The 57,671-nt window shown below is 42.1% G+C and carries 53 protein-coding genes (1 of these 53 only partly in view); 37 read left to right on the top strand and 16 right to left on the bottom strand.

Annotated features, from left to right (window positions below; genetic code table 11):
* The first annotated feature begins 309 nt into the window (after positions 1–309).
* Positions 310–1,815 carry a S10 family peptidase gene (locus Q4567_RS10440; protein WP_303500315.1) on the top strand — a complete coding sequence of 502 codons (1,506 nt, stop codon included), beginning with the start codon at positions 310–312 and terminating at the stop codon, positions 1,813–1,815.
* Here Q4567_RS10440 and Q4567_RS10435 read toward each other — a convergent pair.
* The gene (locus Q4567_RS10435; protein WP_216047842.1) at positions 1,802–2,545 is read right to left on the bottom strand and encodes an ABC transporter substrate-binding protein; all 744 of its coding nucleotides are present in this window, start codon (positions 2,543–2,545) and stop codon (positions 1,802–1,804) included. The genes Q4567_RS10440 and Q4567_RS10435 overlap by 14 nt on opposite strands.
* Before the next feature lie 143 nt (positions 2,546–2,688).
* On the opposite strand from Q4567_RS10435, the gene prmA reads away from it, so the two are divergent.
* The 7 genes from prmA (at position 2,689) to Q4567_RS10400 (ending at position 9,358) form a co-directional block, all read left to right on the top strand.
* Positions 2,689–3,567, top strand: a complete 879-nt coding sequence (gene prmA / locus Q4567_RS10430) for a 50S ribosomal protein L11 methyltransferase (protein WP_303500313.1) — start codon at positions 2,689–2,691, stop codon at positions 3,565–3,567.
* A 404-nt stretch (positions 3,568–3,971) separates the two neighbouring features.
* Positions 3,972–4,964 carry a tRNA dihydrouridine synthase DusB gene (gene dusB / locus Q4567_RS10425; RefSeq protein WP_216047840.1) on the top strand — a complete coding sequence of 331 codons (993 nt, stop codon included), beginning with the start codon at positions 3,972–3,974 and terminating at the stop codon, positions 4,962–4,964.
* Between the two features lie 29 nt (positions 4,965–4,993).
* Complete coding sequence (gene fis / locus Q4567_RS10420) at positions 4,994–5,287, top strand: DNA-binding transcriptional regulator Fis (protein WP_040523552.1); 294 nt, start codon at positions 4,994–4,996, stop codon at positions 5,285–5,287.
* A 129-nt stretch (positions 5,288–5,416) separates the two neighbouring features.
* Positions 5,417–7,015: a bifunctional phosphoribosylaminoimidazolecarboxamide formyltransferase/IMP cyclohydrolase gene (purH, locus tag Q4567_RS10415; protein WP_216047839.1), complete on the top strand. Its 1,599-nt coding sequence runs from the start codon at positions 5,417–5,419 to the stop codon at positions 7,013–7,015.
* A 457-nt stretch (positions 7,016–7,472) separates the two neighbouring features.
* Positions 7,473–7,706, top strand: coding sequence for a hypothetical protein (locus Q4567_RS10410; RefSeq protein ID WP_303500311.1), 234 nt, complete (start codon positions 7,473–7,475; stop codon positions 7,704–7,706).
* A gap of 127 nt (positions 7,707–7,833) precedes the next feature.
* Positions 7,834–9,120, top strand: coding sequence for a phosphoribosylamine--glycine ligase (gene purD, locus Q4567_RS10405; protein WP_303500310.1), 1,287 nt, complete (start codon positions 7,834–7,836; stop codon positions 9,118–9,120).
* Position 9,121: 1 nt separating this feature from the next.
* Positions 9,122–9,358 (top strand): VF530 family DNA-binding protein, encoded by a 237-nt coding sequence (locus Q4567_RS10400; RefSeq protein ID WP_216047837.1) that lies wholly within the window; start codon positions 9,122–9,124, stop codon positions 9,356–9,358.
* Here the strand turns inward: Q4567_RS10400 and Q4567_RS10395 are convergent.
* On the bottom strand, positions 9,338–9,946 hold the full coding sequence (locus tag Q4567_RS10395; protein WP_303500309.1) for a 3'-5' exonuclease: 609 nt from the start codon (positions 9,944–9,946) through the stop codon (positions 9,338–9,340). The genes Q4567_RS10400 and Q4567_RS10395 overlap by 21 nt on opposite strands.
* Positions 9,947–10,021: 75 nt before the next feature.
* Here Q4567_RS10395 and Q4567_RS10390 point away from each other — a divergent pair, with 75 nt between their 5' ends.
* The 6 genes from Q4567_RS10390 to envZ all read left to right on the top strand — a co-directional run bounded on the left by Q4567_RS10390 (position 10,022) and on the right by envZ (position 15,080).
* Positions 10,022–10,450 carry an ion channel gene (locus tag Q4567_RS10390; RefSeq protein WP_303500308.1) on the top strand — a complete coding sequence of 143 codons (429 nt, stop codon included), beginning with the start codon at positions 10,022–10,024 and terminating at the stop codon, positions 10,448–10,450.
* 26 nt (positions 10,451–10,476) lie between these two features.
* Positions 10,477–10,869 (top strand): cupin domain-containing protein, encoded by a 393-nt coding sequence (locus tag Q4567_RS10385; protein ID WP_303500306.1) that lies wholly within the window; start codon positions 10,477–10,479, stop codon positions 10,867–10,869.
* Between the two features lie 101 nt (positions 10,870–10,970).
* Entirely contained in the window at positions 10,971–11,873 is a 903-nt protein-coding gene (locus Q4567_RS10380; RefSeq protein WP_216047833.1) for a phosphoribulokinase, read from the top strand.
* Entirely contained in the window at positions 11,873–12,856 is a 984-nt protein-coding gene (locus Q4567_RS10375; RefSeq protein ID WP_303500303.1) for a Gfo/Idh/MocA family protein, read from the top strand. The genes Q4567_RS10380 and Q4567_RS10375 overlap by 1 nt, the downstream gene beginning before the upstream one ends.
* Positions 12,857–13,025: 169 nt before the next feature.
* A complete protein-coding gene (ompR, locus tag Q4567_RS10370; RefSeq protein WP_216047831.1) occupies positions 13,026–13,748 on the top strand; it encodes a two-component system response regulator OmpR in 723 nt (240 codons plus the stop codon).
* A 39-nt stretch (positions 13,749–13,787) separates the two neighbouring features.
* On the top strand, positions 13,788–15,080 hold the full coding sequence (envZ, locus tag Q4567_RS10365) for a two-component system sensor histidine kinase EnvZ (protein ID WP_303500300.1): 1,293 nt from the start codon (positions 13,788–13,790) through the stop codon (positions 15,078–15,080).
* A 154-nt stretch (positions 15,081–15,234) separates the two neighbouring features.
* On the opposite strand, the gene Q4567_RS10360 is transcribed toward envZ, so the two are convergent.
* The 5 genes from Q4567_RS10360 to Q4567_RS10340 all read right to left on the bottom strand — a co-directional run bounded on the left by Q4567_RS10360 (position 15,235) and on the right by Q4567_RS10340 (position 22,866).
* Positions 15,235–16,215: a leucine-rich repeat domain-containing protein gene (locus Q4567_RS10360; protein ID WP_216047829.1), complete on the bottom strand. Its 981-nt coding sequence runs from the start codon at positions 16,213–16,215 to the stop codon at positions 15,235–15,237.
* A gap of 191 nt (positions 16,216–16,406) precedes the next feature.
* The gene (locus Q4567_RS10355) at positions 16,407–19,295 is read right to left on the bottom strand and encodes a TonB-dependent receptor (RefSeq protein ID WP_252729004.1); all 2,889 of its coding nucleotides are present in this window, start codon (positions 19,293–19,295) and stop codon (positions 16,407–16,409) included.
* Between the two features lie 597 nt (positions 19,296–19,892).
* Positions 19,893–20,885 carry an N-acetyl-D-Glu racemase DgcA gene (gene dgcA / locus Q4567_RS10350; protein WP_303500298.1) on the bottom strand — a complete coding sequence of 331 codons (993 nt, stop codon included), beginning with the start codon at positions 20,883–20,885 and terminating at the stop codon, positions 19,893–19,895.
* A complete protein-coding gene (gene dgcN / locus Q4567_RS10345; RefSeq protein WP_216047826.1) occupies positions 20,882–21,880 on the bottom strand; it encodes an N-acetyltransferase DgcN in 999 nt (332 codons plus the stop codon). Before dgcN ends, dgcA begins: the two co-directional genes overlap by 4 nt.
* A gap of 89 nt (positions 21,881–21,969) precedes the next feature.
* Positions 21,970–22,866 (bottom strand): LysR family transcriptional regulator, encoded by an 897-nt coding sequence (locus Q4567_RS10340; protein WP_216047825.1) that lies wholly within the window; start codon positions 22,864–22,866, stop codon positions 21,970–21,972.
* A 323-nt stretch (positions 22,867–23,189) separates the two neighbouring features.
* On the opposite strand from Q4567_RS10340, the gene Q4567_RS10335 reads away from it, so the two are divergent.
* From Q4567_RS10335 to Q4567_RS10320, 4 genes are all read left to right on the top strand, one after another.
* On the top strand, positions 23,190–26,234 hold the full coding sequence (locus Q4567_RS10335) for a TonB-dependent receptor (RefSeq protein ID WP_216047824.1): 3,045 nt from the start codon (positions 23,190–23,192) through the stop codon (positions 26,232–26,234).
* A 67-nt stretch (positions 26,235–26,301) separates the two neighbouring features.
* Positions 26,302–27,882: an amidohydrolase family protein gene (locus Q4567_RS10330; protein WP_303500295.1), complete on the top strand. Its 1,581-nt coding sequence runs from the start codon at positions 26,302–26,304 to the stop codon at positions 27,880–27,882.
* A gap of 7 nt (positions 27,883–27,889) precedes the next feature.
* Positions 27,890–30,475, top strand: coding sequence for a M14 family zinc carboxypeptidase (locus Q4567_RS10325; RefSeq protein ID WP_303500294.1), 2,586 nt, complete (start codon positions 27,890–27,892; stop codon positions 30,473–30,475).
* Between the two features lie 163 nt (positions 30,476–30,638).
* Complete coding sequence (locus tag Q4567_RS10320; RefSeq protein ID WP_216047821.1) at positions 30,639–32,354, top strand: Na+/H+ antiporter NhaC family protein; 1,716 nt, start codon at positions 30,639–30,641, stop codon at positions 32,352–32,354.
* A gap of 30 nt (positions 32,355–32,384) precedes the next feature.
* On the opposite strand, the gene hslO is transcribed toward Q4567_RS10320, so the two are convergent.
* Together hslO and hslR are read right to left on the bottom strand one after the other, a co-directional pair.
* Complete coding sequence (gene hslO / locus Q4567_RS10315) at positions 32,385–33,281, bottom strand: Hsp33 family molecular chaperone HslO (RefSeq protein ID WP_303500293.1); 897 nt, start codon at positions 33,279–33,281, stop codon at positions 32,385–32,387.
* 9 nt (positions 33,282–33,290) lie between these two features.
* The gene (gene hslR / locus Q4567_RS10310) at positions 33,291–33,695 is read right to left on the bottom strand and encodes a ribosome-associated heat shock protein Hsp15 (protein ID WP_216047819.1); all 405 of its coding nucleotides are present in this window, start codon (positions 33,693–33,695) and stop codon (positions 33,291–33,293) included.
* Positions 33,696–33,839: 144 nt separating this feature from the next.
* On the opposite strand from hslR, the gene gspC reads away from it, so the two are divergent.
* From gspC to Q4567_RS10250, 12 genes are all read left to right on the top strand, one after another.
* A complete protein-coding gene (gene gspC / locus Q4567_RS10305; RefSeq protein ID WP_252728978.1) occupies positions 33,840–34,781 on the top strand; it encodes a type II secretion system protein GspC in 942 nt (313 codons plus the stop codon).
* A 65-nt stretch (positions 34,782–34,846) separates the two neighbouring features.
* Positions 34,847–36,841 carry a type II secretion system secretin GspD gene (gspD, locus tag Q4567_RS10300; protein ID WP_252729002.1) on the top strand — a complete coding sequence of 665 codons (1,995 nt, stop codon included), beginning with the start codon at positions 34,847–34,849 and terminating at the stop codon, positions 36,839–36,841.
* Positions 36,842–36,912: 71 nt separating this feature from the next.
* Positions 36,913–38,403, top strand: a complete 1,491-nt coding sequence (gene gspE / locus Q4567_RS10295; RefSeq protein WP_216047914.1) for a type II secretion system ATPase GspE — start codon at positions 36,913–36,915, stop codon at positions 38,401–38,403.
* Positions 38,404–38,405: 2 nt separating this feature from the next.
* Positions 38,406–39,629, top strand: a complete 1,224-nt coding sequence (gene gspF / locus Q4567_RS10290) for a type II secretion system inner membrane protein GspF (protein ID WP_216047817.1) — start codon at positions 38,406–38,408, stop codon at positions 39,627–39,629.
* Positions 39,629–40,069, top strand: a complete 441-nt coding sequence (gene gspG / locus Q4567_RS10285; RefSeq protein ID WP_252728976.1) for a type II secretion system major pseudopilin GspG — start codon at positions 39,629–39,631, stop codon at positions 40,067–40,069. The genes gspF and gspG overlap by 1 nt, the downstream gene beginning before the upstream one ends.
* A gap of 17 nt (positions 40,070–40,086) precedes the next feature.
* A complete protein-coding gene (gspH, locus tag Q4567_RS10280) occupies positions 40,087–40,713 on the top strand; it encodes a type II secretion system minor pseudopilin GspH (RefSeq protein ID WP_216047816.1) in 627 nt (208 codons plus the stop codon).
* A complete protein-coding gene (gene gspI, locus Q4567_RS10275; protein ID WP_216047815.1) occupies positions 40,710–41,099 on the top strand; it encodes a type II secretion system minor pseudopilin GspI in 390 nt (129 codons plus the stop codon). Before gspH ends, gspI begins: the two co-directional genes overlap by 4 nt.
* Positions 41,096–41,725 carry a type II secretion system minor pseudopilin GspJ gene (gene gspJ, locus Q4567_RS10270; RefSeq protein WP_216047814.1) on the top strand — a complete coding sequence of 210 codons (630 nt, stop codon included), beginning with the start codon at positions 41,096–41,098 and terminating at the stop codon, positions 41,723–41,725. The genes gspI and gspJ overlap by 4 nt, the downstream gene beginning before the upstream one ends.
* Positions 41,722–42,804, top strand: coding sequence for a type II secretion system minor pseudopilin GspK (gene gspK, locus Q4567_RS10265; protein ID WP_303500290.1), 1,083 nt, complete (start codon positions 41,722–41,724; stop codon positions 42,802–42,804). Before gspJ ends, gspK begins: the two co-directional genes overlap by 4 nt.
* Complete coding sequence (gene gspL, locus Q4567_RS10260) at positions 42,804–43,997, top strand: type II secretion system protein GspL (protein WP_216047812.1); 1,194 nt, start codon at positions 42,804–42,806, stop codon at positions 43,995–43,997. The genes gspK and gspL overlap by 1 nt, the downstream gene beginning before the upstream one ends.
* 1 nt (position 43,998) lies before the next feature.
* Positions 43,999–44,478 carry a type II secretion system protein GspM gene (gspM, locus tag Q4567_RS10255; RefSeq protein ID WP_216047811.1) on the top strand — a complete coding sequence of 160 codons (480 nt, stop codon included), beginning with the start codon at positions 43,999–44,001 and terminating at the stop codon, positions 44,476–44,478.
* Positions 44,475–45,236, top strand: a complete 762-nt coding sequence (locus tag Q4567_RS10250; protein ID WP_216047810.1) for a type II secretion system protein N — start codon at positions 44,475–44,477, stop codon at positions 45,234–45,236. The genes gspM and Q4567_RS10250 overlap by 4 nt, the downstream gene beginning before the upstream one ends.
* Positions 45,237–45,282: 46 nt before the next feature.
* On the opposite strand, the gene yrfG is transcribed toward Q4567_RS10250, so the two are convergent.
* Positions 45,283–45,963, bottom strand: a complete 681-nt coding sequence (gene yrfG, locus Q4567_RS10245) for a GMP/IMP nucleotidase (protein WP_216047809.1) — start codon at positions 45,961–45,963, stop codon at positions 45,283–45,285.
* A gap of 91 nt (positions 45,964–46,054) precedes the next feature.
* Between yrfG and nudE the strand changes: the two genes are divergently transcribed.
* From nudE to Q4567_RS10230, 3 genes are read left to right on the top strand one after another with little or no spacing between them, the layout of a single operon-like run.
* Entirely contained in the window at positions 46,055–46,633 is a 579-nt protein-coding gene (gene nudE, locus Q4567_RS10240) for an ADP compounds hydrolase NudE (RefSeq protein WP_216047808.1), read from the top strand.
* Positions 46,633–47,457 carry a 3'(2'),5'-bisphosphate nucleotidase CysQ gene (cysQ, locus tag Q4567_RS10235; protein ID WP_216047807.1) on the top strand — a complete coding sequence of 275 codons (825 nt, stop codon included), beginning with the start codon at positions 46,633–46,635 and terminating at the stop codon, positions 47,455–47,457. Before nudE ends, cysQ begins: the two co-directional genes overlap by 1 nt.
* Positions 47,458–47,467: 10 nt before the next feature.
* Entirely contained in the window at positions 47,468–48,046 is a 579-nt protein-coding gene (locus tag Q4567_RS10230; RefSeq protein WP_216047806.1) for a YceI family protein, read from the top strand.
* Positions 48,047–48,474: 428 nt separating this feature from the next.
* Here the strand turns inward: Q4567_RS10230 and Q4567_RS10225 are convergent, their stop codons facing one another.
* The 4 genes from Q4567_RS10225 to Q4567_RS10210 are packed head-to-tail and all read right to left on the bottom strand — an operon-like array spanning position 48,475 to position 52,127.
* Positions 48,475–48,693 carry a YheU family protein gene (locus tag Q4567_RS10225; protein WP_216047805.1) on the bottom strand — a complete coding sequence of 73 codons (219 nt, stop codon included), beginning with the start codon at positions 48,691–48,693 and terminating at the stop codon, positions 48,475–48,477.
* Positions 48,690–49,733, bottom strand: a complete 1,044-nt coding sequence (locus Q4567_RS10220; protein WP_303500288.1) for a hydrolase — start codon at positions 49,731–49,733, stop codon at positions 48,690–48,692. The genes Q4567_RS10225 and Q4567_RS10220 overlap by 4 nt, the downstream gene beginning before the upstream one ends.
* On the bottom strand, positions 49,730–50,215 hold the full coding sequence (locus Q4567_RS10215; RefSeq protein ID WP_303500287.1) for a TIGR02444 family protein: 486 nt from the start codon (positions 50,213–50,215) through the stop codon (positions 49,730–49,732). The genes Q4567_RS10220 and Q4567_RS10215 overlap by 4 nt, the downstream gene beginning before the upstream one ends.
* Positions 50,193–52,127, bottom strand: coding sequence for an ATP-binding cassette domain-containing protein (locus Q4567_RS10210; protein WP_303500285.1), 1,935 nt, complete (start codon positions 52,125–52,127; stop codon positions 50,193–50,195). The genes Q4567_RS10215 and Q4567_RS10210 overlap by 23 nt, the downstream gene beginning before the upstream one ends.
* Positions 52,128–52,244: 117 nt before the next feature.
* On the opposite strand from Q4567_RS10210, the gene Q4567_RS10205 reads away from it, so the two are divergent.
* Complete coding sequence (locus Q4567_RS10205; protein WP_216047801.1) at positions 52,245–52,448, top strand: YheV family putative zinc ribbon protein; 204 nt, start codon at positions 52,245–52,247, stop codon at positions 52,446–52,448.
* Between the two features lie 388 nt (positions 52,449–52,836).
* Here the strand turns inward: Q4567_RS10205 and Q4567_RS10200 are convergent, their stop codons facing one another.
* Together Q4567_RS10200 and Q4567_RS10195 are read right to left on the bottom strand one after the other, a co-directional pair.
* Positions 52,837–53,052 (bottom strand): SlyX family protein, encoded by a 216-nt coding sequence (locus tag Q4567_RS10200; RefSeq protein WP_216047800.1) that lies wholly within the window; start codon positions 53,050–53,052, stop codon positions 52,837–52,839.
* Positions 53,053–53,059: 7 nt separating this feature from the next.
* Complete coding sequence (locus Q4567_RS10195) at positions 53,060–54,079, bottom strand: WD40 repeat domain-containing protein (protein WP_216047799.1); 1,020 nt, start codon at positions 54,077–54,079, stop codon at positions 53,060–53,062.
* A gap of 286 nt (positions 54,080–54,365) precedes the next feature.
* On the opposite strand from Q4567_RS10195, the gene Q4567_RS10190 reads away from it, so the two are divergent.
* The 3 genes from Q4567_RS10190 to Q4567_RS10180 form a co-directional block, all read left to right on the top strand.
* Positions 54,366–55,097: an FKBP-type peptidyl-prolyl cis-trans isomerase gene (locus Q4567_RS10190; RefSeq protein ID WP_216047798.1), complete on the top strand. Its 732-nt coding sequence runs from the start codon at positions 54,366–54,368 to the stop codon at positions 55,095–55,097.
* 548 nt (positions 55,098–55,645) lie between these two features.
* Positions 55,646–56,119 (top strand): transcription elongation factor GreB, encoded by a 474-nt coding sequence (gene greB, locus Q4567_RS10185; RefSeq protein WP_216047797.1) that lies wholly within the window; start codon positions 55,646–55,648, stop codon positions 56,117–56,119.
* Between the two features lie 119 nt (positions 56,120–56,238).
* A protein-coding gene (locus Q4567_RS10180; RefSeq protein ID WP_303500283.1) for a Tex family protein crosses the window boundary here: on the top strand, positions 56,239–57,671 show its 5' portion. 916 nt of this gene lie beyond the right edge of the window; 1,433 of the gene's 2,349 nt are visible here — the first part of the coding sequence; its start codon is at positions 56,239–56,241; the stop codon falls past the right edge of the window.

Genomic DNA, 57,671 nt, shown 5'->3' with positions numbered 1-57,671 from the left:
AAGCATACCCTACTTTGAGATTCTGTCAAATTAAATATGTAAATTAATCCAATAAAATCTGGCATTTAATTTGTTATTGTACAGTTTTAGTACAGAATCATTAGCATTCTCGAATTCGATTTTCACACTAAAATCGTACAATTAACGTTCTATTTGAAATCGCTAATTTTGAGTTATTGGCATCGATTTACCATTAGCATAGCGATTCTTAAGGTAAGCGAGTATTAACCATATCCAAATCTGATTTGGTTGGGTAAAATGTTTATCAAATAACATTTTTCAATAAAAAAAGATGGCAAGTAGAACAATATGAAAAAAATAATACTGATCCTCACCACAACGTTGTTTTTAACCTTGAATGCGGATGCGAAAGAAGAATCCGACAAAGAAATCAAGCAAATTCCTGAAGCACAGATGAGCGTAACCGAGCATAAAGGTAAATTTAATGGCACCAGCATTAAATATAAGGTTAGCGCTGGTGATAGTCATCTTTTAGATGCCAAGGGCAAACCTAAAGCCAGTATTTTTCATATCGCTTACACGCGCACAGACGTGAAAAATTCCGAATCTAGACCGCTATTATTTGTATTCAATGGTGGGCCAGGCTCGTCATCTGTATGGATGCACATGGGCTTGTTTGGCCCAAAACGTGTGGTATTACCTAGTGATGCAGAACAAGTAGGCGCTGCACCATTTAATCTCAAAGACAATCCTCTAAGTCTGTTAGATATTGCAGACATGGTATTTATCGATCCCGTCGGCACTGGATTCTCAACGCCTCTTGGTGAGTATGAAGGTAAAGCGTTTTGGGGCGTTAAACAAGATGCTGAAATACTCGCTGAGTTTGTGCGCGTGTACATTACTGAAAACAATCGATGGAATTCACCTAAATATTTGGCCGGGGAAAGTTACGGTACCACTCGTGCTGGGGCTATGGTTAAGGAACTCCAAGAAGGTTGGGGGTCGATTGATTTAAACGGAATCTTACTGATATCTTCGATAATCGATTTTCAAACTGGTGACTTCACCGAAGGCAACGATCTACCTTACGTCACGTTTTTACCAACCTACGCTGCCACGGCTTGGTATCACAATAAAGTCCCGAATAAATCTAACTGGAATAGTTTGCAGGAATTCGTTGCTGAGACACGAGATTTTGCGCTAAATGAATACGCAACAGTGTTACTCAAAGGTGCTCTGGCTAAACCCGCAGAAATTGATAATGTTGTAAACAAACTGCATGCCTATACGGGGCTCAAAAAGCAGTACATTACACAATCTAAACTGCGCATTAATGAATTTTTGTTTATGAAAGAATTGATGCGAGATGAAGGTAAGGTTGTAGGTCGATTGGACAGCCGTTATCTAGGCGAAGACGCGAACATTGTCGTCGACCAGTTTGAGGCTGACCCAGCATCTTATGCCATTGATGGAGCCTACACAGCGGCGATACAACATTATTTTGCCAACGATATTAACGTTAAGCGTTCTGAGCCTTATCACGTATTGAGCGGCGAAGTATTTGTTAATTGGAATTGGCTATATGGTAATTCAGCGCGCAGTCAGGGATTTATTAACGTCACGCCGTTTATATCCAAAGGTATGCGTCAGAATAAGGACTTTAGAGTATTCGTTGCCAATGGCTATTATGATTTGGCTACACCATTTTTTGCCACTGAACACTCGATGAACCATCACGGAATAGATCTTAACCGTGTCACTATGAAATATTATGAGGCTGGTCACATGATGTATATACATGAACCATCGCTGAAAACCTTAGTGAATGATATTCGAGCTTTTATTCTTCCTTAGAAGAACCAATCGACGGATACCCAGTTGAAACGGCAGCGTTGTAGAATTGATATTTTTGAATTAGATGCGCATATCTTTCAGAAGAAAAATACACTACCAACGCTTTATCGAATTGTTCTTGAATTTTTGGCTCGATAAAACCAACACGATAGAGACTAGGTGAAAAAAGCTGATGAATGACCACAGGTTGTTCATCAACTTTACCTAATAATGTCCTATTTAAATGATTGAAGATATTTACATCCAGTACAATCGCTTGGGCTTTTTTGCTGAATAACAATTTCAGTTGGCGCGCCTGATCCGGTACTTCTCTGTAGTTAGGATTAGCCGAGGCCATTTTCAAAAAGCCATTACCTAAAAGCCTAAATGCCGACTGAAATCCAACGATTGATAAATTAGACATGTCTTGCACATCAGTTAATTCGATTTGGGAAGCGGCCAATGTAACAACGACGTTCTGATATTGAATATAGGCTTTGGAAAGTGTCATTTGCTTGGCTTGACGTTTACTACTCAAAGTTGCTACGGCATCAATATTGGGCATATTAAGGGTGTCGTATGAACGACCGTAAGGAATTTGAATAAATTGAGCGTCATAGCCTATGCTTTTAATAACATCTCGTATCAACTCTATTTCAAACCCAGTTCTAGCATTATTCATCACATAAGGAGGCTTATCCCACCCTACTGCTACGAATAAGTTTTGCTGGGCTGCTACAAAGTTCGACACTATTAAATTCGTCAGACAAAACAGCGCTATAAAAATTCTATGGTTAACCATTAAAAGCATTAGATTCCGATTTAGTTGAAAATTAACAAGCCGATCTTTGTCTACCTTGATACTATTGTAAAATGACTTTATAGGAAACCCCGATGCCTTGGATTCAACTAATAATAGACACCCACGCTGAAAATGCGGAACAGATTGGCGACATGTTATCGGCCAATGGTGCGCAAGCTGTAACCTTTACTGACGCCAAAGATACACCAATGTACGAACCTAAACCTGGAGAGGTCATATTATGGCCAGACACTCAAGTGATAGGCTTATATGACGCAGAGTTCGATATGCAGCGTGTTGTATCGCAACTTGAGAAGTCTAAGATTTTAGGAAAAGGATTTTCCCACAAATTAGATCAACTTGAAGACAAAGACTGGGAGCGGGAATGGATGGATAATTTCCACCCAATCCAGTTTGGCAAGCGGCTTTGGATATGCCCAAGTTGGCGAGACATCCCCGACCCAACAGCCGTAAACGTGATGCTTGACCCTGGACTTGCGTTTGGAACCGGTACTCACCCTACTACCTCTTTGTGTCTACAATGGTTAGACGCCCTCACTTTGGAAGGTAAAACCGTGGTCGATTTTGGCTGCGGTTCGGGCATTCTGGGTATTGCCGCATTGAAATTAGGTGCAGAATCTGTAGTTGGTATAGATATCGACCCTCAAGCTCTTTTAGCCAGCAAAGATAACGCTGGGCGCAATGATGTGGCAGATAAAATAAGCGTATTCTTACCTAAGGATCAACCAGATTTGCAGGCAGATATCGTACTTGCCAATATCTTAGCGGGTCCGTTGAGAGAATTGCGCGAAGTGATTACTAACTATTGCAAATCAGGTGGCCTGTTAGTTTTATCCGGTATATTGGCCAACCAAGCTGAAGAAATAGACCAACTTTATTCGGCAGACTTTGATATGGAACCTATCGCCATCGAAGGTGACTGGGCCAGAGTATCAGGTAAGAAAAAATAATTTATTTAGATCAATTGAGGTTCAAGTTGGTTTTTAGCTAAATTTGAGCCTCAGCAATCCCTTTTAATCCCCCCTCGGGTTTCAAAAACGACTTTTTCAAAAATTTTTTAAAAATAAAATCAGACCGATTAGTCCATCCGAAGGATTTGTAACAAAACTTCACAAATTGATATGAAATAACATAAGGTTTTGTTTAACAAATAATATTTCTCCAAATCAATAGTTTAAAAAATAACTCAAAGACTGGTCAGGCCATGGAAAGCTATGTCTGTCAAGGCCTTGAACGCAAATAAATTATACTTTTGTTTAAAATTTAGCCTTTTCAAAACGTTCAAAAAACCGTAACATAGCGCCCGTTTTGACTAGCCGAACATTTATTGTTCAACAAAAGGGCCTATTAACTCATGCAGATTGGTCAATATGTATTAGACAATAATCTCATGTTAGCACCTATGGCAGGTGTTACTGATAGACCCTTCAGACAAATGTGTAAACATTTGGGTGCTGGGCTTGTGGTGTCAGAAATGCTGTCATCCAATCCTAAGGTTTGGAATACAGACAAATCAAAGCAACGGATGGATCATACGGGTGAATCAGGCATTCGCTCTGTACAGATCGCCGGCGCAGATCCACAGCTTATGGCTCAAGCGGCACAACTAAATGTTAGTAATGGCGCTCAGATTATTGATATCAATATGGGGTGCCCTGCTAAAAAAGTGAATAAAAAGATGGCTGGGTCTGCTTTACTGCAATACCCCAAATTGGTTGAAGAAATTATTCAATCAGTGGTTAATGCTGTCGATGTGCCTGTTACGCTGAAAATTAGAACGGGTTGGAACCAAGATAATCGGAACGGTGTAGAAATCGCGAAGATTGCCGAAAACAATGGTATCCAATCTTTGGCAGTGCATGGACGTACTAAAGCCTGCATGTACAAAGGCAATGCGGAATTCGAAACGATTGCTAAAATAAAACAATCAGTTTCAATACCTGTTGTTGCAAACGGTGATATCACCAGTGCTTTGAAAGCAAAAGAAGTACTGGATATGACCAATGCGGATGCATTGATGATAGGTCGTGGAGCCCAAGGTAACCCTTGGATATTTCGCGAAATATTACATTATCTGAACACCGGCGCAGAGCTTCCCGCGCCAACTATTGATGAGGTTCGTAGCGTCATGCTTGAACACGTCAGTAATGTTCACCAGTTTTATGGTGATTTTATGGGAGCCAGAATAGCCCGCAAGCATGTGGGGTGGTATTTAGCAGATCACGACAAGGAACGCGTATTTCGAGCTAAATTCAATGTAATCGAAGATGCTCAAGAGCAACTCGACCAATTGAATACGTATTTTGAAAAACTGGCAGAGTGTCATTCAATGTCACCTGCTGCTTAATTTTTTATCAACTAAAGAGCACGATGTTTATGTTCGATCAAAATGTGACTTCACCTTTCACTACTACAGTGACAACTCCATCTCAAACTCAAGCTCAAAAGCCTTTGAGAGATTCTGTTAAACAAGCTGTTAATAAGTATTTAAGACAGTTAGATAACACTGACGTCGAAAATGTTTATGAATTAGTTTTAGCTGAGGTGGAAGCGCCTTTATTGGAAGAAATAATGACTTTCACTCGCGGTAACCAAACTCGCGCAGCTATCATGATGGGTATCAACCGTGGTACGCTTCGTAAAAAGTTAAAGCAATACGGAATGAACTAATGATTGGGTTTACCCACATCATGTTTCAAGTAACAATTTAATCTAAAGAGCACCTCAGGGTGCTCTTTTTGTTTTCGCTATACCTGACTATTTGGTCAATTTAATCTTCACACAATCAAGAGTAAAAGAATGACATCTGCTAAACCCATCCGCCGCGCACTATTAAGTGTTTCAGATAAAACCGGCATAGTTGAATTTGCCACCTCTCTAGTTGAACAAGGAGTTGAACTACTATCCACTGGTGGTACAGCCAAATTACTTGCTGATGCAGGTTTAAACGTAACAGAAGTATCTGATTACACAGGTCATCCAGAAATTATGGCCGGCAGGGTTAAAACACTACATCCAAAAGTACATGGCGGCATTTTAGCCCGTCGTGGTATTGATGAAGCGGTTATGCAAGAAAATGACATTCAAGCGATTGATTTAGTTGTCGTCAATTTATATCCCTTTGCAGCAACTGTAGCCAATGAAGGATGCTCTTTAGAAGATGCCATCGAAAACATCGATATCGGCGGCCCTACAATGGTTCGCGCAGCGGCAAAAAATCACAAAGACGTTACTATAGTGGTAAATGCTAAAGATTATCAGCGTGTGTTATCTGAAATGGCTGAAAATGAAGGTTCACTGACCTACAAAACACGTTTTGATTTAGCTATTGCAGCATTCGAGCACACTGCAGAATACGACGGCATGATTGCTAACTATTTTGGTGCGCGTATCGATTCCAATGAATGTGGTGATGATTGTGAACATCAACACAGTGAATTTCCTCGTACGTTCAATATGCAACTAAGCAAAAAACAAGATCTTCGTTATGGCGAGAACAGCCATCAATCGGCGGCGTTTTATGTAGAAAATCAGATTCAAGAAGCATCCGTTGCCACAGCAAAACAACTTCAAGGTAAAGAATTGTCGTTTAATAACATTGCCGATACTGATTCTGCCCTTGAATGTGTCAAAGAATTTTCAGAACCCGCGTGTGTCATTGTCAAACATGCGAATCCTTGTGGCGTTGCACTAGGTGATGATTTGTACACGGCTTATGATAGAGCATACAAAACCGACCCTACTTCAGCCTTCGGCGGTATTATTGCATTTAACCGTGAGTTGGATGCTAAAACCGCGCAAGCTATCGTTGATCGCCAGTTCGTTGAGGTGATTATAGCTCCAGTGGTGAGTAAAGAAGCTATCGAGATTGTCGCAACGAAGAAAAACGTACGTTTATTAGAGTGTGGTGATTGGTTAGGTCAGTTAACCGATGGTTATGACTTTAAACGTGTAAACGGTGGTTTGCTAGTACAAGAGCGCGACTTTGGAATGGTTGAAGAGCAGGATTTGACCGTTGTCAGTAAACGCCAACCAACTGCACAACAGCTAAAAGATTTGATGTTCACTTGGAAAGTGGCTAAGTATGTTAAATCAAATGCCATCGTTTATTGCAAAGATAGCATGACAATAGGCGTGGGCGCAGGACAGATGAGTCGTGTCTATTCAGCTAAGATTGCCGGCATTAAAGCTGCTGATGAGAACCTAGAAGTAAAAGGTTCAGTAATGGCATCAGATGCATTCTTCCCATTCAGAGACGGTATCGATGCGGCTGCGGCAGCAGGTATTGTCGCTGTCATTCAGCCTGGCGGTTCTATGCGTGATAATGAAGTTATCGCTGCTGCAGATGAACACGATATTGCCATGGTATTTACCGGTATGCGTCACTTTAGACATTAAGCGCGAATAATCGAAAAATCCGGCATTAGCCGGATTTTTTTTGTCTGTAGGCGGATGCTTTAGCGCCGCAGATTTACGCCGACATCCCGCTAACCTCTTCCATGGCCTGAAGGCCATGCTACAACCCCACATTTTCGAATAATAATCCATGGCCTGTAGGCGGGTGCTTTAGCGCCGCAGATTTACGCCGACATATCGTATTCCCTTCCATGGCCTGAAGGCCATGCTACAAGAATGAAATCTTCTGGTCCGTGGAACATTGCTGTTGGCTAACAAAATGAAGAATTTTGCAAATTACACAGCTAAGTAGTATTTTTGACTAATAAATCGTACTAGAAACCAAGAAATTAACATCGGTAATATTTAACCAACTGTTTTTATTATGAATTTTAATTGGTATTCAATTTGCTTTTGTAGACATTAAAGCACACAACAACAGTTTTAAAGAGGAATATATATGGAGATTTTACTAGTATTTGTTTTACCGATCGTCATTTTAGGAATGATATTTGGGCATAGACAAAAAATGATGGACGCTAAAGTGAAATTAGAGTCAGGCTCTGGCAACCTAGCCGCTTTAGAGGCTGAACTTAAATCAGTAAAAGAGCGCCTCAATACCCTTGAAGCAATAGTTACCGATGACAAATATCAACTCAATCAAGAATTTTCCAAATTAAAAAGTGCTAATTAGTATCCTCGAAGCCAATTGAAGATAAAAAGCGTGCAGTTAGACACGCTTTTTACGCTTTTATTCTGTACAATTCATCGCAATATTAAGCTCTACTCCTTACTCAATCAGTTAATAAGATAATCTATTCATGAAAATACTTATCATCGGCGGCGGTGGTCGCGAACACGCTTTAGCATTCAAATCAGCTCAAAATGACTATGTAGATACTGTTTATGTGGCACCAGGTAACGCTGGTACCGCTATAGAAGACAAATTGGTCAATATCGATATCCAAGCAGATGATGTGAACGGTTTACTCGAATTCGCCGTGCAAAATGCCATCGATTTAACCATAGTAGGACCTGAAGCACCTCTAGTTCTTGGCGTAGTGGATGCATTTCAAGCTAAAGGGTTAACCATATTTGGACCATCGAAGGCTGCGGCACAATTGGAAGGCTCTAAAGCCTTTACGAAAGATTTTTTAGCACGCCACAAGATCCCTACTGGTGATTATCAAAATTTTACTGAAATTGAACCTGCACTGGCATATTTGAAACAAAAAGGTGCACCTATTGTCATCAAAGCCGACGGCTTGGCTGCTGGTAAAGGCGTTATCGTTGCTATGACCGAGCAAGAAGCTGAAGATGCGATTCGCGACATGTTAGCTGGAAATGCCTTTGGAGATGCCGGTAGCCGTGTGGTCATAGAAGAATTTCTAGACGGAGAAGAAGCCAGCTTTATTGTTATGGTAGATGGTAAAAACGTCCTATCATTCGCCACCAGCCAAGACCACAAGCGAGTTGGCAACGGCGATACAGGTCCTAACACTGGTGGCATGGGTGCTTACTCACCAGCCCCAGTAGTCACGCCTGAAATTCACCAAAGAATTATGCAAGAAGTTATCTATCCAACGGTCAATGGAATGGCAAGTGAAGGAAATCCTTATTCAGGTTTTTTATATGCCGGACTGATGATTATGGCTGACGGTACGCCTAAGGTAATTGAATACAACTGCCGCTTTGGAGACCCAGAAACTCAGCCCATTATGTTACGTTTGCAATCAGACATAGTTGCACTTTGTTTGCAGGCTACAGCTGGCAAACTTGATCAAGCAAGCATCGATTTTGATCCTAGAGCTGCAGTAGGCGTGGTACTCGCTGCAGGTGGGTATCCTGGAAGTTACGCAAAAGGTGATGAAATTCAGGGGTTGGATCTAGCGTCACAAACTGAAGGCAAAGTGTTTCATGCCGGTACTCAGCTAGTAGATGGTAAAGTTACCACTAATGGTGGACGAGTATTGTGCGCCACCGCCTTAGGAAATTCAGTGACGGAAGCGCAAAAGAATGCCTATAATTTAGTCCATAAAATAAACTGGGACGGTATGTTTTATCGTGATGATATTGCCTACCGAGCCATTGCCAGAGAACAAAGTTAAATTGGACACTAAAGATAACAAACCAGGCAAACAGGGTGATCCTCTCCATGGCATCACCCTGAAAAAAATGCTTGAAGAACTGCAGAAAGAATATGGATTTGAAGGCTTAGGCTGGCGCATAAAAGTGAAATGCTTTATTGAAAATCCGAGCATGAGCTCAAGTTTGAAGTTTTTACGAAGAACGCCTTGGGCTCGTAAGAAAGTCGAAGAGCTATACTTATCGACCTTCTGCAAATAACAAATTTTCGATAGTAAGTGCCCGCTTATTAATCCACATATTAAGGGTCGCCGCTACGCTTCGCACGTCATAGAGTGCGTTGTGAATGTGGCCCTGTAATGATAATCCATGAAAATTAGCCAGCGCACCGCTGGATTGCTCGAAACCCGCCAAACCTAATTTACGCGCGATAAATTGTAAATTATGAAAACCTTGCTGAAACTCTGGCAGCTCAACAGCATACAATTTGCAATTTTGTTGCAACACAGACAGATCATTGCCCCAAGAATACACTGGGAGTTTCCCCTGCCCACAAAAGTGATGGAACTGCGTCAATGCAGATGCGAAGTCTACGCCCAGTTCGTCAATCATGTTCTGTTCAATACCAGTTAGGTTTGTAATGTAATCACTGAGTTGCGGATTGATAGTTGGCTTTATCAACTCATTGAAGCTAGCTAATATGGAAACTGAAGATGCGGATACAGAGAGTTTTACTGCGGCCAGCTGAATCAACTCCCGTTGCTCCCAGCTTTTTGACCAGTTGCGCTGTTTCGACCCAACCCAAGCGGTAAATTCAGTATCAAAAAGCACACATTCAAAAACTTGCATCAATCTCCACAGAGCATATAGTTAAATTAGTCTATAAACTTATAATGTAGTACAAATGCACAAAGTCAAATTATTATGTTAAACCAGATTGTAATAGGTTCTGTCATCATCATTTTGACGATTATCGTTCAAGTGATTTTTTTAGGTATTTTATCATCTCGTTTTGATCAAATACGTAAAATGGATTCCAAAGATTATAGACATATTAGAAGCCCTATTATCATTATACTGTCGGTCCTATGGATAGTGCTGGGGCTGACCATAGACATGTGGATTTGGGCTTTTGCATTTCTGTTAGTTGGCGAATTTAGTGAATTGGAAGAATCCCTTTATTTTGCCATCGCGTCCTTCACAACCCTAGGATTTGGAGATGTGATTTTAAGCCAACAATGGCGAATTATGGGCGCACTCAGCGCCGTAAATGGGCTTCTTGTGTTCGGACTGAACGCCGCATTTCTAGTGGAGCTGATGGGCATAACCTGGGGTAAGTCCAGACGTAAATAGAAATAAAGACACTAGGGGAAATTGAAGTGCAAACAAAAACACTATTTGAAACCTTTGCTGTTATAAAACCAGATCTCAGCGTCACCACAAAAAATCTTAGCGATTCAATTTACCAAGAATTAGACGATGAGTTTTCCTCTTTTAAAGGTCATTCATTAGTCTCTGCTCATGAGTTTAATGAAAACTGGCAATCTTGGGAAAAGCACCCAGCAGGGGATGAAATAGTCATACTTTTATCTGGTCAATGTGAATTAATCATCCGCTTTGATAAAAAACAGCAACAGCGTGTTTTGAGCCAACAAGGTGACTATGTCGTGATTCCAAAAAATCATTGGCATACGGCGCGGATATCTACCCCCACTCGCGTATTGTTTATCACTCCAGGGCAAGGAACGCAAAATACGACAACACCTTTTTAAGACAAAATTCGAATTGAATTAAATTTTGTCTAAGTAAATGACTTGACCATTGGCCTTAGCTTGCTTATAAATAGTGGTCCTTACTCCTCAAAACGTTCACTATGTCTGTAAAACATCCAATTATTGCAATAACAGGTTCCTCTGGAGCAGGTACAACTACGACGACCAATGCCATCAGGCATATTTTTCGTAATTTAGCTGTCAATGCGGCCTCTGTGGCGGGCGATAGTTTTCACCGTTTCACTCGTCCTGAAATGGAAGTTGAAATACGTAAAGCGCAAGAACAGGGTCGGCATATTAGTTATTTTGGTCCAAAAGCCAATGACTTCATTATGCTCGAAAAACTGTTCGCTCAATATGGAGAAACAGGCTCGGGTCAGCATCGCCAATATTTGCACACATTTGACGAAGCGGTGCCGTTCAATCAAATGCCTGGAACATTTACGCCGTGGCAAGATTTACCCGCAAACACCGACTTATTATTTTATGAAGGGTTACACGGAGGCGTTACCACTCCCGAAGCCGACGTGGCTAAACACGTTGATTTGCTGGTAGGCATGGTACCCATTGTGAACCTAGAGTGGATCCAAAAAATTATTAGGGATACCACTGACCGAGGTCATACCCGTGAAGCTGTGATGAGCAGTATTGTGCGAAGTTTAGAAGACTACTTTCACTATATAACCCCACAGTTTTCTAATACCCATGTGAATTTTCAGCGGGTTCCTACAGTTGATACCAGCAATCCATTCAGTGCGCGAGAAATTCCGACCCAAGACGAAAGTTTTGTAGTGGTTAGATTCCGCCGCGAAATGAAAAATGTAGACTTCCCGTATTTGTTAAAAATGATCGATGGCTCTTTCATGTCGAGAATTAACACATTCGTGGTACCTGGCGGAAAAATGGGTCTGGCAATGGAATTGATCTTGTCGCCACTTATTGAAGAATTATTGGAACGTAAACGTAAAGCCGGTTTCCAAATGGATTGGGTGACGAATAAGTAGTGGACGATTCAACCAATTCGCTCCGTTGGGGAATAATTGGATGTGGCAATGTCTGTGAAAAGAAAAGTGCTCCGGCTTACCAACAGGTCGACGGCTTTAGGCTACAAGGAGTAAGTGCTCGCACACCTGGAAAAGCATTAGATTTCGCAACACGACATAATGTACCCAATCATTATACATCTGCACAAGCACTCATAGATGATCCCAATATAGACGCCGTTTACATAGCAACTCCACCTGACAGTCACTGTGAGTTAGCATTAAAAGTCGCCAGCGCAAATAAAATTTGCTGTATAGAAAAACCGATGGCATTAAACTTCCGTCAATGCCAACAAATAGAGCGCACCTTTGAAACTCAAAAGCTGGCGCTTTTTGTTGCTTATTATCGCCGTTCATTACCTGGTTTTGTGCAAATTAAACAAGCAATAAGTAGCGGCAAAATCGGTCAAATTAGACAAGTTTCATGGCATTACAGTAGACCGCCATCAGATAATGATCTACGCCAAAAACCAAACTGGCGCACAGACAAAAATGTTGCCATTGGTGGGTACTTCGAAGATCTTGCCAGTCACGGTTTAGATATCCTTAGCTTTCTTCTTGGAAGGGTTCAACACGCACAAGGGATTTGTACGAATCAACAGGGGCTATACACTGCCTATGACGCTATTGTGGCTAACCTGCTGTTTGAAAACGGTGTGACAGGCAACGCCAGTTGGAATTTTGCTAGTCACCTTTATCAGGATAAGGTGCAGGTTTTAGCTGATAAGGGCAGCATAGAATTCGCCATTTTTGGTAATCAGCCGGCTAACATATATACCAAGGATGGCAATGAAACCCTAGCAATGCCGACGCCCGATCCAATTCAAGGTCCGTTTGTTCAAGCCATGGCCGACCATTTACGAGGCGTAAGCAAACATCCTAGTCAAGCTGTAAGCGCCAGCCACACCAATTGGATAATGGACAAAATTTTGGGTGTATTGTAAAAAAGTGACTTTAACAATCACAGCGATTCAGTAATTTACCGCGCTGATATCCCTTCCACAAACAATTTGTAACACTCCACTTAACATTGTTACTTAGCTAATCTTTTGAATTCCCTACTATTCATTTATAGTGGTGTGATATTCGGTTTATTTCCTTTTGAGGCTCGACATGGGACAAGAAACACAAAAAGTATTGGTTGTTGATGATGATATGCGCCTGCGAAGCTTACTAGAACGCTATTTAGTAGAGCAGGGATATCAAGTGCGTTCAGCCGCCAACTCTGAGCAGATGGATCGTCTTCTGGAACGTGAAAACTTTCATTTGTTGGTACTCGATTTAATGTTACCCGGTGAAGATGGCCTATCGATCTGTCGTCGTTTACGTCAAAAAGAAAACGAAATACCGATTATTATGCTAACTGCAAAAGGTGACGAAGTAGACCGTATAATTGGGTTGGAGATGGGCGCTGACGACTACCTACCTAAACCATTTAATCCACGGGAATTATTAGCCCGAGCAAAAGCCGTATTGCGTCGTAAAACCAATGAAGCGCCTGGCGCGCCCTCGATGGAAATGCAGGTGGTGGAGTTTGGTAAATACAAATTAAACCTAGCTACCCGTGAAATGTTTTCAGATGGCGAAGCGATCACCCTAACAAGTGGCGAATTTGCAGTGTTAAAATCCTTGGTTACTCACCCCAGAGAACCTTTGTCTAGAGACAAGCTAATGAATTTGGCCAGAGGCCGTGATTACAGCGCATTGGAGCGCAGTATTGATGTGCAAGTTTCTCGTTTACGCCGCATGTTGGAAATAGATCCGGCTAACCCTCGCTACATTCAAACCGTTTGGGGGTTAGGATATGTGTTTGTTCCCGATGGCGAAGCACAGTAATTGCCCCAACTCATTAATATCTGGGTTGAATAGTCACTGGTGAGAATCTTTCCTAAAAGCGCATTTGGCCAAACCGTTTTATTAATTGGCGTATTGTTACTGATTAATCAGGTAGTCTCTTATCTGTCAGTGACCTATTATTTTATTCGTCCAAATTATCAACAGATAAACTCGTTAATCGCCAAACAAATTAACATGGTATTTTTGGAAGAGGTTGATTATCTCAATCCGAAAACCCAAGACAATATCTTTAATGCCACAAACATTCGAATCTACACAGAAAAACAAGCCATTGAAAGTGGACTTCAACAGGCCATTTATTATCAATTTTTCTCTCGACAAATTTCTGATTTACTCGGTGGAGAAGCAGACGTTAGGATCTCAGCCTCAGAGCCGTTCTTAATTTGGGTCAATCCTCCACAAGACGCTAACGTGTGGATATCCATTCCCATGGCTAGCTTCACTGAAGGCGATATATCCCCCTTAACTATTTATTTGATAGTAATCGGTATTTTGAGTGTGGCAGGTGGTTGGATTTTTGTTCGCCGCTTGAATAAACCGATTCACGCCTTACAGGTTGCCGCATTAGAGGTGGCAAAAGGTAACGTGCCAGCGCCATTAAAAGAGCAAGGTGCAAGCGAACTGATTGCGGTAACCAGTGCATTTAATCAAATGTCTAAGGGAATTAAGCAGTTAGAGGATGACAGAGCGTTATTAACCGCGGGTATTTCACATGATCTGCGCACGCCGTTGACACGAATACGTTTAGCCAGTGAAATGCTACCTGATGAACAATTATGGATAAAAGAAGGCATTGTTCACGACATCGAAGACATGAACGACATTATCGATCAATTTATTGATTATGTTCGACAAGATACGCGGGAGCGTCGTGAAAAATTGTCGTTAAACGAATTGATTGAAGATGTGGTTCAAGCCCGTAATATTCAAGAAAATCACCATATCGATACCCACTTATCTGAATTACCAATGCTGATGATTCGACGAGTCGCAATCAAACGCGTGCTAGATAACCTGATTGAAAATGCGTTTCGTTATGGCAGTCAAAATATACTGATTACCAGCGGACATGACAAACGCAACAGACAAGTATTTTTTGAGGTGCGAGATTACGGTCCAGGTATCCCTGAAGAAAATATTGAAGACTTATTTCAGCCTTTTACTCAAGGGGATAAAGCCAGAGGTAGTGGCGGTTCTGGACTGGGATTGGCAATTATCAAACGTATTGTAGGGCTGCATAAAGGTAAAATCGAACTCAGTAATCATTCTGAAGGTGGGCTACGGGCAAGAGTCACCCTACCCACAGACTAACCGATTAAGCCATTGGCAAATTGATGGATGACGCAAGCTTTCAATGCTTTGCTCTAATAATTCAAGGCAGTAGGTTTGTTGTCATGTTTACAACAACCCTACTCCTTGGTATGACCGCCAATCTCGGTGTTTTATTGGGTGCTTCTAGCTTGCCCTAATCGCCAACAATAGCGCGATAACTATGAGCAAAATTTGCAGGTAAAATAACGTCTCCCGCATCGAAAACAGTTCCATCGCTGGCTTGCCATTTTAGTGCTTTACCGGTGCTGGAACCCTTTGGTAAAACAAAGCTGTTCAAATCACTGTTAATTTTAAAAATATCTTCCCCAATGAACCTCAAGCCAGCAGGCAAATCCACATGGCTTAGGCGGTTAGCAAGAAACGCTTTGTGCCCAATGGACGTAAGCCCAGCAGGTAGATCCACACTGGTTAAGCGGTTATCTCTAAACGCACTATCCGCAATCGACGTAAGCCCCGCAGGCAAGTCTACGCTGATTAAGAAGTTTACATTAAACGCACTCTCCTCGATGGTCGTTATTCCAGCAGGCAACGTTAAATTGACTATGCGGTTATTTTGGAACGCAAAATCACCAATGGATGTAACCCCAGCGGGCAAATCCACGGTGATGAGGCTGTTATCTCGAAATGCGCTGCTCTGAACCGACGTCAGCCCAGCAGGCCATGTCACGCTGATTATGCTATTGGTGGCAAACGCGCTTTGTTCGATAGTGGTCAGCCCTTCAGGCAAATCCACACTGGTTATATTGTTGAACTCAAAAGCAGCATCGCCAATGGATGTCAGCCCAGCGGGTAATTCTATTTTGCTTATGCGGTTATTCTGAAAAGCGAATTCGCCGATGGATTTAAGCCCGGCAGGAAAAACCACACTGGTTAAGCCATTTGCTTGAAAGGCATTACCGCCAATCCCCTTTATCTTTTGTCCGTCGAGCATGTCAGGAATAATAATATCCGGTTGATGATTATTGCCATTAATGTCAGTAAGAATAGATGAGGTAATTAGTCCATCGACTACCGTCACATCTGTTGTTTTGAGGGTATAAGGTGTTTGTGAATTGGCTACAAAACTGAGTGCAAACAAAACGATTGCACTGAATATCATTCTACTCATCTTCATATTCTATGATCTCCTGGTAAGCTGTATTTGAAGTGTTGGGAAGGTATCGCCTCTAGGCCATATCAATTTATTCGAGAACATAAAGTGCGATTTCAACTTCATGAAATGACTATTTAATCGGGTCACATTTTCATATGAACCCGATTATTCTCAATTAAATATCAAATAGTTAAGGCTATTGAACTGACATTTTACCAGTGGTAGCTAGCACCAAATGTAATACGACGGTCTGTCAGTCCTTGGAAACACAATAAAGAACCCTCAGTAACACAGGATTGCTCGACTTCTGATTCCGTTAAGTTCACTGCTTCAATGCCAATGTTCAATTGCTCAGTTACATCATAACTAACGCTGGCATTAAGTTGCCCTCTGTCTTCTTGTACAACCATGAATCCCCAAGGGTAACTAGATGTACTACCAAAATCTTCTGAACGATAAGCTTCACGCCATGTATAACGCATACGTGCTGAAAGACCGTACTTTTCGTAATACAAGGTGAAGTTATACGCATTTTCAGAAAGATCCGGTAATCCATGCAAAGCAGAAACATCGATATCATCTATCCCTGTTGAAGCTGCAAAGACCGCATTCGCGCGATTTGTGGCATTATCAATTGCTTCACCACCATCGAACTTTTGGATGGTGTAGTTAGCTAGAATACCAAAGCCCGATGCCCAACCTAACTCATCTTCAAAGCCAGATAGATCATACTGGACAGCCATTTCAATCCCTTTTTGAGTAGTTTTCCCTGTGTCATTGATGGTAGTCGACCAAGGCACACAAACACCTACACCAACAGGACCGAATACATTGATATCAGCAATGGGATTCCAGATGCCGCCTTGCTCACACTCAGGACCGATAATGTCACGAAAACCAGTCTCAGGATCTTCATACGGGTCGTTTTGTTGACCAACGTGTAAGTCTTTACGTGTTTTATGGAAGTAACCTATGCTCACAACACTTGCTTCTGCAAAATACCACTCAGCAGAGATATCAAATGAGGTTACTTCTTCAGGGACTAAGCCAGGATTACCCACTGAAACGGCTGGGTTAGGGCTTGTTGAATAGGTAACTGAAGTTGAAAGGTCGTTAAAGTCAGGTCGGCGAATATCTTTTCCCCACCCCGCGCGCAGAACGATGTCGTCTGTTACATCAGCAACAATGTTGATTCTGGGTAGTAGGAAATCATAGTCACCAACGGTTGTGACCTGTGAAATAGTAGGGTCGCCATTAGCATCTGTGGTAATTGAGTTACCTGTTGAAGCCACTTCGGTTTCTAAATAACGGACACCAAAATTACCGCGTATGTATTCGGTTGAGAAGTTTGCCTGCGCGTAAATAGCGTCAGTAGTTTCTTCAATATCAAAGAATGCGTTAACTTCTGAAGTGGGTGCAGTAATGGGAATGGAACCACCATGTGCAGTAACCGCTTCATTGAGTATGCGTAACACCTTGTCTTGATCGGCCGTTATCATTTCAGGATTTACCATAAGGAAATCTTTAACAAATAACTCTCTGCCATCTGCATCACCAAAGTTATCAGGGCCTGCAGTAAGAAGCTCTGCGAACAAATCACCTCTCGGGCTATCTGAATAATTTCTTAAACTAACGTTGGCACGAATTTGGTCAGTCATACTAGTGGCTTTACTATGACGATAACCAAGGTCAAGTGTGGTAAACACAGACCAATCTAAGTCATAGACAAAATCAGCTCGAAAAGCGTCTTCAGTGTTTTCGGTAAGATCTCGCGCTGTGTCTACTGACCGTAACATATAGTTAGCTGGGTCCATCATGTCTGCTACACTTGGTGCGTTTGCCGCATCAAATGCAATACCAAAAGCGAGTGAGCCACCGGTTAAGTCATATTCGAATGGGGTTCCATTTTCATTAGATGAATTAACCGCTGCATTAGGGTTGATAAAGTTAAGAGTGGTGTTAATTCTTGGATTGGTGGATTCAGAATTAGAGGATGCCACCTCTACAGTGACTTTTAAGTTTTCACCTTGCCATTCACCGCCAAGCCTAAATATTTCACTCTTGGTTACACGTGAACTAGTATCGCCTGCAAAGCGCAAGTTGGGATCGGCACCGCCATCTTCTACCGGAATAACACCTTTTAATGCCGCTTGGATACTGCCGAGATTTTGGCCATCTAAATTACCAAAGTTAACGGTTTCAAATTCACTAGGCACGGAAATACCAATCAGGTCACTGACCCCAGATGCCTGTGCAGATATACTTTCTGCGTAGCGCTGTTGATCATTGATAACGGCATCAAAGTAAAATTTCATATCCGCATTGGGAGCCCATTCTAAGGAGCCAGCAAAATTCTTTGTTTCGTATTCATGGTTATCGTAATCTTGGTTAAGAAATTGAATTCCTAAAAAATCAAACTCTTGCGCATTTACAGTACCTCCGTCTGAAGTAACAACGTTGTCTCGGTCAACTCGAGGACGGAATGCAGTCACGTCTTGCTCAGCATAACTAGCGCTAAAAACAATACCAAATTCACCGATGTCGGTTTCCCAATTGTCGCCGTAGGTTCCTGACAATCGAGGCTTCACACCATCAGTAGAAAGACTACTGGATTCACCTTGCACTCTTACTGAGGCTAATGTCTCATTTAATTGCAAGGGACGAATGGTGCGTAAGTTAATAGTGCCACCCACAGAACCTTCGATGGTTTTTGCATCAGGTGCTTTGGTGACTTCAACACCTGCAATTATTGAAGCAGAAACATCTTCAAAGTTAATGCCGCTTCGACCAGCCCCTGAGCCAACCGTAGAAACACCATTAATTTCCGTTCGGTTTGCGTTGGTGCCACGGATCTGCACGCCTGTGCCCACACCCGCAGAACGCGTAATTTGTATACCTGTGACATTTTCTAAAACCTCAGCAAGGTTTTGGTCAGGCAATTTACCAATATCTACCGCTTCGATAACTTCAACCAGATTATTTGATTCGCGTTTTTCTAAAAGTGCACTTGTAAGCGCACTGCGTATTCCGCTTACCTGTATAACTTCAAGCTCTTCATCAACTTGCGCTTCTTGCGCCAAAATGGTTGGTGCTGTCAGCATCGCAACTAACGCTGCACTGTATATTCCTGTATTTGTTCTACGACTCTTTAATACAGAACTTATTTTATTAAGTTTCGCTTTCATGTGGTCTCCATTTACTTGGTAGTGTCATATTTATTGTGTATGTCTTAGCTATTTGTAAATAAATTGTTGTAACGGCGGAGCCAACCAGTTTGTCGTCTGCGTATGCTGAGTGAGCACTGTGTATTCGTTATACATAGCAATTTTGGCCTCATACTAAGTCACCAATCTGATTGAGTATAGATGACAACAAAACCGGTTTACTAAACCGGTTTATTGAATTAAATTAACATAAAATTACAGAATGTCAATATTCGAGTATTTAGGGGGTTAAGGAATTAACACGACGAGCAGATCGCCCAGAGAAATAAAATGCGCACAGCACACAAAAGACGTTAACGAATAAGTCAGGTTGGCTATAGCCCATCCAATAGATGTTGGTATTGTTCTGTGTTTAGTTGGCATAAGACCTCTTTTGAAAGCAGAGGTCTTGTCTGATGTAGATTAGCTTAGATTGATTATTGTTGCTTTGCTAGACGCGCTTAGGTTAGGCCCAAGAGCAGAATTTGCGTGGTTTTATTCAGCTTGCCCCCACAACGATTGCGAGTTTATGCACATCTTGCCATCAACAAATCCAAACCCACCGGGACGATCCTTAGCAATTAAAGCCGGGCCATCTAAATCCACAAAGTCAGCTTCGGCGGCCAACAAATAAGCAGGCGCCATTGCCAGAGATGAGCCAACCATACAGCCCACCATGATTTTAAGATTGTGTTGCTTTGCTAAGCGCAGTAGCCTCAATGCTTCAGTCAATCCGCCGGTTTTGTCGAGTTTGATGTTCACCGCTTGATATAGAGGAAGTAATCGCTCTAAGTCATCGCTGGTGTGGCAAGACTCATCGGCACAAATTGGAATACTCGACTTAAAATCAGCCAAAGCCTGATCATCACCACTGGGTAAAGGTTGTTCAATTAGGGCCACATTGCATTCCCTTAAAGGTTCAACCACCTTCTCTAACAACTCGATGCCCCAAGCTTCATTGGCATCAACAATAAACTCACTGTTTGGGCATACTGCATGGATTGCTTGCATCCTTGCAACCACATCTTGCTCATCAAGCTTCACTTTGATTACTTTATTTGCCGCTAACTTAGCGGCCGCTTTCGCCATATTATCAACACTATCAATGCTAATGGTTTGCGCACTGTGACAAGACGATAATTGCGGCATACCAGCTAACTCAGCGACACTGCGGTGCTGTTGTTTGCTGTGCAGATCCCAAAGCGCGCAATCTAAGGCATTTCTTGCCGAACCTGCGGGTAACAAGCTGCTCAATTGGTGCAACTGTTGTGTGCTGACAATCTGATCTTTGATACTTTCTAACTGCCTACATACAGCCTGTATTGTTTCGCCATAATGACTATAAGGTACAGCTTCCGCCCAACCTCGATATTTGCCATCAGTTATAGAGACAACCACTACGTCGGCGGCGGTTTTTTCGCCACGGGAAATCCGAAAAGGAGTAATCAGTGGAAAACTTTCAGTAACAACGCGAATATCTAAACTCATAGCAAATTATCTACGATAGAAGTCACTCCGTGACGAATTGGATCACTACAGGGTAAACCGGTTTGCTGACTGATCTCTTTGCATATTTGTAATGCTGAATCAGCATCAACAGAAGATGTATTCACTGCAATACCGACAACCTGCGCTTGCGGATTGGTAAGTTGAGCAGCGGCTAAATTAAGTGCAATGGTTTGTTCAATAGAAGGCAATGCTTGATGAGTAAGCCCGCGCATATGTTGTCGACCTAGAGCATGACAAACCACCAGCGCATCTGGCTGTGAGCCATGTAACAAGCCTAAGCTTACGCCAGCAAAAGCTGGATGAGACAAGGAACCTTGTCCTTCTATGATGTCCCAGTGATCAGCGCTATTTTCTGGACTAATCGTTTCTGCAGCGCCAGAAATGAAATCGGCAATAACACAATCAATGGCCACACCTGTTCCCGACACCAAAATTCCACTTTGTCCAGTTGCTCTGAAGGTGGCTGGAAGTTGCCTTCCCTGAATCTCTTTAGTGAGACTAAGAGAAGTGTACATTTTGCCAACCGAACAATCTGTGCCAACGGTCAAAAGGCGATTACCAAGACGTTTTTTACCTGTTCCCGTTCTAAACCGAGTGACGGGATGACGAATATCAATCAGTTGAAGATTAAGCTCGTCAGCCTTTTGCTGCAATACTGGAATATCGGTTAACTTATCGTGTAAACCGCTCACAATATCCATACCAGCATCCATTGCTTCGAGTATTGTAGGTATCCAACTTGAGTCAAGGAATCCTCCGCTATTAGCGAAGCCTAACACAAAGCTTTTGGCCCCTGCTTTAGCCGCCTCTTGAATATTCATTGATGGGCAGCCTGTAGTAACACTGCAACCTGGCAAGCGGTATTCAGCTAAGCATTTTTCAGGACTCCAATCAGCAGCACTTCGAGCCATTTTAATGCTAAGTGAATCCGTAGCGTCTCCTACAAATAGCAAATACGGATAGTTAATATTCATCAAGATTCCTTTAAAATAGATATCACTCCATATTAAAGATATTTTATGCGAACTAAATTAGTATGATTTAGGTGAGTCATAACTCCAGGTTATTGCTGGTTATAGACGAGGTTCAATTCGGCCCTGACAAAATCCAAAAAGTGTTCACAAATCCGAGATAGCGGTCGCGTTTCTAAATGTAGCCCTTTTATTTTGAAATCCAAAGGGGGATTAAACGGCGAGACACCGACATTATCAGTGATATTGCTGATTGCTGTGAGTTTATCAATAGTACAGCAGCCCATTCCTTTATCGACCAAACTTGCAGCGATGTAGTAGGTATCAACCTGCATATTACTGTGAGTTTCCATGCCCAAAGACTCGAAGCGACCTAAGACTAAATCACCGAGTGGGCCACTATCCCAGATACTAATTAATTCCTGTTCCGCCAGAGATTCAACGCTAACAATTTTAGTGTCTGCAGGAAACGATTGTTTGGGATATAAAATAACCACTTCACTGCTGCCTAATTCAACTTCTTCAATTCCTGGTAGAGGAGGTGATGAATAAAGTAGCGCGAGGTCACACTTATGTTCTAACAAAGTTTGCAGTGCGTCATCATTGTGCATAGTTTGTAATTTAAACTGAACATGGGGGTGCACTTCCCTGAATTTAGCAATCGAACGAGGGATAACACCAAAACCAAGGCCAGGGGTTAATGCAATATCGATGACGCCACTATCACGGCGATTAATATTTTCTGCTAATGCGTTTATCGAACGAAGCTGTTTGTATAATTTATCGATTTCCGGAAAAAGTGTTTTCGCTTCACTCGTTGGAATAAGCTTACCTTTATTACGTTGGAATAAATCGAACCCCAATTGTTGTTCTGCATGAGATAGCACTTTAGAAACCGAAGGCTGAGATACATAAAGTAATTTAGCCGCATTAGTAATTGAGCCTGTAGTGTAAATAGCATGAAAGACTTCGATATGACGTAAACGCATTAATTTTTCCAAGTTGAATAAATTTTAGGATACCATAGGGGATAATCTGGCAGCATAAATTTTAGCGTGCCCCAACCCCTATTTTAAACTTTAAAAAATTGAAAAATAGCCAGCGATAACACTCAAAAATAATCATAAGCGTACCGCGGACAGCAATACTCACCAAGTCAATTATTGGAAGCCTTTGTGTGTCAGCCCATAACCATAGGCTATAACTAGCAGATTTTTTATTAATTGTGTTCATAAACATAATTGTAGAGTGTAGTACTCGCAAAAATAATAACTTTCTAAGCAAATTAGGAAAGAACCTAGGAAAACAGATAATGCCAAAGACCAACACATCACACTATCGCAAAAGTAAGCTAAATATAGCGATACTTGCCGCTATCGGGTCACTTTCAATTTCCGGAATAGCTGCAGCGAATCAGCAAAACAGTCAAGATAATTTATCCATCGAAAAGCAGTCCCAACAAACGACTCTAGAACAAGTTGACTCAACCGTAGATGGCAATGAAAAATCTAAAGATGTAGAAAAAATCATTGTTGTAGGTTCCAGCATCAAGGGCGCAAATATAACAGGCGCTTTGCCCGTCACATTAATTGATGCCAGCGATATAGAAGCGATTGGCGCGACTTCTGGAATCGAATTATTTGCATCTATTCCAAGTAACGGCAGCGTTAATTTTAACGGTAATGACGTGGTTAGCGGCGTATACCAATCTCGCGGTGATGTAGCGTCAATCAACCTACGCAGTATAGGTACTGGTAATACCTTGGTGCTGTTCAACGGCCGAAGAATGGTACAACACCCTGGTACCCAAACTGAAAATTCAGTACCTGTTACAACCGTAAATATGAACTCAATCCCTGTACTGGGCATTGACCGAGTGGAGATTTTGCATGACGGTGCAGCAGCGATATATGGATCTGATGCCGTCGCGGGTGTGGTTAACACTGAGATGCGTAAAGATTTCGCCGGCTATAAATTTGACGTTCAATATGGTCAGGCTGAAAATACCAGTAGAGAAAAGTTAAATATAAATACCTTAGCTGGTTGGGACATTAACGATGGCATGACCAACATCACCACTGCAATCAACTATTATCATGGTTCAGAAGTGATGGCGTCCGAAATCGACTATGCCGCCGATGCAGATAAACGTAGCTTCTTAGTAGGAACGGACTGGGAAGGTGATACCAATTTCCGAAATACATCTACCACAACGCCTTGGGGAAGATTTGATGCAAGTCAGTCAGTTACAGGCCTAACCTCATCCGCAGGACGTTTTCATGTTGAACCTGTAGATGCAACCGATAGTAACCAACAATGTGTTCTAGCTAATGGTTTATGTTTAGATAGCGGCAGTATTACTACCAATACGCAAGCCTATAATACCAACAGTGTTCGCACCATGATCCCAGAAACTGAGCGTTTAAACACCTTTGTTTACCTAAATCATGAACTGAACGATGACGTTAGTTTATACGGTGAGTTAGGTTACTACTGGGCTGAATCAAACTCTCAACGTGCAGAAACTGCAACACTTACCTCAGCTCCGGTCACCATTGCCAGCACAGCTTATTGGAACCCTCTTGGTAGTGGTCCAAATAGAATTTCTGGCTATGACACCCCCGCTGAAGGTTTAGACATATCAATTAATGCCTACCGCGTAGTCGATGCGGGTACCCGTAATATCAATGTCGAAAATACATCTTATCGTGTATTAGGTGGTGCCACAGGTTCATACAAGGATTGGGAGTGGGATTCCGCGGCTTTGTATTCAAAAGCAAAAACCGTTGATACAACCCATAATCGTATTAGTCTAAGTTTGTTTCAAGATGCCGTGAATCGTCTCGATGAAAGTGCATATAACACTTTCTGTGGCGCAACCTGTAACTCACAAGAGACTATCGATAGTTTTCTTATCGATGTAAGTCGGTCTGGCGAAACAGCGCTGGGTTTAGTTGATTTCAAATTTTCCAATGCGAATCTATTTAGTTTGCCAGCAGGTAATGTTGGAGCAGCTTTTGGCACAGAATGGCGCTATGAAAGCTTCGAAAATATTTATGATGACCGATTAAACGGCACCACTGTCTATACTGATGATGTGACTGGCTTAGCATATGAATCAGACGTAATGGGCTCCAGTGGACAACCTAATGCGGATGGATCACGTAATGTTTTATCTGCCTTCGTTGAATTTGCAGGTCCGTTAATTAGTCCAGAAATGGAAATTCCCTTAGTCCATAAACTAGACTTCCAAGTAGCTGGTCGTTATGAGCGCTACAATGATGTTGGGGATGTATTCAAACCTAAAGCCGTTCTTAGTTGGTATCCAGTTGAATCACTACAGATTCGCGGTTCATATGCTGAAGGATTTCGCGCTCCTAACTTAGAGCAATTGCACACAGCAAGTACCACCCGAGTTAACTACCCGGTTGATTACTATCGTTGCCAAGCACAGATCAACAAAGGTGAGTTAGACAGTATCAGTCAATGCAGCAGTGGTGATAGCGCTGAGAACATTCGTTTGGGTAACACCGAACTTGATCCAGAAAAAGACTACAACTACGGCTTAGGATTGGTTTTTACACCTGAATTTATCGATAACTTAACATTGACCACGGATTACTGGCGCATAGAGCAAGAAGACTTAATTGGCATTCGCTCTTACCAAAATATTGCTGACCTAGATTATTATCAGCGCTTAAATGGCAGTTCTAACCCTAACGTTATTCGTGAAGAAGTGAACGCTGATGACATCGCTTTTTATGAAGGTTCTGGATTAGAAGCTGTGGGTGATATGAGTGAGATTATTGGTTTATTTGAAAACCTTGATTCGCGCACCACTGAAGGTCTCGATATTGGTGCGTACTATAAGTTAAACAATACCAGCATCGGTGACTTCTCATTTAAGTTTAACGCGGCTAAGTTGTTAAAAGCGTATCAATCAATCGATTCTGAATCCGCAAAATTACAAGAACTGGGTCTAACATTAGACGATGTGGGTGATTTAATTCAATTAGATGGCCGTCCTGAATGGCAAGCAAGTACTACTATTACTTGGCGCTATAATAATTGGGGAGCTGGGATCTACGGTAAATATGTAGGTGATTTCTACGATACCAGCGCCGTTAATGATAACTCAGGCGAGTTCTGGACAGTCGATAGCTGGACAACCTTTAGTATCTACGGTCAATATACTTTCGACCAAGGTTCATTAGAAGGTACAAAAATGCGTTTAGGTGTACGTAATCTATTCGACAAAGCGCCACCATTGGCCGATGAAACATACGGTTACGACGCCAGTCTGCACAGCGCTGAAGGACGTTATTTGTACCTTAATTTAAGCATGAGCTTCGATTAAGCAGCGTTTTTTTACACTTTAATCGGGCGACTTAGTCGCCCTTTTTCACTATAGAGTAATCCCTAAAATGTATAACAATTGCCGACTGCGGTTCTTTTCAATATTATTTGTAGCAATCGCATCCTGTGCCGCTTGCACTCAAAAATCTGAATCAATCGATATGATTATCACAGGTAAAAATATTTATACTGGTAATGAGCAACCAGCATTTTCAGGTTATATCGGCATTGATAAAGGCAATATTTCTTTTATTAGCGATACGCTTCCTGCGCATATTACTGCCACACAAACCATAGATGCAGGTGACAAAATCATAGCGCCAGGTTTTATTGATACCCATACCCATGCCTGCAATGATTTTGGTAAAGACTCCCCGAATACAAATGTGAACTACACCACCCAAGGTGTAACCACTGTTTTTTGCAATGTCGATGGTGGCGGTAGCGTTGATGTCGCGGCAAAACTTAATCAATATGAGCAACAAGGAATAGGCACAAATGTCGTCCTCTACGTTGGTCATGGCTCAATTCGTAAAGCGGTCATGGGCATAGAAGATCGCGCTCCAACCGATGCTGAGCTTGAGCAAATGAAAAGCCTAGTAGAACAAGCAATGAAAGCCGGAGCCTTAGGACTTTCAACAGGCTTGTATTATGTACCCGGTAATTACGCGATGACCAGTGAAGTGGTTGAACTAGCAAAAGTCGCAGCCCAGTATAATGGTGCCTATGACAGTCATATTCGCGACGAAAGCAGCTACAGCATAGGGCTGGTTAACGCAATTAAAGAAGTCATTCAAATTGGTCAACAAGCAGACATTCCCGTGCACGTTGCGCATATCAAATCATTAGGCGTTGACGTTTGGGGTAAAAGCGCAGAGGTGATCAAGTTAATAGACGAAGCTCGGCAACAAGGTATCGACGTTACTGCAGATCAATATCCTTGGCGCGCATCAGGAACCAGCGTAGCAGGTAGTTTGGTACCAAGATATATCATGGCAGGTAGCAAAGAAGCGTATCATGCTCGAATGGAAGATGACGCACTATGGCCAACCTTGAAATTAGAAATGGCTGAAAATTTAAGACGCAGAGGCGGCGCAGAGTCGTTACTCATTAGTGATCCCAAACGCCCCGACATACGCGGAAAAACCCTAGCCGAGGTTGCAAGTTTGTGGGAGATTGAGCCAATTGATGCAGCTCGTCAAATTATTCTAGAAGGTAATGCGCGGGTCGCCAGTTTCAATATGTCCGATCAAGATATGAAAGCTTATATGACGCAATCTTGGGTAATGACCTCTTCCGATGGCAGCACTGGCCATCCTCGAAAATATGGCACTTTCCCCAAAAAGTTTCGTGAATATGTTAAACAGAAAGGTTGGTTAAGCACCCAAGAGTTTATTCAACGCAGTAGTTATTTACCTGCTAAAACCTTTGGATTGACAGGCAGAGGCGAATTAAAAGCGGGTTACGTTGCCGATATCGTAATATTTAATCCTGAGACTTATCAGCAAAAAGCGAGCTACTTACAGCCTACCGAACTTAGTGAGGGAGTAGAATGGTTAATCGTTAATGGCCAACCTGTCATTGAACAAAGCGTCGTTAATCAGACCTTAGCAGGACAACCCATCCGTCAATCTTCAGCATCAAGGTAAAATAACCATGCAGAACTATTTTCTAGCGCTCGTGAGTGTTGCGCTTTTATTTACCGCTTCCGTTAGTCCCAGGGCCAATGCTGCCCCTCAGGCTGACAGCTTTTATTCGCCGTCGACGGTTTTCGATCCTAACGTCACTACCCCTGAAGACTTTTTAGGTCATGGGTTAGGTCAAAAGATGGTCCAGAACAATATGCTGACAGCTTATTTTCGTCAGCTAGCGGCGCAATCTGAGCGAGTCAAATATGAAGTAATTGCCTACAGTAATGAAAATCGACCAATAGTTACTTTAACCATAACCTCCCCGCAAAACATGGCCAATTTAGCGCAAATTCAAGCGAACCACATGGCCATACAAACCCCTAGAGGTAAAAGTACAGTCAGCGCAGATATGCCAGTAATTAGTTGGATTAATTTTGGTGTACACGGTGGCGAAGTGAGCTCAACCGATTCAGCCTTGCCGATTGCTTATCATTTAGCTGCGGCCCAAGGGGAAGAGATCGATAACTTACTTAAAAACAGTGTCATTCTGCTCACTGCCAGTTTTAATCCAGATGGCAACAACCGTGAAGCGACGTGGAATTGGCAATATTCATCGAATGTCACGATTACCGATCCTAATCACGCTTTACATGGTTCTCCTTGGCCCTCAGGTAGAACTAATCATTACTGGTTTGATCTGAATAGACAATGGATGTTACAGCAACAACCTGAACCTGTGGGTTGGGTCAGTAAGTTTCATCAATGGCGACCAAACATAGTCGCAGACTTCCATGAAATGCGCTCATATAAGTCGTTTTATTTTCATCCTGGCGCACCGGATAGAGTGCATCCTCTGATTAATGATCGGGCCATGCAATTACTCAGCGATGTAGTGCAAGGACCGCGAGACTTCTTGGACAGCGAAGCTCAGCTATATTTTAATCAAGAGTCTTACGACAATTTTTATTTAGGCAAAGGCGCGACATATCCTCATTTGTTTGGCAGCTTGGGAATATTGTTTGAACAGGCTAGCTCGGCAGGTTTGCTCGACACGCCCCGAGGTGTGTTGTCATTTGAGGATAATATTCGAACTTATTACCATGTGGCCTTAGCGCTTCTGGAAAATGCCGCTGAAAAGCGCCAAGCACTGCTTTCATTTCAACAGGATTTTGCCAGCAACTCGGCTAAAATGGCCGCACAAGATGACATAAAAGCATACATCTACAGCGCCCCTGAAGATCCAGTAAGATTGTTCCATTTCAATCAACTATTAACTCGCAACAAAATCCAGATCAAACCACTGACAAAAGATTTTGCTGTGAACGGTAAAACATTTCGTAAAAACGAAGCCTTTATCGTGGAGTCAAAGCAGGCCAATTATCGTATGCTTAAAGGTCTGTTTTCCAAGATAACCACCTTTGAAAATAATACCTTTTATGATGTGTCTGGATGGACATTGCCCCTTGCTTTTGGGATTGACTTCGAGCCTCTAACTCGCACTAGATATAAAGCTGGTTCAGCTATAACAGTCGAGTTCCCAACACAGCAACCACCAAGCAGGGCAAATGTCGCCTATGTTTTTGATTGGAGCCACTACAACGCGCCGAAAGTACTAAATACGCTACTGCAGCAGGGATATCTACCGCGCATTGCCACTGAACCTTTTAAGGCACAAACTGATAAAGGTATCCAAGCATTTGGACGGGGCAGTGTCATAGTGCCGGTGCTCAAGCAGATAGGTGCTAATGCAAACGTAAACGGCGAAAATTTATATAACATAATCCAGCAGGCAGCAATTCATGATGGGGTAAAAGCCTACGCATTAAACAGCTCCCATACCACCAGCATAGGTATGGATTTGGGCAGCAATAGTATTGACGCTGTCACTTTACCAAAAGTCGCACTGGTTATTGGGCCTGGAATGTCTCCCTATCAGGCTGGTGAGGTGTGGCACCTGTTAGATAAACGTATGCATATGCCTGTTGTTTTACTAGATAAAAGTAAACTTTCTAGTGCGGATTTGTCAGCCTATACCCACCTAGTCATGACGGATGGAAAATATTCAGATATCAGTAATTCGCTACAAGAGAAGATTTCAACTTGGGTAAGGAAGGGCGGATCTCTGGTTGGTATCGGTGATGGTGCGCGCTGGGCAGGAACAAAATTACTGGATATTAAAGTGGCTGACATTGGCAAAGGAAAATTAGCCTCACAATCGCGAATTGATTATTCAAATAAGGCAATGGTTAAGGCACAAGATATTATTGGTGGTGCGGTTATGGCCGGTGATTTAGATATTAGTCACCCACTAGGTTACGGATATACCCGCCGCGAGATTGCCAGCCAACGTAGCGGTCTTTTAGCATTTGAACCGCCTAAAAATCCCTACGCCAGTGTAATAAAAATTGCCCAGAATTCACTATTAAGTGGCTACGCTTCTGCTGAAAACCAACAGCAATTAGCAGGCAAAACCAGCTTGGTAGCTGAAAGAAAAGGCAAAGGCAGTGTTATATTATTTACTGATGATCCTAATTTCCGCGGATACTTTTATGGCACAGAGAAGCTGTTTCTAAACAGTCTATTTTTCTCAACCCTATTTACTGCGCCTTAATCGGTAAAAACAGGCAAATCACAGATCAGGCAATCTAATATAAAAGCCTCCAAGTTATAACCTGTAGTTATGATTAGGAGGCTTTTTGTGAGGCCTTGATATTATCCTGCCGTGTTAGGCTTTGATTAATCGATAACTAGACGTATCCGTTGTTTTATTCATCATGCATTATAATAAATTAGCGCTTTACCTATTTGTTCTGGCTTTGTTCTCCGCGTTTTATATTAATACTTCTGTCACACCAAACTGGGTAGAACAGCAGCATTCTTACCCCACTTATAACAATGCATCAGGCGAACTTGTTTACACCATCAATAATCACCAGTTTGAAGTCAAAAACATCGTTGATTATCAACTCTCCCCATTGCGACAAAGCGCTTTAGATCAGTATGGTAAACCTGCGTTATCTGAGCAATGGGTAAGGATGCCTGACCAACAACTGGTGTTACTCAAGACCGCTTTCCATTTTGGTATTTGGTCGTTATTACCGGCCGTCATTGCTATTTCATTATGTTTGCTTACCAAACAGCCGATTCCTGCCCTATTAGGTGGCACAATTATCGGCGCACTCATGTTAGGTCGGTATGATATTACCGATAAAGTGCTGCTTCCAAGCATCGCCTCAGACAGCGCTGCAACCATTGTTTTATTGTACCTTTGGCTGCTTGGCGGCTTGATGGGAGTCTGGACTCGCACTGGAGCAGCACAAGCATTCGCTCAGGCGATGACCCGTCATTTTGTTAAGGGGCCGCGCTCAGCGAAGCTGATTACATGGATATTAGGCGTATTCTTTTTTCAAGGAGGAACAATAAGCACAGTATTGGTGGGGACAACGGTTAAGCCCTTTGCAGATGAAGCAAAAGTCAGCCACGAAGAAATGAGTTACATTGTAGATTCAACGGCATCGCCCATCGCGTCAGTCTTAGCCTTCAATGCTTGGCCAGTCTATGTGCAATCATTGATATTTGTGCCTGGCGTGGCTTTTCTGGCAACCGAGTCTGATCGAATCCGTTTTTTCTTCACCAGTATCCCTTTTAGCTTTTATGGAATTCTCGCGGTATTGGGTACGCTCTTGTTGTGCTTTAACGTCACATGGCATTGCGGTAGTCGAATCCGTACAGCCCGTTTACGGGCGCTCAATACTGGCCGCTTAGACGCAAAAGATGCAAACCCGATACATACTGATGAATTACAAAAATCGGAAGTGCCTAACCATTATTCGCCGAGTGTTTATGAATTTGCAGTGCCTTTGGTCACCTTAATTGCTATCGCAGTAGGAACCTTTATTACGCTAGGTTCGCCGAAAGTAAATTGGGCATTCGCTACAGCACTTTGCTTGTCTTGTGTAATGGCCTTATCACGAGGGATGACCTTAGACGAATTGCTTGGCGGCATTGGTAATGGTCTAAAATCAGTGGTCGTTGCTTCTGTGCTGTTGGTATTGGCGATCACAATTGGCGGTATCAATAAGGAAATTGGTGGTGGTTTATTTTTGATAGATTTACTCGACCATCAAATAGCATTTTGGATGTTACCTGTCATTCTCCAGATTCTAACCATGATCATTGCATTTTCAACCGGAACAAGTTGGGGTACATACGCAATTGCATTCCCTTTAGCCATGCCGTTAGCTTGGGCAATTGGCATCAATCAAGAAGTTGCTCACCCAGAAATTTTCATGGCGATTTGTTTTGCGACGGTTTTGAATGGCAGCGTATACGGTGATCAATGCTCTCCCATTTCGGATACAACCATTTTAAGTGCGATGACCACAGGTTGTGACTTGATGGACCATGTTAAGTCACAAATAATACCTGCTAGCATAGCCGCAACATGCGCAGCTATGCTTTGGACTTTATCTGCATTGCTGTTGGTTTAACCAACAGCATTCAAATATAGCAGTAGCGAACTATTGTGTCTGCGTAGGCTGAGCATGGCCTTCGTTATGAATTGCTTCGATATCTATCGCATCGAAACTGTATTCCTTGTGGCAGTATTGGCAATTCAACCTTACGGCACCATCTTCGGCCACAATATTAAGTAACTCTTGTTTATCAACATTTGCGATCGCCGCAGCACTGCGTTCTTTACTGCAGGTACAAGAGAACTTAATGTCTTGAGGTGGGTAAAGTTGGACTTCTTCTTGATGATAAAGTCGGTGCAATACTTCAGTGGCTGGCAGCCCTAACAATTCCTCAGCAGTAATAGTCTGGCTAATCGTAGTTAAGTGAATGAAGTCAGTATGTTCAGACGCATCTGTCATTTCGCTACTGGTGGGCAAAACTTGCAAAAATAAACCACCAGCTCTATTTATTTCACCTTTGTGAGAGGTTTTTAAAATGACTTTGGTAGGCAGTTGTTCAGATTGGCTGAAATACCCTTCAAGACACTCTGATAAAGTCGGCTTGTCGATCGCCACCATGCCTTGATATCGCTCTCCCACTTCAGGAGTAATGGTAATAACTAACACTCCCTTAGGCATGAGTTCGGTTAACGATGTTGGAAGTTCAGACGCTTCTGAGTCCCACCTTGCCACACCACGCAATTTTTGATCATGAGTACCATTTATTACTGCGTACTTAACCAAACCTTCACTTTGCAATTGCAAAGCAATATCACCTTTGAACTTTAACGTTGCAGTCAGCAAAGATGCAGCAGCCATTAATTCACCCAGTAATTGTTGAAGGACAGGGGGATATTGCTGTGAATTTAGAATTTCTTGATAACTATTTTCTAGTTGCACAAGTTCACCGCGTACGTTGGCGTTGTTAAAGACATAACGATGTAACTGATCAAAATGGGACATAAGATTCTCTTACTGCTGTTTAAATTGAATTATTTTGCGACGCTGCTTTTTATCCGGTCGTGTCTCTGGTCTCGGACTATGGAATGCGCTTAACTTGCGCGCCTCTGCATTTTTTTCACGTTGCGCGATGCTTTTTTCTGTTTCCGCGTAGAGTAATTGAGCTTGTGGTGCACTTACTCGTTTATCACTTAACCCTTCTACAATTACTTCCTTGCTATCGAATCCGGCAGGGAGCACAATTGTCGCACCCAATTCGACACTTCGACTGGCTTTTGCTCTTTGTCCATTATATTGCACCTTGCCAGATTGCACCATGTCTCGAGCTAAAGATCGGGTTTTAAAAAATCGAGCAGCCCAAAGCCACTTATCTAAGCGAACTATTTCAGTGTTTTTGTTGTCTGTCTTATTCTTCATATATAGAACCTATTGGGCTTAAGCTTAAAAACCTTAGAATTGTAATTATATGGTAATGTTAATCTTTAATAGTTGTGGCCCTTTAATCTACTGGTTATCATTGTCCCCGTTTAGCGACGATAATCGACCAAAAAGTGGTAAAAGATGAGCCTTAGTAGTACAAACTTAAGTCAAATATGGCTGCAAATTAGCAAATATCAATCACAGATTAATCTGTTGGTTGTTATTTTGTTGGTTCTGTATCTTTTGGCTTTTTTAGCTGAGATGACTTGGCGGCTAATTCCAGAGCCACAAAACACTTCAAATCAAAGTTTTCAAACTAACCAAACTGGCAATACTTCAAGCAACTCTGGCTCACGAGTGAGTTTGTCACAGTTGAAAAGTTTAAACCTATTTGGCGATTTAACCGCAAAAGAAGTCACCACGGTTAAACAAGAAGTAACGGAAGCACCTGAAACCCGCTTGAACTTAACCTTAACAGGTGTGGTCGAGACTGATGAGCCAGGTGTTGGTGCGGCGATAATTGAGAATCGCGGTTCACAGAATACCTATGGCATCGATGATGAAATTGATGGTACCAATGCAAGCTTAGTTGAAGTGTTCGCAGATAGGGTAATCATAAAAAATGGTCCTCGTCGCGAAACCTTAATGCTAGACGGGTTAGAATACTCAAAAGAAAGCCAAGCATACCAACCAGCTGTTGATACGACCGCTGATAATAGAATAGATGACAAAGAACAATATACCGAATTGACCCCTGAAATGGTGGAAACGACCAGAGAGATACGGCGCAACCCTGCCGGATTTACCGATTACATTATGGTCTCTCCGGTTCAAGGCCAAGATGGTTTAATTGCCGGCTATAAAATAGCCCCTGGTAAAAATCCAAGTTTATTTAAAGGTGCTGGATTTTTAGTCGGCGATGTCATTACCGAGATTAACGGCTTAGATTTGACTGATCCTGAACAAGCTATAGAAGCCTTGGCAGCATTAAATCAATCGGATTCGTTACAACTAACAATTAGTCGAAGTGAGGAACTTCTCACTTTGTATTTGGATTTCCCTGAAGGGGGAGAAGATTTATGAGGATTACCCCTATGACGCAAACAAGCCGTAGTAGATTTAGAGGCTTATGTTTGGCAGCATGTGCAATGCTTTTGACGATGTCGACGATGACATCCGCTAAAGAATATTCCCCCAATTTTAAAAATGCTGAGATTTCCGAATTCATAAATATTGTAGGCAAGAACCTGCAAAAAACCATAATCGTCAGCCCAGACGTACGCGGCAAAATCAGCGTACGTAGTTATGACTTGCTTAATGAAGAGCAATATTACCAATTTTTCCTCAACGTATTACAAGTATACGATTTTGCCGTGGTAGAAATGCCAAATGGCATATTGAAAGTAGTTCGAGCTAAAGACGCAAAAACATCTAATATTCCGGTTATTCAAGGTACCCCTTTTGATGGTGATGAAATGATCACCCGTGTGGTTCCGGTATACAACGTGCCAGTGCGAGAGCTTGCCCCGATTCTTCGCCAGTTGAACGATCAAGCAGGTGGTGGCAACGTAGTGAGCCATGACCCATCCAACGTCATGATGCTGACCGGCCGAGCGGCTGTGGTAAATCGCTTGGTAGAGATCATTGAGCGTGTGGATCAAGCTGGTGATGAAGAAGTTGAAATAGTAGAACTTAAATATGCATCTGCATCAGAGATGGTGAGAATTATTGAAAACATCAATAAAAATGCATCCAAAACCCAAACGACCGGTAAATCGGAGCCTCGTCTGGTAGCTGACGACCGAACCAATAGTGTAATAGTGTCTGGCGATAACAAAGGTCGCAAACGCTTAATTAACCTAATTACCAAAATGGATAAAGAATTAGAAACCAGCGGTAATACTCGGGTTATTTTTGTGAATTACGCTAAAGCAGAAGAGCTAGTTAAAGTTCTGCAAGGAGTAAGTGCTAGCATTCAAGCCGAAGAACAAGGCGGACAAAGCAGCAATACAAAAAGTAGAACATCTAACAACCGTGAAGTAAGTATCGATTTTCACTCAGATTCCAATGCACTCGTAATCACCGCAGAGCCTGACATGATGCGTTCGCTAGAAGAAGTCATTCGTCAGTTGGATATACGTCGAGCACAAGTAACCGTTGAAGCCATTATTGTTGAAGTATTTGAAGGTGACGGCACAACGGTAGGTGTTCAGTGGGCCAGTGAAGATGGTGGTGGTCAGCAATTTACAAATGGTGTTGTGGGGATTGGCTCGTTAGCAGTTGCAGCCGATGAAGCAGAAGATCAAACAACCACGACCACAGGGTTCGATGACGATGGTGACCCGTATTCATATGACTCTGTCACATCTGGTGATTTCACTTCACTAGCATCCTTGCTAGGCGGCGTTAACGGATTCTTAGTTGGTGTAGTGAAAGATGGTTGGGGGGCAGTACTACAAGCAGTAAGCACTGATACCAATTCTAACGTTCTCTCTACTCCACACTTAACCACCATGGATAATGAAGAAGCGTTCTTCATCGTTGGTCAAGAAGTACCTATTATTACCGGTTCTTCAACGGGTTCAAACAATGCCAACCCATTCCAAACTGTGGAACGACAAGAAGTAGGTATAAAACTAAAAGTGACACCTCAAATCAACGAAGGTGATGCGGTTCAACTATTAATTGAACAAGAAGTCTCTAGCGTCAGTGGTGCGACATCTGTTGATATTGCGATTAACAAACGGGAAATTAAAACCACAGTAATTGTGGATGACGGCGGTACAATTGTACTGGGTGGCTTAATCGACGAAGAAGTGCAGGAAAGTGTTTCCAAGGTGCCTATATTAGGTGATATTCCTTACCTAGGTAACTTGTTTAAATCCACCACTACCAGCAAGCGCAAACGTAACTTAATGGTATTTATTCGTCCGACCATCGTGCGAGATGGCGCGACTATGAATTCTATTAGCCATAAAAAATACAACTACATTCGTGCGCAGCAACTACAGCGTCAATCTGAAGGTATCCCTTTGATGCCTAATACTGATACACCTGTATTACCGGAGTGGGAAGATGAACTATCTTTACCGCCTTCTTTCGAAGAATACATGTTGAATAAAGAGCAGGAAAGCAAGAATTAATGAGTATTGAAACAGCTGAAAATGCTGAACTCAATCCAAATCTGTTAGACGCTGAAGTTAATTCTACGGAAATGGCTGATGAAGATGTGGTTCAACACAAGCAGTTAGCATTTAGTTTTGCGAAGCGTCATAAAGTGTTGTTGGATACCGGTGAAGAACCCGCTATTTTGTATCACACAGCAAGCACAGATTTTTCAATTTTCATTGAGGTACGTCGATTTCTGCAGGCTGACTTTCAATTAAAAGAAATTGCCGACGAGCAATTTGAAAACCTGCTTACCAAGGCGTTTCAGCGCGACTCGTCAGCGGCTAAACAGCTGATGGAAGATATCGGCAATGAAAGTGACTTATTCGCGTTAGCTGAAGAACTGCCTGATACCGAAGATTTATTAGAAAATGAAGATGATGCGCCTATCATCAAGTTAATCAATGCAATGTTAAGTGAAGCAATTAAAGAAGGTGCTTCTGACATTCATATTGAAACCTTCGAAAATCAATTAATAGTGCGATTTCGTGTAGACGGAGTGTTACGGGAAATATTACGGCCAAACCGTAAATTATCTTCCATGCTAGTGTCCCGTATTAAAGTCATGGCGAAGTTAGATATTGCCGAAAAGCGCGTTCCTCAAGATGGCCGCATTACCTTAAGAATAGCCGGACGCGCTGTGGATGTTAGGGTTTCAACCATGCCTTCGAGTCATGGTGAACGTGTGGTTCTGCGTTTGTTAGATAAAAATAACGCCCGCTTAAATTTAACTGATTTAGGTATGACCGCAAAAAACCGTGAAATTTTTTCCGTTTTAATTCGCAAACCTCACGGGATTATTTTGGTTACAGGTCCTACTGGCTCAGGTAAAAGTACAACCCTATACGCTGGCCTTTCAGAAATAAATTCGAAAGACCGGAATATTTTAACCGTTGAAGATCCCATCGAATTTGATTTACAAGGCATCGGCCAAACTCAAGTTAATCCCCGTGTAGACATGACGTTTGCGCGAGGTTTGAGAGCAATATTACGGCAAGATCCTGACGTGGTCATGATTGGTGAAATTCGCGATCTCGAAACAGCACAAATTGGTGTGCAGGCCAGTTTAACCGGTCACTTAGTATTATCTACGTTACACACCAATACCGCCGCAGGAGCCATAACTCGACTTGAAGATATGGGAATTGAACCCTTTTTGTTATCTTCCAGTTTACTGGCTGTTTTGTCGCAAAGACTAGTAAGAACCCTTTGCCCTGATTGTAAAACGCCTCACCTTCCAAGCGAAGCCGAGTGTCAAATTTTAGGCTTAGAGCATGCCTCCAATAGCCAAAATATTTATAGTCCCAAAGGCTGTGCCGCTTGTAATCAAACAGGTTATCGCGGTCGGACCGGGATCCACGAATTACTGGTAGTTGACGAACCAACCCGTGAAATAATTCATAATGGTCATGGTGAGCAAGCCATAGAAAAACATGTTAGGAAAAATACACCGAGTATTCGCGAAGACGGCTGTAACAAAGTACTTCTTGGGTATACATCCTTAGAAGAAGTACTGCGCGTTACCCGGGAGGATTAACCGTGGCCGCTTATGCTTACAAAGCGATTACCCAATCTGGTCGCAATAAAAGTGGTGTTTTAGAAGGCGATAACGCTCGGCATATTCGACAACAGTTGCGAGAATTAGAGCTTATTCCGCTAGAAGTTGAGCAGGTAACGGAACAGCAACAGCGCGACAACAAAAATCGATTCACCTTGTTCACGCGCGGCATATCCGCCAGCGATTTAGCCCTTTTAACACGGCAAATTGCCACCTTGGTTGAATCTGCTTTGCCAATCGAGGAAGCACTTTTAGCGGTAGCAGAACAATGTGAAAAGCCCCGTCATAAAAATATGATGATGGCCGTTCGCAGTAAGGTAGTAGAAGGTCATTCTCTTGCCGATGCAATGGGAGAGTTTCCGCAAGTATTCGATGAGCTATTTCGAGCAATGGTTGCAGCAGGTGAAAAGTCAGGGCATTTAGACACTGTACTTAATCGACTGGCCGATTACACAGAAAAAAGTCAACGCACTCGCAGCCAAATTACCCAAGCACTAGTTTACCCTGCCATCATGCTATTTTTTGCATTTGGTATTATTTTCTTACTGTTGACCGTAGTAGTGCCTAAAATTGTAGGACAATTCGACAACATGGGTCAGGAACTTCCTGCAATTACCAGCATCTTAATCTCTGTAAGCACTTGGTTACAAAGCTACGGTCTGATTGCAATAGTGTTAATTGTTATATTGATAATCTTGATTCGCAGAATTCTCAAACAACCGCTTATGAAAAAACGTTATCACAAGTTTATTTTGGAATTACCTTTGATTGGTAAAGTATCCAAGGGCTTGAATACGGCGCGTTTCGCCAGCACATTAAGTATACTAACCGCGAGTGCAGTGCCGTTGTTAGAGGCGATGCGCATAGCCGGTGATGTACTTGAAAATTTGCACATTAGAGAAGCTGTAGCCGATGCGGCAATTAAAGTGAAAGAGGGCTCTAGTCTGCGTGGAGCCTTAGAAAAGACCAAAATGTTTCCGCCTATGATGATGCATATGATTGCATCGGGTGAAAGAAGCGGTGAGCTTCAGCAAATGTTAAAACGAGCAGCAGACAACCAAGATAGGGAATTCGAAGCCCTAGTTGGTGTCTCATTAAAAGTTTTTGAACCAATTTTGATTGTTAGTATGGCAGCAATTGTTTTGTTTATCGTACTGGCAATTCTACAACCAATTTTAGCGCTTAATAATATGGTGAATATGTAATGAAAATTAACAATCCTCGACAAGCTGGTTTTACCTTAATAGAGGTAATGGTGGTGTTATTGATTATTGGTATCATGGCGGGCCTAGTGGCACCGCAAATACTCGGTAACCAAGAAGAAGCTCAGCGAAAAGCTGCTGCTATTGATATTCAATCATTGGAAAGTGCATTGACCCGCTACAAGTTAAGTAACAACCGTTTCCCAACCACCGAGCAAGGGTTAGATTCTTTGGTTAACGAACCGACAATAGACCCTATTCCACGCAATTACCCAACCGGCGGCTATATTAATCGTTTGCCTAATGACCCTTGGGACAATCCTTATCAATTGGTTAGCCCAGGTGAAATAGGCGTGATAGATATTTTTTCTAATGGCCCAGATGGTGAACCAGGAACGGAAGACGATATTGGTAACTGGAATCTTGGCGATTACCTAAACTAAACATTGAGTTGCCCATAATGCGAGCACGGTCATTAAAGTACCATTCAGGATTTACTCTCATCGAGATCATGGCGGTGCTAGCAATTATGGGAATTGTTATAAGTGTAATTTCATTTAATAACTTCTCACCGACCCCTTCTGAAGAATTAGAAAAACAAGCGAAACGATTCCAGATAGTAGTGGATATGGCATCTGATTTTGCGGTGTTAAACCAGCAAGAGTTAGGTATTCGTATTGAACCTGAAACCGCTGAATATATATTTATGCAGTTAGATGAAGAACAAAATTGGCAACTACTGGAAGGCCAACAAGCGTTCGGTCGTTATCAATTACCAGAACCCTACTCTTTGGCGTTAGAGCTCGACGAATTACCTTGGATTGAAGAAGACAATTTGTTTAGCGACGGTATATTCGATGAATCTTTATCCTTTGATGAGGACCGCGTTGACATTGGCAGTGAAGAAGAAGAGAAAAAACTACCGCCACCACAAATCATGTTGTTATCCAGTGGTGACGTGACACCATTTAGTTTAACTATGATGTATGAGCCTGATTTTTCTAATGATGATCCCGTGTATTTTAAGCTGAATGCCATTGATAGTGTGCCCCTTGAAAGGTTGGGTCCTTTGGATAGTGACTTATGAACACTAACACTCACAACAAAGGTTTCACCTTGTTAGAAGTCATGCTGGCGCTACTGATCTTTGCGATAACCGGCACCGCTATCATGAAATCGGCCACTGACCATTTAAACGGTGTCAGCCAAATCGAAAATATTACCTTTGCCACTTGGGTAGCCAATAATCGCCTTACCCAAATCAACATCGAAAATAGCTGGCCCCTAAAAGACAATTTGAAGGGCGAAGAAAAGATGGCTGGTACTACTTGGTACTGGCAACAAAAATTATTGTCCACCCCGGATGAATCTTTGATCGGGATTGAAATCGTAGTGGGGACCGACGAAAATTTCGACCGCACGATAACCAGTGTGACCTCCTATATGGCTAAACCCAAGAGCACAATAAGATGATTGGTCAAAAGCAACGCGGCTTCACACTGATTGAAATTATGATTGCTGTGGCAATCTTCACTCTTATCGGTATCGCTTCCACCAGCGTAATGACCGCCGTTATCGACAGTGATGAATTATCTGAAAATCGTTTCGAAAAACTACAAACTTTGCAAAGAGCGATGCTCACCATTGAACGAGATATGCTTCAAGCGGTGCCCAGAGCAGTGCGCCTAGACGGTGAAGAGAACACGCAAGTTATGCACGCAGAAAAGAACTTCTTAGAAAGCGAAGCTGATGGTTTTGCCTTTGTGCGAGCTGGATGGCAAAACCCGCAACTAATGTTACAACGCAGCACCTTACAAAGTGTTGGCTACCGTATGCAAGAAGGTAGGTTAGAGCGTTTGTACGGTAATTACGTTGATAATGTAGTTGGTTATGAACCCAAAGTACGGGTTTTATTAACTAAGGTAGATGATTTTCAAGTACATTTTTTATTAAACTCTGGCGAAGATTCTGCCGACTCACAAAGCTGGGATGATTCTTATGCTCAAGATACCCTGCCAGTAGCCGTGAAGATTACCATCACCAGTCAAGAATTCGGCGTCATTGAGCGTAAGTTTTTAATGAGCAGCGCAGATTCGTGAATACTAGCTTGGCAAATTATTCAAAGCAGCAGGGGGTCGCTTTAATCATTGTTTTGATGATTGTCGCGCTGGTTGCGATTATTGCCACTGAAATGGGGTCAAGATTGCAACTTCAAGTGACTCGCGCAACCAACATTAAAGATAACAATCAAGCATTTTGGTATGCAATGGGGGCTGAGCAATTTGCGATTAAATCCATCGGTGAACTATTAGAGTCAAATCCTGATGTGATTTCATTAGAAGCTGGCTGGTCTGAACAATTTACCTTTCCTTTAGAAGGTGGCGGTATTCAAGCTCAGTTGACCGATATGCAAACCTGCCTAAATATCAATGCCATCGACTCGGTAAATCGAGTACAACAAGGTAGCAGTCAAAATGGCAATGATGGCGATAACACTAACGGCGACAGCGAGGTTAAAAAGGCGCTACGTGGAAATAGCAGCGGTGATATCAATTCCGTCCCTGAAGAGGCCCTAGCGTTTGAACGCTTATTGACCAACGTTGTGCCAGAGTTAGATAACTATTCAATTGAAGTTGTCAGAGACTCGTTAATTGATTGGCTGGACCAAGATGACAACATGTCACAAAGCGGGGCCGAAGATGCCGACTATGCCGCGTTAGTAAACCCTTACTTAGCCGCAAACAACTTAATGGTCAGTAAGTCTGAAATACGTCTAGTTAACGGCGTTAAAGCCCAATGGATTAATGACCTGCTGCCGATGGTCTGTGTTATTCCAAATGTGTCAGAAATGAAAATTAATGTGAATACTGTAAAAGAAGACCAAGCTCCTGTATTAGCAGCATTAACAGGTGCACCAGTATCGGAAATTCAAAGCCTCATCAGTAATCGTGCACCTGATGGCTACCAAAATGTACAGGATTTCTTAGCGGAAACACTGTTTACCAATCACACATTAACCGAACAACAACAACGTTGGTTTGATGTAAAAACAGAATACTTTCTATTACATACCAAGACCCGTTACAATAACGCCACATTTGCTATGTCTTCCCTACTGAAAGTAGAAAATAACGACCAAATGATTGTCATACGACGAGAATTTGGAGGAGTACTTTAATGGAACATCTGGTTATCCGCCTAGGCTCAACCACTAGTGACCCAGTCAATTGGTTAGTATGGTCTGGTCAAGAGCAGGAAATTATTGCCTCTGGCGTACTAGATAATGCGGAACAGCTTAATTCTTTATCTGAACGTGCAGGCAAACGTCCTATTACCGCCTTAGTCCCAGGTTGTGACTTTTTGTTGAAATGGGTCGCCATGCCAGCGAAGGCATCGCGAAAAGCGCTAACGGCGATACCATACATGCTTGAGGAAGATTTAAGCATGGATATTAGCGAACAGTTTTTTGCCTTAGGGGAAAAAAATGGCAACATGCAAGCGGTTGCAGTAGTTAGCAGAGATAAGATGGCAAACTGGCTAGAGGTTATCAAACAAGCCGGTTTGTACTGCAATAAAATGCTCCCCGATATACTTGCCCTTCCCTACATTGAAGATGCGTGGAGCTTAGTAACCCTTGGACAGCAAGCTATTATTCGTCAAGATCAATGGCAAGGTCTGCAAGGTGATGCAACTTGGTTATTGCAAGCCACTGAGCATTTTGCAAAACAGCAAACAACACCGCTAAAAGTAGCGAATCACAGTGACTTAGATATTTCTAACTTAGCCAACGTTGAACAAATCGAACAGCAGTTAGACTTACCCATGCAATTGCTTGCAACAGGTGCCTTAAAAACCACATTTAATCTGTTACAAGGCGAGTTTAAAGCTAAACAACAAAGTCGTAGTCAGTGGCGTCAATGGCGAGTTGCAGCGGTTTTAGCTATTCTCGCCCTTGTGGTTACATTGGTTGATAAAGGCGTGCAAGTTAATCAACTTAAACAACAAGGTGCGGATCTAACTAAGCAAATGCACGAGCAATTTGCCAAAGCCTTTCCTAATCAACCAAAACCCACAAGAATCCGTTTAGCGATGGAAAGAGAACTGGCTAAATTAGCCAACGGGGGCGGACAAACATCAATGCTAGCAATGATGTCACAACTCACCGAAGCCTTTCAAAATAGCGACGTTAAACCACAAACTATACGTTTTGATAGTGCGCGTTCAGAATTGCGACTACAGGCCGTTGCGGCAAACTTCGAAGCATTGGAACGATTTAAACGTTTAGCCCAAGAAAAAGGCTTTGAGGTACAACAAGGTGCAATTAACAACAAAGACAACCAAGTGATTGGTTCGTTATCGATAAGGAGCTGATATGAAAGATTTGTTGGATAAATTTAATCAGCTATCAGAGCGCGAAAGAATTTTAGTCGTAGTGTCGGGTTTGTTATTAATAATCGCCCTATTTTACTACTTGGTGTGGGCCCCTATTGACAATTCTTTGCAAACTCAAAGCAAGTTAGTCGCGACTAAACAAGCTGACCTAATATGGTTTAAGCAAAATGCAAATCGTGCAATCCAAATGCGCAGCGGAAATGGTAATGCATCTGTGTTTTCAGGCTCGTTACCCCAAGCAGTCAATCAAACTGCTGGGCGGGTGAAAATAGCAATTTCTAGAATGCAGCCTCAAGGCGAAGAGTTAAAGGTATGGGTAGACCAAGCCCCCTTTAACGATGTGGTGAGTTGGTTACAAAGTATGGAAAATCTTGGGATCCGCATCATCAATGTTGATTTAGCGGAAGCCAACGTGTCAGGAATGGTAAAAGTCAGAAGTTTGCAGTTAGGAAAATCATGAAGCAAGTTGTTAAGTGGAGTCTTCTAGGCATTTTAGCCTTTTTGATTTTACTCATTATTAAGTTACCCGCTAGCCAAGTTATTTACCGCGCTAACCAATCCAATGATCTGAGCATTGAAGGTGTGCAAGGAACGATATGGAATGCCTCAGCTAGTATTATCAGTGTTAATAACATTACCATTGAAGATGTTAGCTGGCAGGTGTCATTTTGGGATTTGTTATTTGGCCAAATGACGCTAGACATAGATGGCGGGGATTTACGCTCAAGTGACAAAGTCTCATTACAAGGCATCGTTAGCATTGATATGTTCGACCCAAGCCATGTTCAATCTTCCGATTTAACTGTGTATTTACCGGCAGATATGGCTATTGCCCAAGCCCCCTTACCAATAGCAGTAAACGCAGGAGGCCGCTTTAAAGTCTCTTTAACCGAACTAGATTATGCTGGAAAATGTATTGGTTTATCCGGCAAAGGCCAATGGTTGAATGCGGGGTTAGAAGGCTTGGTAGGGCTTAGTGAACCTTTGAGTTTAGGTAACTTTCAAGCAAATCTAAGTTGCATTGAGGATGATATTCTAGTCAAAATCACCCCACCCAATGTATTTAATTTAACCGCTGATGCTCGGATTCCAAGCACATTAAAAGTAAAATTAAATGGTCAGTTCAAACCCGACGATAGTTTACCCAAACAAGTTAGGGATGCCGCTCAGTTCTTTGGCCGTCCCGACAAACAAGGGTTTTATAAAATAAAATTTTAGGAACAGAGGGAGCATAAGTTCCCTCTATCGACCTTCCTTTCGCGATTTATTTTATCGGGTTGTTGTTAATATCATCGATTAAGAATCGGTAATCTTGAATACTCGTAAACTCATCAATATTGCGGATTTCACCTTGGCTATCTGGATTCTCAACAGCTAACAAGTGAGCAATCCCGAATTCTTTAGCTGCATGTAAAATCGGTACACTATCATCGACGAACAAAGTACTTTGCACATCAAACCCCAAGCGTTTCTGTAATTTTTGCCACAACAGCTGAGATTCTTTTGTTACCCCAAATTCATGGGTAGAAATCAAGGTGTCGATATGACTATCCAATTGAGTCTGCTCGATTTTTAGTGACAAGCTTCCCGGGTGCGCATTAGTTACTAGCACAACTTGTCTGCCACTGTTATGCAAAGCGTCGAGAAATGGCAAAGTGTCTTCACGCATACTGATCAAATGTTTAATTTGTCGTTTTGCCTCAATAATATCCATATCGAGCTTTTCCGCCCAATAATCAAGACAATACCAGTTTATCGTTCCCATCACCTTTTGGTATTCAAGGTGAATATATTCTTTTGCTTTTTCGAGACTGATGGCTTTTTTTTGTGCTATCTTTTGCGGTACAACTTCCATCCAAAAATGGTTGTCGAAGTGCAAGTCGAGCAGGGTTCCATCCATATCGAGTAAAACAGTTCTAATTTGGTTCCAGGGCAACATTGGCAAGTCAGTGATCCATGAGTTAAAGTAAGGCAAAATGTAGTATAAAGTGCAGTTCCTGAATAATGGAACTGCCGTAGTTTAACGTGATAGGTAAATGAATAAAATAGACCCGAATAAAACACTGCCCCAAATTCATCAACGAGAAATCGTCGCCAAAAGCGGTTTATTTCGTGTCGAACGCATAGATCTTGAATTTTCGAATGGCGCAACCCGTCAATTTGAAAGGATGGCTGGTTCAGGCAGTGGTGCAGTAATGATAGTCCCTTTCATCGATTCTGAAACCCTTTTGCTTATCAGAGAGTACGCTGCTGGTACCCACTCTTATCAATTAGGCTTCCCTAAAGGCTTAATTGATCCTGGCGAGTCAGCTCTTGAAGCTGGTAATAGAGAGTTAAAAGAAGAAGCTGGATATGGCGCGAACGTGTTAAAAGAGGTGCATACTGTCAGTATGGCTCCGACATTTTTTGATGCGAAAATGAATATTTTATTAGCTCAAGATCTATATGAATGCCGTTTAGAAGGGGATGAACCAGAACCTTTAGAGGTCATTCCATGGTCTATACACGAGCTAGACGCTTTACTGGCACGTGACGATTTTATCGAGGCTCGCTGTATCGCGGCTTTATTTTTAGTACAAAAATATTTGGCAAAAAATTCATCAGGGGAAAAATAATGGCTGTAGACCCTCGAAAAAATTTGTTAGAAATAGCTAAATTTGCGGCTAAAACCGCGGGCGAAGAAGTTTTAAAAATCTATGATAGTGGCGACTTCAAAGCATATGAAAAAGAAGACGAATCTCCAGTTACTTCTGCAGATTACAAAGCCAATGAAATTATCATGGATATTTTGTTAAAAGAAACCCCCGACATTCCAATAATGTCAGAAGAAACCAATAACGGTGACTTGGCACAGCGCAAACATTGGCAGCGCTACTGGTTAATTGATCCTATTGACGGCACTCAAGAATTCATAGCACGCAGTGGCGATTTTGCAGTCAATATAGCGTTAATTGAAGACAATGAACCTGTGTTAGGAGTTATCTATTGGCCGGCTGGAGAAACACTGTATTTCGCCAGCAAAGGACATGGCGCTTATAAATCTTGCTCACTAGAAAACAATAAACAGATCCATGTACGTAAATTTGAAGAGCCTAAGACAGACGTAGTAATGATCGCCATTAGCCGACGTCAGCCGCGGGAAAGAATAATGAACCATATGAGCGATATGCGTTCATATCAAACACTACCCTTAGGTAGTTGTTCTCTTAAAGCCTGCTTTATTGCAGAGGGGAAAGCAGACGTATTTTTACGAATTGGAGTGACTGGTGAATGGGATACCGGTGCTTCACAATGTATTGTAGAAGAAGCCGGTGGCTGTATACTTTCAGCTAACTTCCTACCACTTACTTATAACCGACGAGATACGACTGATAATCCAGACTTCGTTGTTTTAGGGGATCATCAGGTAAATTGGCAAGAAATAGTCGAATATAAATAAGGAATAGCAAATGAGAACACATAGTCTTATAAGTTTTGCCATATGCTGTGCGGCATTTGGGTCATTTTCCCACGCAAGTTGGACCCTTGATAATGATTCATCAACCGTGAACTTTATCTCCACAAAGAATGAGCACATCAGCGAAATTCATAATTTTACCAAACTATCTGGCAAACTAAGTGATTCCGGCCAGCTTCAAGCAGCGGTGCAATTGAGTTCAGTAGAAACCAATATAGCCATTCGTAACGAGCGTATGCAGACATATCTTTTTGATGTGAAAAATACTCCAGAGGCAACGATCACAGCTCAACTACCCGAATCAGTGATGGGCATGAGTGCAGGAACATCAGCAATGGTGACCCTTGATACGAATATTACGATCAAAGGCAAGTCTGCTCCTTATAGCGTTGAAATAAACATTAGCAAAGATGATGATGATAGCTTCCACGCTACAACGGTTAAGCCGGTTCTAATTAAAGCAGCAAACCATGATTTAGATCCTGGCATTGCTAAGCTACAAGAACTTGCGGGCTTAAAGAGTATCGGGTTAACCGTTCCAATGACGTTTTCTGTGACATTCAATCAATAGTCACCTGTAACGCGGGACAAACGCTCCCGCCTAAAAACCTGTAGCACCGGATTTATCCCGTGAAAAGATAAGACAAAAACAATCCCAAGCGCGGTGCAAACGCTCCCGCCTAAAAAGCTGTAGTACGGGATTTATCCCGTGAGAAGATAAGATAAAACCAATCCAAAACGGGGCAAACGCTCCCGCCTACAAGCCTGTAGCACGGGATTTATCCCGTGAGAAGATAAGATAAAACCAATCCAAAACGGAGCAAACGCTCCCGCCTAAAAACCTGTAGTACGGGATTTATCCCGTGAAAAGATAAGATAAAACCAATCCGAAGCGCGGGACAAACGCTCCCGCCTAAAAACCTGTAGCACCGGATTTATGCCGTGAAAAGATAAGATAAAACCAATCCAAAGCGCGGAGTAAACGCTCCTGCCTACAATCTAATTTTGGATCTGCTCCTTGGTCACAATATTCACGCTTTCGTGTAATTCAGAATACTGTACAAAAGCTTGCCCCGACTTAAGTTGCATCATGACGTGATTAACTTTTTGTTCAAGATCATATTCCATTTCGCCGTAATCGGTTCCTTCTTGAAGAACAAAGGCTTCAACTAAATTGTTCAAGGTTTCTGGAGCAATGTCACTTAAAGGAATAATCATTCTTTAACACCTTTGTGTATTGAAAAGGGCGCAATAAAATCAGAAATACGTTTATGGAACCATATGTTGGGCTTCCAAGGAGTACCTTGTAAAAATCCCACATGCCCGCCGGTGTCACTCAACTCCAATTGAACCGCCTCAGAAAGCTCGTGTTCTTTAGGTAAAACCGCCTCATTCATAAAGGGGTCATCAATAGAATGGAGAACCAAGGTGGGGGTTTCAATATGCTTGAGAAAACTAATTGCACTGCACTTTTGGTAATAATCTTCGGCATCAGCAAAGCCGTGTAATGGCGCGGTAACATTTTGATCAAAATCTCTAAAGTTTGCCAATTTGGCAACTTTTTTATCATCAATGGGAATCAAACCTTTATAGTCAATAAGTCGCATTTTTGAACGTAGGGTTTTCACCATACTTTTTAGCAAATAGCTTTGATACACTTTAGAAAAGCCATGGTTAATACTGTCAGCACATTCAGCCAATTTAAATGGTGTAGAAACGGCTACCGCTGCTTTTAAAAATTTTTGCGCCGGCGTTTCCCCTAAGAACTTGAGTAGCATATTGGCACCCAATGAAAATCCGATTGCCACTTTAGGTAAATCAGGAAATTTTTTATCCAACCAAGCCATAAAGTAACTAGCATCTTCAGTTTCACCTGAGTGATAAGCGCGAGGCGTGGTATTCAGCTCACCTCCACAACCACGAAAATGCATTAACACGGTTTGCCAACCTTGAGACTGCAATTCAGCCATAAGATCATTGGCATAATGAGATTTCACAGAGCCTTCTAAACCATGAAATAGCACCGCAATCCCTTTGTTATTTTCCGGTGATTCTGGCTGCCCCCAAACCACTTTTACGCTATCGCTGTCAGGCAGTTTCAGTTTTTCTACCCGTAAAGCTAAAGGACGACGACGCTGAATAAACCTTGGCCATAAGGTTTGAACATGACGGTTTTTAGCCCAAAACGGCGCTTTGAAATCACTTCGTTTTATTCTATTTTTATTCGCTTCGGTGGCAAATTTATATTTATCGTTCATATCTCAAGATTAGTTTGATTACTAGAAATTGTGGCGGCCAGTTGTTCCACTATACACTTTAAATCAGCAGTATCTAGGGATTCAAGGGAGTCTAAATAATGGTAAAAATTAGATTTTCTTTTGGCATCTAGATTATGCTGATTGCAAAAACTGATAATCAGTGTTTGTTGTTGTTTTTCAGCTTCCAACTCTTGCTCTAACAGTTTTGCGTAAGTATTTGGCTTGTTCGTTTTGGCATCTATTCGTAAACGCCTAATGGTTTCCACTTGTGCGACTGAAGGGGCAATAAATTCTGATAACTCAACAAATTGAGATGAGCTTACCTGTCGATTATGGGTATCGAGATATGCACATATTAGCAGCAGATTTACGTTCATAGAATATTCATTCTGCAGATGCAGAGTTAAACGTTTTACTTCCGATTTAGCATAATGAAGTAAAGAAAACTGCCAAAAATCCTCAGCTAACCAGTTGTTGTTCATCAAATTCCTGTTGTTTTAATTCGAGCTCTTCTTGAGCCTCCATCCACAGTATTTCGGCCTCTTCTAAGTCTCCTTTTATATTGCCCTGCTCAAGTAACAACTGTTTCAATTTAGCCTTGTTTTCATCAAGATAGAGATCAACATCAGTGAGTTCCGACTCGACTTTTGCAAGCTTCTCAGAACACTGATTCATCTTCTTTTCGGCGCTTTGAATTGCTTTACGCAATCCTTGTGTAGCTTGCCTAAACTCAGCTTCTAGTCGCTTTGTGTTCTTCCGAACAAATTTGTTCTCTACAGGTTTAACCGTTGAAGAATCTATATTCTTATTCGCGCTTTTCTGGCTAGCATCCTTTAATAACCAATCACGATAGTCTTCTAGATCACCATCAAAGGGCTGCACCTTGCCGCTATCCACTAAATAAAAATCATCGCAAACTGAAGTGAGTAGGAAACGATCATGAGAAACTAACACCATTGCCCCTTCAAAGCTCTGCAACGCGATATTAAGAGCATGGCGCATTTCAAGATCCAAGTGGTTGGTAGGCTCATCCAATAACAAAAGATTCGGTTTTTGATACACCAATAAGGCGAGAACCAAACGCGCTTTTTCGCCACCAGACATAGGCTCGACTTTTCCTAATGCCTGATCACCATGAAATCCAAAGCCGCCTAAAAAATCCCGTAATGCCTGTTCAGGGGCAAGTTTATCGAGTCGATAAAGATGATCTAACGCACTATCTTGAGGTCGCAAAAATTCAAGCTGATGCTGTGCAAAATAGCCAATGCTCAGCCCCGCAGATGTCATATATTCACCGCTCATTGGCGTTTTTTCGTTTGCCAACAATTTAATTAAGGTCGATTTACCTGCGCCATTTCGTCCTAACAATCCAATTCGACTGCCTGGGACCAAATTCAGATGTAAACTATCAATAATCACAGTGTCATCGTAACCCACTTGCACTTGTTCCATTTTTACCAATGGATTAGGTAATTTAGGAGGGGCAAAAAACTCAAATGAAAACTGCGATTGCGCGTGGGCTGGCAGCAAATCTTCCATTTTCTCTAATTGTTTAATCCGACTTTGCGCCTGCTTTGCTTTACTAGCTTTAGCTTTGAAGCGATTAATGAATGATTCAAGATGAGCGACTTTCGCTTGTTGCTTTTGATATTCCAAATCTTGTAGGCGTAATCGTTCTGCACGCTGACGCTCGAAAGACGCATAGTTTCCGGTGTAACTAATCAGCTTTTGGCTTTCCACACTGAGTATTTCGTTCACCGTATTATCAAGAAAAGATTTATCATGTGATATAAGAATCAATGTTCCTGTATATCTTGTTAGCCATCTTTCTAGCCAAATAACCGCATCTAAATCCAAGTGGTTGGTAGGTTCATCAAGTAGCAGCAAATCAGAATGACATAGCAATGCTTGAGCAAGGTTAAGACGCATTCTCCAGCCACCTGAAAAGTCAGTGACTGGTTTTGTAATTTGTTGGTGACTAAAACCTAGGCCAGCCAGAATGGTCGCGGCTCGAGATTCGATATCATAAGCCCCAGCGTGTTCCAATTGACCATGTAGCAAGGCAATTTTTTCACCATCATGATTTTCTTCAGCCGTTGCCAACTTCTGTTGTAATTGTCGATATAGCAAATCACCATCAATTACGTAATCTATCGCACTGCGATTTGACGCTGGAGTTTCCTGGGCCACTGACACAATTTGCCAATTTTTGGGTAATTGACAATCCCCCGCATCAGGATGTAACTCCTGTCGCAGCAAGGCAAATAAGCTAGACTTACCACAGCCATTAGAACCAATAAGCCCCACTTTGTGGCCTGGATAAATAGTCGCAGATGCGTGTTCGAGGAGGACTTTACTGCCTCGCAATAAAATCAGATCTGAAATTTGAATCATTTACGAAGAATACTAATCAAATTAGTTGAATTGGCGTATTATATACTTATACCGCTTGAAATTGCGCGTTTGTGCACAACTGAAAAGCTAATTATTCCATTCAAGTAGCAGATATCAATGACTAACAAAACTAAGAAACGCTTTGTCGCCGGTGCTATATGTCCAAAGTGTAAAGCGCAAGATACAATAATGCTGTTTTTCGAAAACAATGTCGAAAAGCTCGCCTGTGTGGAATGTGACTACACAGAATCACAAACTGAAAAGCAAGTTGACTCAGCCAAACGGCAAAATGAAAGCGTGATTGGTGTTTTCAAACCTTAAACGCATATTCGCGATTAGCTACCTATGGAAAATTGCGAATTCCACGAGATAGGTTTGGAAGGTCAAACCAAAAGGTCGAGGGTGTAGACACTTGAAGGCAGCAGTGGCAATCGTCGCAGCGCATTAAATTTGAAGCTCCTCATCCGCAACATTCAACTCAATCCCTGATTATGCGGCTCTACATCTTACGGGTAAGAGCATAAACAAGTTAACTTTGCGGCAATTGAAGTTAGTAACATGGTCTGGTGCATTTACGTACTTAAGTAAATCACCTAACAAGCCAATGTTGTTCAGCAAACTGGCTTGAGGGAAATGGTGAATTAGTTAGAAACTGAGATAAACAAGATTCGATAATCAGCGCAACAACGAACCTTGTTGATAGGCAACTCTAATAATGAGGTGGCGGTGCTTCTTCACTGGAATCAGCAATATTTGACGGCTCAATCTGCTTCATTCTTTCGGTCATGTGTTTCAATTGAAATGCCATTCTATCAATTTGAATCTGCTGATCTGCGAGCGCTTTATTAAGTTGTTCTATGGTGTCTTCTTGAAACGCTAACTGCGTTTGCAGATGCGCTATTTCACTGTGTAAATCGGTACTCATTGTTTTACTAATCTTCCTGTTCAAATGGCCAATACTCGGCCAGCCCACTGCTGCTTTCAGATAATAGCTGATTATTTTGATTGAAGCTCACAGCATACACTACTGCACTTTGTGGTTGTGTACCCTCCTTAGGGGTGACACGCCACTCTTGTACTTCACTGCCGGTCTCCACTGACCAAAGGTTTAACGCTCTGCCTGGTGATCCTGTGGCTAAATATTTTCCGTCTTCGGAAAACGTGGCGACACTGAATATTTTTTGGCGCTGTATATAAGATAATTGACTTATCTCTTCACCTGTTTGCACGTTCCAAATTCTTGCCCCGCGCTTGCTGTCTGCGGTGAATGCATAACGACCTAAATCATCTAACGCGACCTTAGTGACGCGACTTGAATGAGTGAAACGGTGTATCACTTGCCCGCTGCGAGTATCCCACAGGTAGGCAACATAGTCGTTGCCACCGGTCAGTGCGTAAAACCCATTTGGCGAAATATCAACACTATTTATTTTTTCTTGGTGTCCTAGAAACTCGAGGCGGCGTCCTGTGGCAGGTTCGAAAAACATGGCTTTTCCGTTACCTCGACCGACTAAAACACCACGGCCATTGTTGCTCACAGCAATATCGCGAACACTTGCTTCATCTATTCGCCAAAAACCTTCAGGTTCACCAGTGGATAGATTCCAAAGTGCAAAAGCTTCTCTATCGGCGGTCACCACATAACTGCTATCAGCAGCTATATGCACTATGCCAACGGTATTATTAACATGGCCTTCTTCTTGGTGACTCCACTTATATTTTTCTGTTTGTTCAACTAAATCCCAAACTAGAATTCCCTGTTGTGCTGTAGAGACTACCGCCAACTTACTATCCGCAGAAATATCTGCCGCATAAGTGCCTTCAATAGCATGTCGAATAGATTTATCAGGCTCACTGATCACGCCACTGCATGCGCTCAGTGCAAAAATACAGACTATCCAAATTAATTTAAATCGGTTTTGCAAAATTATTCGGTCCACAGTTTTGTGCATACTGTCTATTCAAGTTTGTGTATTAGGTCAGTTCGTTTAGTATATACCCAAGTCACCTTAAAATGCGCGTTTCACAACGATAGGTAAGGTTAATAGCTTACAATATAGTGGTTATTGCATCTGTTTTCCTGTCGTTTGTTGCTAGCAAGTTTATCCAGATAGATTTAAACTGCCCCGCAAATATTTTTGAGGACGTTGGACTTCTGCCCAACTTTTAAAAGACGCATTTGGACTTTTTGCTTGTGGAAATAAGCAAATTGATTTTTAGAAATTTTGGAGAAATTGAATGAAAAAGGCAGCTATTGCATTTGTCGTCGCTTCTGTTTTCGGCATAACTGCTTGTCAACAAAAAGCCGACCCGTTACAGATTGAAGAAGTTAAATTCACATCCGCAGAAGAAGAACAGGCTTATGCGTTTGGCGCAAGCGTAGGTGGTTTTGTTGAGCAACGTTTAGCCGCTCAAGAAAGTATGGGCGTTGAACTTGATAGAGCACTAATTTTGAAAGGCTTTGCAGCAGCCATGCAAGCACAATCTCAATTGGAACAAGGCGAAATTCAAAAATTGAATGCAGACATTGATAAAGCAATGCAAGCAGGTCAATTGCTACTAGCAGAGAAAAATATCGAAAAAGGCAAACAGTGGTTAGCTGAAAATGCCAAGAAAGAAAACGTCACTGAGACTGAGTCAGGCTTACAATATGAAGTTCTGATTTCCTCAGAAGGCGATAGCCCTTCAGCTGAAGATACTGTTCAAGTACATTACCGTGGTACTTTATTAGATGGTACTGAATTTGATTCGTCTTATAGCCGAGGTGAACCTGCTACTTTCCCACTTAACCGTGTGATTTCTGGTTGGACTGAAGGTGTGCAGTTAATGACTGTTGGTTCTAAATATAAATTTTATATTCCATCAGAACTTGCTTATGGCGAACGTGCTACAGGTAAAATCACACCAAACTCAACACTTATTTTCGAAGTTGAGTTGCTGGATATCTTAAATAAAGAAGCCGTTGAATAATAGAATATTCCTATTAGGTTAAATACATAAAAAAGCCGGAAGTCATTTTGACTTCCGGCTTTATTTTTTGCTATCAGCGTGATCCTTGCTGTACCTAGTTCCACGTTTTTTATTGGTCTTTCTAGTCGACCTTAAGGCCCGAAATAAACCCGGGTTTGTAATTAAATTGTACTACCTAATTGTATACACGGCTGAACAGGATTGATGTTCATTGCCGACGTTTTTATTACCGATAGGCCTCCTTAAAAAGTCACCTTCGATTTATTTACGTTATATAACAAAACACTGTAACATACTCGGTAGAAAAGCCAGCTACAGCGCAGGTTAAGACGACATTTTTTTACGATTTACTTTACGCTTCAGTGCGTCGCTTAACTATGTTTAATGATAGTCCAATTTTGTTTTTTTTCATGCAAAATTTAGCTGTTTCTTGGAACGTTTTTGACTAATAAAACAGCAGTTATAATTTATAGTTAGATCACTACTTGGCAACTAATGGCTAAGTCTTTGTATCCACAACAGTGTTTAATAAAAAAGAGGTTTTTTGCTTGAGAACCCCGTTAATTACCCGCAAGGGTTACCAACAATTACAGAATGAACTCGAACACTTATGGCGAGTAGAGCGTCCTGAAACAACGAAAAAGGTAACTTGGGCCGCAAGCTTAGGTGATCGCAGTGAAAACGCCGATTATCAGTACAATAAGAAACGTTTGCGAGAAATTGACAGACGCATTCGCTATCTCACAAAAAGTCTCAAACATTTAAAAGTAGTCGACTATTCACCACAGCAAGAAGGCAAAGTATTTTTTGGTGCCTGGGTGGAAATAGAAAATGAAGACGACAAAACCTTACGCTTACAAATTGTCGGCTACGACGAAATCTTTTCCCGTAAAGATTGTATTTCCATCGACTCTCCCATGGCGCGAGCATTATTGAAGAAGGAAGTTGACGAGGAAGCAACCGTGCGCACCGAGGCCGGTGAGTTCAATTGGTTAATAAAAAGTATTGAATATGAAAAATAACCACGGTTAAGTGTTTTTTATCTTCAGCTGCACTGTTAAAGTTGCGGCTGTTTATTTTTGGGCTCTAATTAGCCTATTTTCAGTTTTCCAAGGCGATAACGCCTTATCAAGGGTCTTGTATGATCATCGAAAAAATTGCTAGCGAACTCAGCGTTGAGCAGAAACAAGTTAACGCTGCTGTTGAATTATTAGACGGCGGTGCAACAGTACCGTTTATAGCTCGTTATAGAAAAGAAGCCACCTTTGGCCTTGATGACGCGCAGTTAAGAGCGTTAGAGCAACGTTTAGGCTACTTACGCGAAATGCAGGAGCGTATGGTGGTGATCCTGAAATCTATTGATGAGCAGGGCAAATTAACGCCAGAGTTGAGTCAAAAGATACGGGCGTCTGAAAATAAAACCGAATTGGAAGATTTATATTTACCATTCAAACCGAAACGACGCACCAAAGGGCAGATTGCCATAGAGGCAGGTTTAGAACCATTAGCCGACAAGCTGTTTGCTAATCAACAACTCAGTCCAGAAACAGAAGCTGAGAGTTTCGTCAATCCAGAGGCCGGTGTCGCGGATGTAAAAAGTGCATTAGACGGTGCCAAATATATTTTAATGGAACGCTTCTCTGAAGATGCTGCGTTACTGCAAAAAGTGCGTCGCTATTTACAGCAAAATGCACATATCCGAAGTACTGTGGTCAGTGGTAAAGAAAAAGAAGCAGCTAAATATTCTGATTATTTTGCACATAGCGAAAAAATCAGTAAAGTCCCCTCACATCGAGCTCTAGCCATGTTTCGTGGGCGCAATGAAGGGTTACTTCAAGTCAACCTTGATGCAGATCCGCAACGGGAAGAAAACGACCGCAGTGCTTATTGCGAAAGTATCATACGCGAGCATTTGAATTTGCAATTTAATGGTAAGCCTGCCGATGCATGGTTAGCGACTGTTGTGCAATGGACGTGGAAAGTAAAAATCCAATTGCATATGGAATCTGAATTGTTTGGTGCCATCAGAGAACAAGCTGAAGAAGAAGCTATTGGTGTTTTTGCTCGTAATTTAAATGACTTATTAATGGCCGCTCCGGCGGGCGCTAAAGTCACTATGGGTTTAGATCCAGGTTTACGAACGGGTGTAAAAGTCGCTGTAGTAGATACCACAGGTAAAGTTGTAGCGACAAACACAATATTTCCACATGTACCGCAAAATCAGTGGGACAAATCGTTACGTACACTAGCCAACTTATGCAAACAGTATAAAGTCCAGCTAATCAGTATTGGCAACGGCACAGGCTCAAGGGAAACCGACAAACTTGTGGCGGAGCTGATTAAATCAGCGCCAGAATTAAACCTACGTAAAATTGTTGTCAGCGAAGCTGGCGCCTCGGTTTATTCTGCATCTGAGTTGGCGTCTCAGGAGCTACCTGAGATGGACGTATCCTTGCGTGGGGCAGTGTCCATCGCTCGCAGACTACAAGATCCATTGGCTGAGCTTGTGAAAATTGAGCCTAAAGCGATCGGAGTAGGTCAGTACCAGCATGACGTTAGCCAGAGTAATCTTGG

The sequence above is a fragment of the Aliiglaciecola sp. 2_MG-2023 genome, assembly GCF_030548145.1.
GTDB lineage: Bacteria > Pseudomonadota > Gammaproteobacteria > Enterobacterales > Alteromonadaceae > Aliiglaciecola > Aliiglaciecola lipolytica_A.
This window is presented reverse-complemented; position numbering and strand designations above follow the sequence as displayed.

Excerpts from the sequence above, each read along its gene's own strand:
- Q4567_RS10440 (WP_303500315.1), top strand. The coding sequence starts at position 310 with ATGAAAAAAATAATACTGATCCTCACCACAACGTTGTTTTTAACCTTG.
- prmA (WP_303500313.1), top strand. The coding sequence starts at position 2,689 with ATGCCTTGGATTCAACTAATAATAGACACCCACGCTGAAAATGCGGAA.
- dusB (WP_216047840.1), top strand. The coding sequence starts at position 3,972 with ATGCAGATTGGTCAATATGTATTAGACAATAATCTCATGTTAGCACCT.
- fis (WP_040523552.1), top strand. The coding sequence starts at position 4,994 with ATGTTCGATCAAAATGTGACTTCACCTTTCACTACTACAGTGACAACT.
- purH (WP_216047839.1), top strand. The coding sequence starts at position 5,417 with ATGACATCTGCTAAACCCATCCGCCGCGCACTATTAAGTGTTTCAGAT.
- Q4567_RS10410 (WP_303500311.1), top strand. The coding sequence starts at position 7,473 with ATGGAGATTTTACTAGTATTTGTTTTACCGATCGTCATTTTAGGAATG.
- purD (WP_303500310.1), top strand. The coding sequence starts at position 7,834 with ATGAAAATACTTATCATCGGCGGCGGTGGTCGCGAACACGCTTTAGCA.
- Q4567_RS10395 (WP_303500309.1), bottom strand. The coding sequence starts at position 9,946 with ATGCAAGTTTTTGAATGTGTGCTTTTTGATACTGAATTTACCGCTTGG.
- Q4567_RS10390 (WP_303500308.1), top strand. The coding sequence starts at position 10,022 with ATGTTAAACCAGATTGTAATAGGTTCTGTCATCATCATTTTGACGATT.
- Q4567_RS10380 (WP_216047833.1), top strand. The coding sequence starts at position 10,971 with ATGTCTGTAAAACATCCAATTATTGCAATAACAGGTTCCTCTGGAGCA.
- ompR (WP_216047831.1), top strand. The coding sequence starts at position 13,026 with ATGGGACAAGAAACACAAAAAGTATTGGTTGTTGATGATGATATGCGC.
- Q4567_RS10360 (WP_216047829.1), bottom strand. The coding sequence starts at position 16,215 with ATGAAGATGAGTAGAATGATATTCAGTGCAATCGTTTTGTTTGCACTC.
- Q4567_RS10355 (WP_252729004.1), bottom strand. The coding sequence starts at position 19,295 with ATGCTGACAGCACCAACCATTTTGGCGCAAGAAGCGCAAGTTGATGAA.
- dgcA (WP_303500298.1), bottom strand. The coding sequence starts at position 20,885 with ATGAGTTTAGATATTCGCGTTGTTACTGAAAGTTTTCCACTGATTACT.
- dgcN (WP_216047826.1), bottom strand. The coding sequence starts at position 21,880 with ATGAATATTAACTATCCGTATTTGCTATTTGTAGGAGACGCTACGGAT.
- Q4567_RS10340 (WP_216047825.1), bottom strand. The coding sequence starts at position 22,866 with ATGCGTTTACGTCATATCGAAGTCTTTCATGCTATTTACACTACAGGC.
- Q4567_RS10335 (WP_216047824.1), top strand. The coding sequence starts at position 23,190 with ATGCCAAAGACCAACACATCACACTATCGCAAAAGTAAGCTAAATATA.
- Q4567_RS10330 (WP_303500295.1), top strand. The coding sequence starts at position 26,302 with ATGTATAACAATTGCCGACTGCGGTTCTTTTCAATATTATTTGTAGCA.
- Q4567_RS10325 (WP_303500294.1), top strand. The coding sequence starts at position 27,890 with ATGCAGAACTATTTTCTAGCGCTCGTGAGTGTTGCGCTTTTATTTACC.
- Q4567_RS10320 (WP_216047821.1), top strand. The coding sequence starts at position 30,639 with ATGCATTATAATAAATTAGCGCTTTACCTATTTGTTCTGGCTTTGTTC.
- hslO (WP_303500293.1), bottom strand. The coding sequence starts at position 33,281 with ATGTCCCATTTTGATCAGTTACATCGTTATGTCTTTAACAACGCCAAC.
- hslR (WP_216047819.1), bottom strand. The coding sequence starts at position 33,695 with ATGAAGAATAAGACAGACAACAAAAACACTGAAATAGTTCGCTTAGAT.
- gspC (WP_252728978.1), top strand. The coding sequence starts at position 33,840 with ATGAGCCTTAGTAGTACAAACTTAAGTCAAATATGGCTGCAAATTAGC.
- gspD (WP_252729002.1), top strand. The coding sequence starts at position 34,847 with ATGCTTTTGACGATGTCGACGATGACATCCGCTAAAGAATATTCCCCC.
- gspE (WP_216047914.1), top strand. The coding sequence starts at position 36,913 with ATGGCTGATGAAGATGTGGTTCAACACAAGCAGTTAGCATTTAGTTTT.
- gspG (WP_252728976.1), top strand. The coding sequence starts at position 39,629 with ATGAAAATTAACAATCCTCGACAAGCTGGTTTTACCTTAATAGAGGTA.
- gspH (WP_216047816.1), top strand. The coding sequence starts at position 40,087 with ATGCGAGCACGGTCATTAAAGTACCATTCAGGATTTACTCTCATCGAG.
- gspI (WP_216047815.1), top strand. The coding sequence starts at position 40,710 with ATGAACACTAACACTCACAACAAAGGTTTCACCTTGTTAGAAGTCATG.
- gspJ (WP_216047814.1), top strand. The coding sequence starts at position 41,096 with ATGATTGGTCAAAAGCAACGCGGCTTCACACTGATTGAAATTATGATT.
- gspL (WP_216047812.1), top strand. The coding sequence starts at position 42,804 with ATGGAACATCTGGTTATCCGCCTAGGCTCAACCACTAGTGACCCAGTC.
- gspM (WP_216047811.1), top strand. The coding sequence starts at position 43,999 with ATGAAAGATTTGTTGGATAAATTTAATCAGCTATCAGAGCGCGAAAGA.
- Q4567_RS10250 (WP_216047810.1), top strand. The coding sequence starts at position 44,475 with ATGAAGCAAGTTGTTAAGTGGAGTCTTCTAGGCATTTTAGCCTTTTTG.
- nudE (WP_216047808.1), top strand. The coding sequence starts at position 46,055 with ATGAATAAAATAGACCCGAATAAAACACTGCCCCAAATTCATCAACGA.
- cysQ (WP_216047807.1), top strand. The coding sequence starts at position 46,633 with ATGGCTGTAGACCCTCGAAAAAATTTGTTAGAAATAGCTAAATTTGCG.
- Q4567_RS10230 (WP_216047806.1), top strand. The coding sequence starts at position 47,468 with ATGAGAACACATAGTCTTATAAGTTTTGCCATATGCTGTGCGGCATTT.
- Q4567_RS10225 (WP_216047805.1), bottom strand. The coding sequence starts at position 48,693 with ATGATTATTCCTTTAAGTGACATTGCTCCAGAAACCTTGAACAATTTA.
- Q4567_RS10220 (WP_303500288.1), bottom strand. The coding sequence starts at position 49,733 with ATGAACGATAAATATAAATTTGCCACCGAAGCGAATAAAAATAGAATA.
- Q4567_RS10215 (WP_303500287.1), bottom strand. The coding sequence starts at position 50,215 with ATGAACAACAACTGGTTAGCTGAGGATTTTTGGCAGTTTTCTTTACTT.
- Q4567_RS10210 (WP_303500285.1), bottom strand. The coding sequence starts at position 52,127 with ATGATTCAAATTTCAGATCTGATTTTATTGCGAGGCAGTAAAGTCCTC.
- Q4567_RS10205 (WP_216047801.1), top strand. The coding sequence starts at position 52,245 with ATGACTAACAAAACTAAGAAACGCTTTGTCGCCGGTGCTATATGTCCA.
- Q4567_RS10200 (WP_216047800.1), bottom strand. The coding sequence starts at position 53,052 with ATGAGTACCGATTTACACAGTGAAATAGCGCATCTGCAAACGCAGTTA.
- Q4567_RS10195 (WP_216047799.1), bottom strand. The coding sequence starts at position 54,079 with ATGCACAAAACTGTGGACCGAATAATTTTGCAAAACCGATTTAAATTA.
- Q4567_RS10190 (WP_216047798.1), top strand. The coding sequence starts at position 54,366 with ATGAAAAAGGCAGCTATTGCATTTGTCGTCGCTTCTGTTTTCGGCATA.